The sequence below is a fragment of the Bordetella genomosp. 8 genome (genome assembly GCF_002119685.1).
Lineage (GTDB): Bacteria > Pseudomonadota > Gammaproteobacteria > Burkholderiales > Burkholderiaceae_B > Bordetella_C.
Window position 1 is genome coordinate 5,648,652 of the sequence record NZ_CP021108.1, and the last position, 56,828, is coordinate 5,705,479.

50 protein-coding genes and 1 riboswitch (2 of these 51 cut by a window edge) are annotated in these 56,828 nt (G+C 66.7%); of the genes, 25 read left to right on the plus strand and 25 right to left on the minus strand.

The window, feature by feature from the left end; translation table 11 throughout:
• Window positions 1–1,102, minus strand: the start of a protein-coding gene (gene metH / locus CAL12_RS25535; RefSeq protein WP_086067164.1) for a methionine synthase. Its footprint begins 2,675 nt before the window's first position; 1,102 of the gene's 3,777 nt are visible here — the first part of the coding sequence; the start codon lies at window positions 1,100–1,102; the stop codon falls past the left edge of the window.
• 86 nt (window positions 1,103–1,188) lie between these two features.
• A riboswitch (cobalamin riboswitch) is annotated at window positions 1,189–1,420 on the plus strand.
• Between the two features lie 172 nt (window positions 1,421–1,592).
• Between metH and CAL12_RS25540 the strand changes: the two genes are divergently transcribed.
• A complete protein-coding gene (locus tag CAL12_RS25540; RefSeq protein ID WP_232464635.1) occupies window positions 1,593–3,476 on the plus strand; it encodes a TonB-dependent receptor domain-containing protein in 1,884 nt (627 codons plus the stop codon).
• A 9-nt stretch (window positions 3,477–3,485) separates the two neighbouring features.
• Window positions 3,486–4,367 carry a cobalamin-binding protein gene (locus CAL12_RS25545; RefSeq protein WP_086067166.1) on the plus strand — a complete coding sequence of 294 codons (882 nt, stop codon included), beginning with the start codon at window positions 3,486–3,488 and terminating at the stop codon, window positions 4,365–4,367.
• A gap of 21 nt (window positions 4,368–4,388) precedes the next feature.
• Here CAL12_RS25545 and CAL12_RS25550 read toward each other — a convergent pair whose 3' ends face one another.
• The gene (locus tag CAL12_RS25550) at window positions 4,389–5,774 is read right to left on the minus strand and encodes an XAC2610-related protein (protein ID WP_157793128.1); all 1,386 of its coding nucleotides are present in this window, start codon (window positions 5,772–5,774) and stop codon (window positions 4,389–4,391) included.
• 248 nt (window positions 5,775–6,022) lie between these two features.
• Here CAL12_RS25550 and CAL12_RS25555 point away from each other — a divergent pair, with 248 nt between their 5' ends.
• From CAL12_RS25555 to CAL12_RS25565, 3 genes are read left to right on the plus strand one after another with little or no spacing between them, the layout of a single operon-like run.
• Window positions 6,023–6,811: a thiazole synthase gene (locus CAL12_RS25555; protein WP_086067168.1), complete on the plus strand. Its 789-nt coding sequence runs from the start codon at window positions 6,023–6,025 to the stop codon at window positions 6,809–6,811.
• A complete protein-coding gene (gene thiD / locus CAL12_RS25560) occupies window positions 6,808–7,617 on the plus strand; it encodes a bifunctional hydroxymethylpyrimidine kinase/phosphomethylpyrimidine kinase (protein ID WP_086067169.1) in 810 nt (269 codons plus the stop codon). Before CAL12_RS25555 ends, thiD begins: the two co-directional genes overlap by 4 nt.
• A gap of 57 nt (window positions 7,618–7,674) precedes the next feature.
• Window positions 7,675–8,355 (plus strand): protein-L-isoaspartate O-methyltransferase family protein, encoded by a 681-nt coding sequence (locus CAL12_RS25565; protein ID WP_086067170.1) that lies wholly within the window; start codon window positions 7,675–7,677, stop codon window positions 8,353–8,355.
• A gap of 32 nt (window positions 8,356–8,387) precedes the next feature.
• Here CAL12_RS25565 and CAL12_RS25570 read toward each other — a convergent pair whose 3' ends face one another.
• The 6 genes from CAL12_RS25570 to ubiE all read right to left on the minus strand — a co-directional run bounded on the left by CAL12_RS25570 (window position 8,388) and on the right by ubiE (window position 14,627).
• Window positions 8,388–8,873, minus strand: coding sequence for an adenylyltransferase/cytidyltransferase family protein (locus CAL12_RS25570; RefSeq protein ID WP_086067171.1), 486 nt, complete (start codon window positions 8,871–8,873; stop codon window positions 8,388–8,390).
• Window positions 8,874–8,941: 68 nt separating this feature from the next.
• A complete protein-coding gene (locus tag CAL12_RS25575) occupies window positions 8,942–9,856 on the minus strand; it encodes a ferritin (protein ID WP_086067172.1) in 915 nt (304 codons plus the stop codon).
• A gap of 229 nt (window positions 9,857–10,085) precedes the next feature.
• Window positions 10,086–11,642 (minus strand): ubiquinone biosynthesis regulatory protein kinase UbiB, encoded by a 1,557-nt coding sequence (gene ubiB, locus CAL12_RS25580; RefSeq protein WP_086067173.1) that lies wholly within the window; start codon window positions 11,640–11,642, stop codon window positions 10,086–10,088.
• 3 nt (window positions 11,643–11,645) lie between these two features.
• On the minus strand, window positions 11,646–12,347 hold the full coding sequence (locus CAL12_RS25585) for a ubiquinone biosynthesis accessory factor UbiJ (protein ID WP_086067174.1): 702 nt from the start codon (window positions 12,345–12,347) through the stop codon (window positions 11,646–11,648).
• 233 nt (window positions 12,348–12,580) lie between these two features.
• Window positions 12,581–13,603 (minus strand): Tim44 domain-containing protein, encoded by a 1,023-nt coding sequence (locus tag CAL12_RS25590; RefSeq protein WP_086067175.1) that lies wholly within the window; start codon window positions 13,601–13,603, stop codon window positions 12,581–12,583.
• A gap of 235 nt (window positions 13,604–13,838) precedes the next feature.
• Window positions 13,839–14,627, minus strand: coding sequence for a bifunctional demethylmenaquinone methyltransferase/2-methoxy-6-polyprenyl-1,4-benzoquinol methylase UbiE (ubiE, locus tag CAL12_RS25595; RefSeq protein ID WP_086067176.1), 789 nt, complete (start codon window positions 14,625–14,627; stop codon window positions 13,839–13,841).
• Window positions 14,628–14,831: 204 nt separating this feature from the next.
• On the opposite strand from ubiE, the gene phoB reads away from it, so the two are divergent.
• The 3 genes from phoB to serA all read left to right on the plus strand — a co-directional run bounded on the left by phoB (window position 14,832) and on the right by serA (window position 18,232).
• Window positions 14,832–15,545 (plus strand): phosphate regulon transcriptional regulator PhoB, encoded by a 714-nt coding sequence (gene phoB, locus CAL12_RS25600; RefSeq protein ID WP_086067177.1) that lies wholly within the window; start codon window positions 14,832–14,834, stop codon window positions 15,543–15,545.
• Window positions 15,542–16,846, plus strand: a complete 1,305-nt coding sequence (gene phoR / locus CAL12_RS25605; protein ID WP_086067178.1) for a phosphate regulon sensor histidine kinase PhoR — start codon at window positions 15,542–15,544, stop codon at window positions 16,844–16,846. The genes phoB and phoR overlap by 4 nt, the downstream gene beginning before the upstream one ends.
• A gap of 186 nt (window positions 16,847–17,032) precedes the next feature.
• Window positions 17,033–18,232, plus strand: a complete 1,200-nt coding sequence (gene serA, locus CAL12_RS25610; RefSeq protein WP_086067179.1) for a phosphoglycerate dehydrogenase — start codon at window positions 17,033–17,035, stop codon at window positions 18,230–18,232.
• Here serA and CAL12_RS25615 read toward each other — a convergent pair.
• Window positions 18,229–19,092 carry a LysR family transcriptional regulator gene (locus tag CAL12_RS25615; RefSeq protein ID WP_086067180.1) on the minus strand — a complete coding sequence of 288 codons (864 nt, stop codon included), beginning with the start codon at window positions 19,090–19,092 and terminating at the stop codon, window positions 18,229–18,231. The two genes, serA and CAL12_RS25615, sit on opposite strands and share 4 nt — an antisense overlap.
• A 129-nt stretch (window positions 19,093–19,221) precedes the next feature.
• Here CAL12_RS25615 and CAL12_RS25620 point away from each other — a divergent pair, with 129 nt between their 5' ends.
• The 4 genes from CAL12_RS25620 to CAL12_RS25635 are packed head-to-tail and all read left to right on the plus strand — an operon-like array spanning window position 19,222 to window position 22,244.
• Window positions 19,222–19,653 carry a VOC family protein gene (locus tag CAL12_RS25620; RefSeq protein ID WP_086067181.1) on the plus strand — a complete coding sequence of 144 codons (432 nt, stop codon included), beginning with the start codon at window positions 19,222–19,224 and terminating at the stop codon, window positions 19,651–19,653.
• Window positions 19,654–19,666: 13 nt separating this feature from the next.
• Complete coding sequence (pxpB, locus tag CAL12_RS25625) at window positions 19,667–20,377, plus strand: 5-oxoprolinase subunit PxpB (protein ID WP_232464636.1); 711 nt, start codon at window positions 19,667–19,669, stop codon at window positions 20,375–20,377.
• 25 nt (window positions 20,378–20,402) lie between these two features.
• Window positions 20,403–21,452 (plus strand): biotin-dependent carboxyltransferase family protein, encoded by a 1,050-nt coding sequence (locus CAL12_RS25630; RefSeq protein ID WP_086067183.1) that lies wholly within the window; start codon window positions 20,403–20,405, stop codon window positions 21,450–21,452.
• A gap of 12 nt (window positions 21,453–21,464) precedes the next feature.
• Window positions 21,465–22,244, plus strand: coding sequence for a LamB/YcsF family protein (locus CAL12_RS25635; RefSeq protein ID WP_086067184.1), 780 nt, complete (start codon window positions 21,465–21,467; stop codon window positions 22,242–22,244).
• 31 nt (window positions 22,245–22,275) lie between these two features.
• Here the strand turns inward: CAL12_RS25635 and CAL12_RS25640 are convergent, their stop codons facing one another.
• The 3 genes from CAL12_RS25640 to CAL12_RS25650 all read right to left on the minus strand — a co-directional run bounded on the left by CAL12_RS25640 (window position 22,276) and on the right by CAL12_RS25650 (window position 27,752).
• Window positions 22,276–22,968, minus strand: a complete 693-nt coding sequence (locus CAL12_RS25640) for a GntR family transcriptional regulator (protein ID WP_086067185.1) — start codon at window positions 22,966–22,968, stop codon at window positions 22,276–22,278.
• 136 nt (window positions 22,969–23,104) lie between these two features.
• Window positions 23,105–27,070, minus strand: coding sequence for a DUF3683 domain-containing protein (locus CAL12_RS25645; protein WP_086067186.1), 3,966 nt, complete (start codon window positions 27,068–27,070; stop codon window positions 23,105–23,107).
• Window positions 27,071–27,221: 151 nt separating this feature from the next.
• Entirely contained in the window at window positions 27,222–27,752 is a 531-nt protein-coding gene (locus CAL12_RS25650) for a YqaA family protein (protein WP_086067187.1), read from the minus strand.
• A gap of 72 nt (window positions 27,753–27,824) precedes the next feature.
• On the opposite strand from CAL12_RS25650, the gene ilvA reads away from it, so the two are divergent.
• The 6 genes from ilvA to CAL12_RS25680 all read left to right on the plus strand — a co-directional run bounded on the left by ilvA (window position 27,825) and on the right by CAL12_RS25680 (window position 34,343).
• Entirely contained in the window at window positions 27,825–29,333 is a 1,509-nt protein-coding gene (gene ilvA / locus CAL12_RS25655) for a threonine ammonia-lyase, biosynthetic (protein WP_086067188.1), read from the plus strand.
• Window positions 29,334–29,352: 19 nt separating this feature from the next.
• On the plus strand, window positions 29,353–30,249 hold the full coding sequence (locus CAL12_RS25660; RefSeq protein ID WP_086067189.1) for a LysR family transcriptional regulator: 897 nt from the start codon (window positions 29,353–29,355) through the stop codon (window positions 30,247–30,249).
• Between the two features lie 114 nt (window positions 30,250–30,363).
• The gene (locus CAL12_RS25665; protein WP_086067190.1) at window positions 30,364–30,750 is read left to right on the plus strand and encodes a cupin domain-containing protein; all 387 of its coding nucleotides are present in this window, start codon (window positions 30,364–30,366) and stop codon (window positions 30,748–30,750) included.
• Window positions 30,751–30,958: 208 nt separating this feature from the next.
• Complete coding sequence (locus CAL12_RS25670) at window positions 30,959–31,939, plus strand: Bug family tripartite tricarboxylate transporter substrate binding protein (protein WP_420042745.1); 981 nt, start codon at window positions 30,959–30,961, stop codon at window positions 31,937–31,939.
• Window positions 31,936–33,177, plus strand: coding sequence for a CaiB/BaiF CoA transferase family protein (locus tag CAL12_RS25675; RefSeq protein WP_086067192.1), 1,242 nt, complete (start codon window positions 31,936–31,938; stop codon window positions 33,175–33,177). Before CAL12_RS25670 ends, CAL12_RS25675 begins: the two co-directional genes overlap by 4 nt.
• Window positions 33,177–34,343: an acyl-CoA dehydrogenase family protein gene (locus CAL12_RS25680; protein ID WP_086067193.1), complete on the plus strand. Its 1,167-nt coding sequence runs from the start codon at window positions 33,177–33,179 to the stop codon at window positions 34,341–34,343. The genes CAL12_RS25675 and CAL12_RS25680 overlap by 1 nt, the downstream gene beginning before the upstream one ends.
• A 1-nt stretch (window position 34,344) precedes the next feature.
• On the opposite strand, the gene CAL12_RS25685 is transcribed toward CAL12_RS25680, so the two are convergent.
• The 3 genes from CAL12_RS25685 to CAL12_RS25695 are packed head-to-tail and all read right to left on the minus strand — an operon-like array spanning window position 34,345 to window position 36,681.
• A complete protein-coding gene (locus CAL12_RS25685; RefSeq protein ID WP_086067194.1) occupies window positions 34,345–35,085 on the minus strand; it encodes an IclR family transcriptional regulator in 741 nt (246 codons plus the stop codon).
• Entirely contained in the window at window positions 35,086–35,637 is a 552-nt protein-coding gene (locus CAL12_RS25690) for an adenine phosphoribosyltransferase (RefSeq protein WP_086067195.1), read from the minus strand.
• 54 nt (window positions 35,638–35,691) lie between these two features.
• Window positions 35,692–36,681 (minus strand): LysR family transcriptional regulator, encoded by a 990-nt coding sequence (locus tag CAL12_RS25695; protein WP_086067196.1) that lies wholly within the window; start codon window positions 36,679–36,681, stop codon window positions 35,692–35,694.
• Window positions 36,682–37,043: 362 nt separating this feature from the next.
• On the opposite strand from CAL12_RS25695, the gene CAL12_RS25700 reads away from it, so the two are divergent.
• The 7 genes from CAL12_RS25700 to CAL12_RS25730 all read left to right on the plus strand — a co-directional run bounded on the left by CAL12_RS25700 (window position 37,044) and on the right by CAL12_RS25730 (window position 44,319).
• A complete protein-coding gene (locus CAL12_RS25700; protein WP_086067197.1) occupies window positions 37,044–38,057 on the plus strand; it encodes a succinylglutamate desuccinylase/aspartoacylase domain-containing protein in 1,014 nt (337 codons plus the stop codon).
• A 121-nt stretch (window positions 38,058–38,178) separates the two neighbouring features.
• Window positions 38,179–39,156 (plus strand): ABC transporter permease, encoded by a 978-nt coding sequence (locus CAL12_RS25705; RefSeq protein WP_086067198.1) that lies wholly within the window; start codon window positions 38,179–38,181, stop codon window positions 39,154–39,156.
• A 129-nt stretch (window positions 39,157–39,285) separates the two neighbouring features.
• Window positions 39,286–40,203, plus strand: coding sequence for an ABC transporter permease (locus CAL12_RS25710; protein ID WP_086067199.1), 918 nt, complete (start codon window positions 39,286–39,288; stop codon window positions 40,201–40,203).
• Window positions 40,200–41,201 carry an ABC transporter ATP-binding protein gene (locus CAL12_RS25715; protein ID WP_086067200.1) on the plus strand — a complete coding sequence of 334 codons (1,002 nt, stop codon included), beginning with the start codon at window positions 40,200–40,202 and terminating at the stop codon, window positions 41,199–41,201. The genes CAL12_RS25710 and CAL12_RS25715 overlap by 4 nt, the downstream gene beginning before the upstream one ends.
• Window positions 41,194–42,204: an ABC transporter ATP-binding protein gene (locus CAL12_RS25720; RefSeq protein ID WP_086067201.1), complete on the plus strand. Its 1,011-nt coding sequence runs from the start codon at window positions 41,194–41,196 to the stop codon at window positions 42,202–42,204. The genes CAL12_RS25715 and CAL12_RS25720 overlap by 8 nt, the downstream gene beginning before the upstream one ends.
• Before the next feature lie 44 nt (window positions 42,205–42,248).
• Window positions 42,249–43,145 (plus strand): alpha/beta hydrolase, encoded by an 897-nt coding sequence (locus tag CAL12_RS25725; protein ID WP_086067202.1) that lies wholly within the window; start codon window positions 42,249–42,251, stop codon window positions 43,143–43,145.
• Between the two features lie 25 nt (window positions 43,146–43,170).
• Window positions 43,171–44,319: a M20 family metallopeptidase gene (locus CAL12_RS25730; protein ID WP_086067203.1), complete on the plus strand. Its 1,149-nt coding sequence runs from the start codon at window positions 43,171–43,173 to the stop codon at window positions 44,317–44,319.
• A 44-nt stretch (window positions 44,320–44,363) separates the two neighbouring features.
• Here CAL12_RS25730 and CAL12_RS25735 read toward each other — a convergent pair whose 3' ends face one another.
• From CAL12_RS25735 to CAL12_RS28345, 10 genes are all read right to left on the minus strand, one after another.
• Window positions 44,364–45,875: a carboxylesterase/lipase family protein gene (locus CAL12_RS25735; protein ID WP_086067204.1), complete on the minus strand. Its 1,512-nt coding sequence runs from the start codon at window positions 45,873–45,875 to the stop codon at window positions 44,364–44,366.
• Between the two features lie 25 nt (window positions 45,876–45,900).
• Window positions 45,901–46,683, minus strand: coding sequence for an ABC transporter permease (locus CAL12_RS25740; RefSeq protein WP_086067205.1), 783 nt, complete (start codon window positions 46,681–46,683; stop codon window positions 45,901–45,903).
• Complete coding sequence (locus tag CAL12_RS25745) at window positions 46,673–47,464, minus strand: ABC transporter permease (RefSeq protein WP_157793129.1); 792 nt, start codon at window positions 47,462–47,464, stop codon at window positions 46,673–46,675. Before CAL12_RS25745 ends, CAL12_RS25740 begins: the two co-directional genes overlap by 11 nt.
• A 10-nt stretch (window positions 47,465–47,474) precedes the next feature.
• Window positions 47,475–48,467 (minus strand): ABC transporter substrate-binding protein, encoded by a 993-nt coding sequence (locus CAL12_RS25750; protein ID WP_086067207.1) that lies wholly within the window; start codon window positions 48,465–48,467, stop codon window positions 47,475–47,477.
• Window positions 48,468–48,477: 10 nt separating this feature from the next.
• Complete coding sequence (locus tag CAL12_RS25755) at window positions 48,478–49,314, minus strand: ABC transporter ATP-binding protein (protein WP_157793130.1); 837 nt, start codon at window positions 49,312–49,314, stop codon at window positions 48,478–48,480.
• Between the two features lie 122 nt (window positions 49,315–49,436).
• Window positions 49,437–50,636 (minus strand): DUF5621 domain-containing protein, encoded by a 1,200-nt coding sequence (locus tag CAL12_RS25760; RefSeq protein WP_086067209.1) that lies wholly within the window; start codon window positions 50,634–50,636, stop codon window positions 49,437–49,439.
• A gap of 279 nt (window positions 50,637–50,915) precedes the next feature.
• The gene (locus CAL12_RS25765; protein ID WP_086067210.1) at window positions 50,916–52,982 is read right to left on the minus strand and encodes a UvrD-helicase domain-containing protein; all 2,067 of its coding nucleotides are present in this window, start codon (window positions 52,980–52,982) and stop codon (window positions 50,916–50,918) included.
• Window positions 52,983–52,988: 6 nt separating this feature from the next.
• Window positions 52,989–55,115: a primosomal protein N' gene (locus CAL12_RS25770; RefSeq protein WP_086067211.1), complete on the minus strand. Its 2,127-nt coding sequence runs from the start codon at window positions 55,113–55,115 to the stop codon at window positions 52,989–52,991.
• Between the two features lie 402 nt (window positions 55,116–55,517).
• The gene (hemE, locus tag CAL12_RS25775) at window positions 55,518–56,594 is read right to left on the minus strand and encodes a uroporphyrinogen decarboxylase (protein WP_086067212.1); all 1,077 of its coding nucleotides are present in this window, start codon (window positions 56,592–56,594) and stop codon (window positions 55,518–55,520) included.
• Window positions 56,595–56,643: 49 nt separating this feature from the next.
• Window positions 56,644–56,828 carry the 3' end of a hypothetical protein gene (locus CAL12_RS28345; RefSeq protein ID WP_086067213.1) on the minus strand. It continues 754 nt past the right edge of the window, so only the last 185 of its 939 coding nucleotides appear in the window; its start codon lies off the right edge, out of view; it ends in the stop codon at window positions 56,644–56,646.

Below are 56,828 nucleotides of genomic sequence, written 5' to 3' on the forward strand. Positions count from 1 at the left end.
AGAGCGTGTCCTCGTCGATGTTCAGCGGCTCCAGGCCCGACAGCCGCGTCTTGACCGGCACGTCGGGCACCACACGCGGGGTCAGGCGAACGACCTTTTCGGCGATGGCGCGGATGTGGTCGGGCGTGGTGCCGCAGCAGCCGCCCGCCATGTTCACCAGCCCCGCGCGCGCGAACTCTTCCAGCAGGCTCGACGTATCGGCCGGCGATTCATCGAAGCCGGTATCGCTCATGGGATTGGGCAGGCCGGCGTTCGGATAGACGCAGACGTAGGTATCGCAGATCTTCGACAGCTCGGCCACATAGGGGCGCATCAGCGCGGCGCCCAATGCGCAGTTCAGCCCTATCGTCACCGGCCGGGCGTGGCGCACGGAATTCCAGAACGCCTCGACGGTCTGGCCGGACAGGATGCGGCCGGAAGCGTCGGTCACGGTGCCGGAAATCATCACCGGCAGCCGCACGCCGCGCTGCTCGAAGACTTCCTCGACCGCGAAAATGGCGGCCTTGGCATTCAGCGTGTCGAAGATGGTTTCGATCAGGACGACGTCGATGCCGCCGTCCAGCAGGCCGTTCATCTGCTCGACATAGGCGGCGCGCAGCTCGTCGAACGTGACGTTGCGCGCGCCCGGATCGTTGACGTCCGGGGAAATCGACGCGGTCTTGGGCTGCGGCCCCAGCGCGCCGGCGACGAAGCGCGGCCGCTCGGGCGTGCTGTAGGCGTCACAGGCTACGCGCGCCAGCCTGGCCGAGGCCAGGTTCATTTCGTAGGCGAGTTCCGGCAGGTCGTAATCGCCCTGCGCGATGGAAGTCGCCCCGAAGGTGTTGGTTTCGATGACGTCGGCGCCCGCCTCCAGGTACTGGCGGTGGATTTCGGCGATCACCTCCGGGCGCGTCAACGACAGCAGCTCGTTGTCGCCCTTCAGGTCCTTGCCGTGGCCCGCGAAGCGCTCGCCACGGAAATCGGCCTCCGTCAGCTTGTAGCGCTGGATCATGGTGCCCATCGCGCCGTCCAGGATCATGATGCGCGAGTCGAGCGCGCGCACGAAGGCGGCGCCATGGGTATAGGAATCGATGGGATAAGGCAGCGCGGGATAGGACGGCACGGGCGTTCCTGCAGGGAAGGCGGATGGATTGCAAAGAAGCAACCTGGAATGGTAACAAAGCCCGCGAAATCCTGGGGCCGTGATACATTCCGGGCCCTCGAACCGGTGCTTTCAACGCAAACGCGCGCAAGCGCGCCGCGTGGTGAAAGGTAAACGGGAAACAGGAACGCGCCGCCGGACCGTCCATGAGACGGCCTGCGACGGCGCCAGGCCTGTGCTGCCCCCGCAACGGTCATCCCGCCCCATTATTCCAGGCCGCGCCACGGCGCCTGGAACCGGGTGGGACAGCCCGATACCGGCCGGTTCGTCCGGGGAAGACGACAAGTGACGCCAGCCTTGCCGTGCCTGCGGCGCCGGCCGCCAGCCGTCTTCCGCTTCCTTGAACGACGTGCGGGGTCGCGCGTCATCACCAGGTCTCGCTATGAAGCCCCTCTTTACCCGGCGCAGCGCCGGGCTCCTCGCCTGTCTGGCCCCCTTGGGGTTGGCCCCCATGTGGGCCGCTGCCCAACAGACTCCGGCCGCCACGACTGCCCAGCCACCAATCACCCAGCTCGACACCGTGGTCGTCACCGCCACGCGGTCGCCCGAACCGTTGAAAGACGTGCTGGGCGACGTCAGCGTGATCGACCGCGCCACCCTGGAAAGCGCCGGGCAGAGCAGCCTGGCTGAAGTACTGTCGCGCACCCACGGCATCGAATACGCCAACAATGGCGGCCCGCAGACAGTTACCAGCCTGTTCATGCGCGGCGCCAACAGCAACCAGACGCTGGTGCTGGTCGATGGCCAGCGCGTGAACAACGCCACCAACGGCCTGGCGGCGCTGAACGCCATTCCGACCAACAGCATCGACCACGTGGAAATCGTGCGCGGCGCCGCCAGCAGCCTCTACGGCGCGGACGCGCTGGGCGGCGTGATCAATATCATCACCAAGCGGGAGGCGGACCGCCCGCTGTCGGCCTACGCATCGGTGGGCGGCGGCACCTACGGCAGCAGCAGCTACAGCGCCGGGCTGTCCGGCGCGGCCCAGGGCTGGACCTACAGCCTGTCCAGCAGCTACCAGCAGAGCCGCGGCTTCGACGCGACCAACGACAAGAACTTCCTGCACAATCCGGACCGCGACAGCTACTACGAAAACAACGTGGCCGGCTCGCTGGGCTATGAATGGATGCGCGGCCAGACGCTGACCGCGCAGTTCTACCAGACCCACGTGAACGGCGGCTACGACAACGGCTCGCCGTACTTCAACGACCGCTCGATCCAGGACCTTCAGGGCTACTCGCTGACCAGCACCAACCGCCTGACGGACATCTGGACCAGCACCCTGCGCGTCGGCAGCACGCTGGACCGCAACCGCAACGAAAACGCTCCCGGCGACGAGAACCCTTTCAACACGCCCGATGGCAAGAGCACCTTCCGCACGCGGCAGAACCAGTACCTGTGGCAGAACGACCTGCAGTTCACCAAGGACCAGAAGGTCACCCTGGCCTATGAGCACCTGGAACAGCGCGTCGAAGGCGACATCGGCAACTTCAACAACTTCCCGGTCACCTTCGGCGACTATGCGGAAACCCGCCGGCATGTGAATTCGTTCACCGGGGTCTACCTGGGCGATTTCGGCGCGCATCACCTGCAGGCCAGCCTGCGCAACGATGACAATTCGCAGTTCGGCAATCGCACCACGGGCGGCCTGACCTACGGCTACGACATCACCGACCGGATTCGCGCCACGGTGGGCGCCAACACCGGCTTTCGCGCGCCGAACTTCAACGAACTCTACTGGCCCAACGACGGCGGCTTCGTCGGCAATCCGGACCTGAAGCCCGAGACCTCGCGCAATATCGAGGCCAGCCTGCGCTACCAGGACGACGATAGCGAGCTGGGTGCGACCTACTATCACAACAAGGTCAAGAACCTGATCATCAACCAGGCCGTCGATCCGAACGACCCCTTCAGCGTGTTCCAGCCTTTCAACGTGTCGCACGCGCTGCTGGAAGGCGTCAGCCTGACCGGCATGAAGAAGTTCGGCGCCACACGGCTGCGCGCCAGCGTGGACCTGAGCGACCCGCGCAACACGGACGAGGACACCCGCCTGCCGCAGCGCGCGCGCAAGGTGTTGCGCGTGTCGGCGGACCATCGCTTCGGCGACTTCCTGCTGGGCGCGGAAATGTATGCCAGCGGCGATCGCATCGATGCGCTGACCGGCGATCGCCTGGGCGGCTATACGCTGTACAACCTGCTGGCTTCCTACGACCTGACGCGCAACCTGCAGGTCCAGGTACGCTGGAACAACGTGTTCGACAAGGAGTACACCTTGGTCAAGGGCTACAACACGCCGGGTTCGAACGCCTTCGTGAACCTGACCTGGCGGATGTAAGGTTCGGCGATGCGCGCGCACGGCCGCCTGACGACGATCGCCGCGCTGCTGCTGGCATGCGCGGCGGCCACGGCCGGCCCGGTCTCGGTCAAGGATGATGACGGCCGTGCCGTCGATCTGCCGCATCCGGCCCGGCGCGCCATCTCGCTGGCGCCGCACGTCACCGAGCTGGCCTACGCGGCGGGCGCCGGCGACAGGCTGGTCGGCGTGGCGCGTGGCAGCGACTATCCGCCCCAGGCGCGTACGCTGGCCTCCGTCGGCGACGGCCTGGCGCCCGATCCCGAACGGGTGGCGGCGCTGCGGCCCGATCTGGTGCTGGGCTGGCTGCCGGGCGGCGCGGCGCCCCTGCTGCCCGTCCTGCGTGCGCTGGACGTCCCCGTGTACTACAGCGACCCGCGCACGCTGCGCGACATTCCCCGCGCCGTCGAACGCATGGGCGTGCTGTTCGGCACGCAGGCGGTCGCCACCCCGGCTGCCGCGGCCCTGCGGGCGCGCATCGACGCGCTGGCCACGCGCTATGCCGGGCGCGTGCCGGTCCGGGTGTTCATCCAGGCCGGCCGCGATCCTGTCTACACCCTGAACGACAGCAGCATCGTCAGCGATGCCCTGCGCGTCTGCGGCGGCCTGAATGTGTTCGCCGATGCACCCGTCACCGCGCCGCAGGTCACGCGCGAAGCCGTGCTGACCGCACGCCCCGACGTGGTGGTGACCGGCGTGGCCGACGCGGCCAGCCTGGCGGCCACCGACCAGGCCTGGCGCGCGCTGGGCCTGCCGGCGGCGCTGGCGGGCCATGTCGTCGGCATCGACGCGGACGTGCTGTATCGCCCTGGCCCACGCCTGATCGACGCCGCGGAAACGCTGTGCGCGGCCCTGGACCGGGCGCGGCATTGACCGCCCCAGCCGGCCCCAGCATTACTTCGACGCCGTGCAGTAGTCCGGATCCTTGAGCGTGACGGCGGCGACATGGCCGTTGTCCAACAGCTGGACGTAGGGGCATTCCATGCGCTTGCCCTTGATCTCGACAGCCTCCATCTGCACTTTCTCGGAATACTCGTGGGATATGTCTCCACTGCGGGTATCGCGCAGGTAGACCTCCATATGCACACGTTCCCAGGATTCGGGCGGATCGGCCTCGCATTCAGACGGGTTGCGCGGCAGCAACCGGTCACCCGCGTTCCAGGTGGCGTCCGGATATTCGACGTGACCATTGCGATAGGTCGGCATCACGTAGCAATAACGGATCTTGCCATTGGTCCGCACAGGCTGGAAAAAGCTCTCGCCCTGCTCCACCTGGACCAGTTCCTTGCCCTTCCATTTCGCGATGGTCACGTAGTGATCGCAGCAACCGTCGCGTTGAAAATCCCACACCAGTTTGTTGGCGGCATCGAAGTTGGGCGACGTCATGTTTTCCATGGTGGCACTGACGTCGTCAAACTTGCCCGTCGCGGGCTCGTAGATCCATGCGCTGGTGGGAATATTGGGGCCGGCGGGCAGGAACTGGGCCAGCGTCAGATCCGGCCAGCCATCGAAATTGATGTCCGGGGTTTCCGGCACGAAGATGCGGCACGTGCCAACCGAATCGGTGGGCAGCGCCTGCACCAGCCTGCCGTCCTTGTACAAGCGGACCTGGGTCACATGCGGCACGTCGGTGGCGCAGTTGCCCCCAGGGTCGGGCATGCGGTCCGCGGCCAGGCGGATTTCATAAGGGAAGGCATGCGCGCCCGGCGCGGGGCCCAAGGTCACGGGCAGACTGCGCTTGCCATCGGGGCTGGCCCAGGTTCCCGTCCAGCCGGCGCCATCGCGGCGCATCTCCCAACGCCCGGTCACGGGCTTGTCCTTGCCGGCGGCGGTCTGGTCGTATTCCTGCATGCCCACGCCATTGGCTTGCCAACTGCCGTCGAGCCGCAGCTTCAATATCTTGTTCGAATCGCAAGGCTCGTAGCAGTAGTTGCCGGACACGTGGTCGGCGACACGCTTGAATTCGACGCGGATCTTGCGGCCGGAGATCGTGCCCTGGTAAGACGCCGACCAGGCAGGGAATTCGACAGCCGGCGATGCGGGCATGGTCGTCGTCGCGGCCGGAACGACGGGAGGAGCAGCAGCCGGCGCCGTGGTCGGACCGGTGGGCGAGGCCGGAGCCGGCACGTGGGCGTGAGCCGCCGTGCCCTGCGCCTGTGCATGCGCGGCCGGCATTGCCAGCATGGCGGCGGCCAACAGCACCAGCCGGGCGCAACGGCCGGCGCGGCGTATTGAAGCTAAGTCCCGCCTGGAACGGCGGCGAAAAATCGGGCTGCTCATGGTGACTTATCTTTGTGGTTGAGCATGCGGATATATCACGCCGCCACCGTTGAGAGTTCGACAAATTGTCAGCGTTGCTGCGGACCGCGCCCGCATACGGGTTGCCATGGGACGCATGGGGCCCGGCGCGCTGGTTCGCGGCACGCGACCTTTCAGCAGGGTTTCCCCGGACCTCGGCCGCCCCGCTGCTTTATCATGGCGGTGTATGCCGCGCCATCCGGGCGAACGGCAGCTTCTCCTCATCCGCCATGCCATCCCAAGACACCTTCACCGTCGCCGGGCGCACCTTCCGGTCCCGCCTGCTCGTCGGTACCGGCAAGTACAAGGATTTCGAGCAGACCCGCCAGGCGCTGGACGCCAGCGGCTGCGATATCGTCACGGTGGCCATCCGCCGCGTGAACCTGGGCCAGAACGCCAACGAGCCCAGCCTGCTGGATTTCGTGCCGCCATCGCGCTTCACCTACCTGCCCAACACCGCCGGCTGCTACACGGCGGACGAAGCCGTGCGCACGCTGCGCCTGGCGCGCGAACTGCTGGACGGCCACGACCTGGTCAAGCTGGAAGTGCTGGGCGACCCGCATACCCTGTTCCCCAACATGCCGGAAACGCTGAAGGCCACGGAAGCCCTGGTCAAGGACGGCTTCAAGGTCATGGTCTACTGCACCGACGATCCCATCCAGGCCCGCATGCTGGAAGACCTGGGCGCCGTCGCCGTCATGCCGCTGGCATCGCTGATCGGCTCCGGCATGGGCATCCTGAACCCCTGGAACCTGCGCCTGATCCTGGACCAGGCCCGCGTGCCGGTGCTGGTCGACGCCGGCGTCGGCACGGCATCGGACGCCGCCATCGCCATGGAACTGGGCTGCCACGGCGTGCTGATGAACACCGCCATCGCCGGCGCCAAGGATCCCATCCTGATGGCCAGCGCCATGAAGAAAGCCGTGGAAGCCGGCCGCGAAGCCTTCCTGGCCGGACGCGTGCCGCGCAAGCTTTATAGCGCCTCGCCGTCCTCGCCGACGGAAGGCCTGCTGAAATGATCCCCAACGCGCTCTCCATCGCCGGCGTCGATCCGTCCGGCGGCGCGGGCGTACTGGCCGACGTCAAGGCCATGAGCGCGCTGGGCGCCTATGGCTGCGCGGTGATCGCCGCGCTGACGGCGCAGAACACCGAAGGCGTAAGCGAAGTCGCGCCGGTCCCGCCGGCCTTCGTGGGCCAGCAGATCGACACGCTGTTCGCGGACGTGCGCATCGACGCGGTCAAGATCGGCATGCTGGGCCAGCAGGCCGTCATCCAGGTGGTGGCGGAAAAGCTGGCCCGCTGGCATCCGCCGCACGTGATCCTGGACCCTGTCATGGTCGCCAAGAGCGGCGACCTGCTGCTCGAAAAGGCCGCGGTGGGCGCGCTGCGCGAAGCCCTGTTGCCGCAGGCGACGGTGCTGACGCCCAACCTTCCCGAAGCCGGCGTGCTGCTGGACGAACGCCCGGTGGAAACCGTCAAGGAGATGCGCCGCGTCGCCGAGCGCCTGCGCAACAGGATGGCCTACGACGGCCAGCGCTGGGTCATGCTGAAGGGCGGGCACCTGCCCGGCGAGGAGACCATCGACCTGCTGCACGATGGCGACCGCATGATAGAACTGCCGGGCGGACGCCTCGCCACCCGCAATACCCACGGCACGGGCTGCACGCTGTCCGCCGCCCTGGCGGCCCTGATCCCGCAGACCGGCGACGTGCCGGAAGCCGCCCGCCGCGCCAAGGCTTATCTGACCGAAGCCATCCGCCATGCCGATCGCCTGGATGTGGGCAAGGGCCACGGCCCGGTCCATCATTTCCATGCGTGGTGGTAGGCCGACGACGCAAATCGGTACAATTGCCCAGCCTCCGAACTCTTGATTCCCGCTGTCATGAACGCTTCCACTCTGCCCGACGTCGAAAAAGCCCGCTTCAATATGGTGGAACAGCAGATCCGTCCCTGGGACGTGCTGGACGAAACCGTGCTGGACGCCCTGTTCAAGGTGCGCCGCGAGCTTTTCGTGCCGCCCGCGCTACGATCGCTGGCGTTCTCCGACCTTGAAATTCCGCTGCAGATCAACGCGGTGGATACCCGCGAAGCCATGCTGGCCCCCAAGGTCGAAGCGCGCCTGGCCCAGGAGCTGCTGCTGGCGCCCACCGATGCGGTGCTGGAAATCGGTACGGGCTCGGGCTACCAGGCGGCGCTGCTGGCCGAACTGGCGCAGCAGGTGACCACGGTGGAAATCGACAGCCGCCTGGCGGCCTTCGCCCAGCAGAACCTGCAGATGAACAACATCGCCAACGTCAAGGTCGAAACCGGCGACGGGCGCAACGGCTGGGGAACGACGGAATACGACGCCATCCTGCTGACGGGCTCCGTTCCGGTGGTGCCGGACGGGCTGAAGTACCAGTTGCGCATCGGCGGCCGGCTGGTGGTGGTGGTCGGCACGGCCCCCGTCATGACCGCCTGTCGCATCACGCGCACGACGGCCGCCAGCTTCGAAACGGTGAACCTGTTCGAAACGCTCATCAAGCCGCTGCGCGGCGCGACCGTGTCGCAGTTCAAGTTCTAAGCGGCCTTGCAGGCGCCCTTCCAGGCGGCCTGCTAAGCGCCCTGTATCTTGCGCACCAGCGATGTCGTCGATCGCTGGAATTCGAAGGGCACCGCCACCGCGCGACCGCCCCAGCTCCGGACCAGCGCGGTTTCCGGCAGCTTCTCCATATCGTAGTCGCCGCCCTTGACGATGATGTCGGGGCGCAGCTGCGCGATCAGCGCCACGGGCGTGTCTTCGTCGAAGGACGTGACCGCGCCCACGCAAGCCAGCGCCGCCAGCAAGGCGGCGCGATCGTCCTGGTTGTTCAGCGGCCGCTCCGGCCCCTTGCCCAGGCGGCGCGCCGATGCATCCGTATTCACCGCCACAACCAACGACGCGCCCAACTGGGCGCTTTCGTCCAGATAGGTGACGTGGCCGCGATGCAGGATGTCGAACACGCCGTTGGTGAATACCAGCGGGCGCGGCAGGCGGCCGTCGGCAAGCGCATCCAGGCATTGCCGCGGGGTCAGGATTTTCGATTCGAAGCGGGCTGTCATGCCCGCATTTTAGATCGGCCGGCGCAACCGGTGGCTGGTGGGCCGCCGTCATCGGCGGCCGTGGGGGCTCAGCCCGGTACGAGCAATGGGGCGCCGCGCCCGCCCATGCCCAGGTCCGTCATTGCCGCATCGCCGCCGCGCTCGATCAGCGACACGATTTCCTTGCGATAGCGGTTCAGGTCCTTCACCGATTCGAAGCTGCGGTCCAGCAGCTTGGAAAGAATGTGCAGGATGCGGTCGCCGACCTTCTTTTCCCATACGCCGTCGAAGCGGATCTGCGTATCCAGCCAGCGCTCCAGCCAGCCCGGTTCCGGCAGGCGCGATTGCACCGTATCGTTGGGGAACAGCCCCTTGTTCACGTGCAGATTGGTCGGATGCATGGCCTGCGACGTGCGGCTGGCCGACGCCATCAACATGCCGATCTTGGAGAACGCCAGCCGCGCCTGCGCCTGCGTCGTCGTGCCACGCTCGAACAGCGCACGGCGCATGTACTGCAGGTAGGCGCCGGCATGGCGCGCCTCGTCCTGCGAGATGGTCTTGTAAATGGCCTGGATGACCGGTTCGGTATGCCAGCTGGCGGCGCAGCGGTACCAGTGATTCAGGCGTATTTCGCCGCAGAAGTGCAGCATCAGGGTTTCCAGCGGCGGCGCCGGATCGAATTCGAAGCGCACCTTGTGCAGCTCTTCCTCGGTCGGCATCAGGTCGGGACGGAAGCGGCGCAGGTATTCGATCAAAACCAGGGAATGCTTCTGTTCCTCGAAGAACCACACCGACATGAAGGCGGAAAAATCGCTGTCGCCGTGATTGTCGCGCAGGAACATTTCCGTGGCCGGCAGGGCCGCCCATTCCGTGATGGCGTTCATTTTGATCGTCCGCGCCTGTTCATCGGACAGCTTGGCGCCATCGAAGTCATCCCACGGAATGTCGGTAGACATATTCCAGCGCACGGCTTCCATGGATTTGAAAAGTTGCGGATAAAGCATGATCTTGGTCCGAAATTAATTAAGTATCCCCCGCGCTCGTCCCGCCAGATTTAGGCTGGCGGAACGGGCGCGCCCCGTTTTTAGATTTGGCATGCGCACGCGAGACTAGGACGTGCACAAGGCGACGGCGTGAAAACCCATACGCGGGTTTCCTTTATCGCCGTTGCATGCGAAGGCGTGATGACAGATTCATGGCAGAACCATGACGAGCGCCCCTCCCCAGGGGCGCTCAGCGCGTGGACAGCCAGATGATCAGGGCCACCCCGACAGCCAGCACGGCCGCGACGACCGACAACAGCCGGTTCGTATGCTGTTGCGCCTTGCGCAGCTGGGCCAGCTCCAGCAGCACGGCCGGCTCCACGTTGGGCCGGTTCAGGCGGTCATGCACCAGCCGTGGAATGGCCGGCAGGATCTGCGACCATTGCGCGGCTTCTTTCTCCATCTGTTTTTTCAGCCCGGCCATGCCGATCCGTTCGCGCATCCAGCGCTCCAGGTACGGTTTGGCGGTCTTCCATAGATCCAGGTCCGGGTCCAGTTCGCGCCCCAGCCCTTCCACATTGAGCAGCGTCTTCTGCAGCAGGACCAGTTGCGGCTGGATCTCCACATTGAAGCGGCGCGACGTCTGGAACAGGCGCAGCAACACCTGGCCCAGCGAGATCTCGGATAGCGGGCGGTCGAAATAAGGCTCGCATACCGCGCGCACGGCGCCTTCCAGTTCTTCTTCGCGCGTGTCGGACGGCACCCAGCCGGATTCGATGTGCAACTGGGCGACGCGCCGGTAATCGCGGCGGAAAAACGCCAGGAAGTTCTGGGCCAGGTAGTTCTTGTCGAACTCGGACAAGGAGCCGACGATGCCGAAATCCAGCGCGATATAGTGGCCCAAGGTATCGGCCCGATCCGACACGTAGATGTTGCCGGGATGCATATCGGCGTGGAAAAAGCCATCGCTGAAAACCTGCGTGAAGAAGATCTCCACCCCGGTGCGCGCCAGCTTCTGGATGTCGATGCCGGCGTCGCGCAGGCGTTCGATCTGGCCCACCGGAATGCCGTACATGCGCTCCATGGTGAAGACCGTGTTGGCGGTGAACTCCCAGATCACCTCCGGCACGATCAGCATGCGGCCGCGGCCGCTTTCCGGACCGAAGTTGCGTCGCAGCTGGCTGCAGTTCGAGGCCTCGCGCACCAGATCCAGCTCATCGTGCAGATACTTGTCGAACTCGGCCACGACCTCGCGCGGCTTGAGCCGGCGGCCGTCCGGCCCCAGGCGTTCGATGACCGACGCCAGGGTGCGCAGCAGCGTCAGGTCCTTTTCGATGATGTCCAGCATGCCGGGACGCAGCACCTTGACCGCGACTTCGCGGCCATCGTGCATCACCGCGAAGTGCACTTGTGCGATGGAGGCCGAGGCCACCGGATCGACTTCGAAATGCTTGAACAGCGTGGCCGGCGGTGCGCCCAGCGCGGCCTGTATGCACTGCGCCGCCTGCTCCGACGGGAACGGCGGAACGCGGTCCTGCAGGAGCGCCAATTCCGCCGCGATGTCGGCGGGGATCAGGTCGCGCCGCGTCGACAGCACCTGGCCGAACTTGACGAAGATGGGTCCCAGCGATTCCAGCGCGCGGCGCAAACGGACGCCGCGGGGCGCGGTCGGCTTGCGCCGGCCGAAGCGCGTGATACGCAACAACATCGTCGCGAGCGGATGGTTCAGGCTGGACAGCACCAGGTCATCCAGGCCGTAGCGCATGGCCACGACAACGATGCGGATAAAGCGAAGTATGGTCAGCATCGTTCAGGCGCCGCCTTGACGCTGTGCTGCGGCATGGTGCCTGTCCTCGATCTTGCCCAGCCGGGCCTGCAATGCGGCAACGCGCGCCTGGACGGCGTCCAGCGCCGCGGTCGCCCGCCCGATATCGGCCGGCAAGGCCCGCAGCAGCGGGCGCGGCGTCAGCATGGGTTGCTCGTGCCCAAGGTACTCCACCAGGTTGTTCCGCAGCCGCGTCGCGGCGCCGCGCAGCCCGGCGGACAGCGCGCGCGCGCCGGCGACCATGCGGCCAGCCGGGATGTCGCCGAACCAGCGGGCCAGATCGTCTTCCACGTCCCAGCGCAATTGCGCGGCCAGTTCGGCCACTACCTGCGCCAGGCCCGCGTCGCCGGAGATATGCATCATGTCGGCAACGGTGTCGGCGCGCGCCCGGGCGGCCGCGGCGGCGTCTGCATCGCCCGCGGCATCGGGCTGGAACAGGCGCGCGAGACTGAACCGCGCGGGGTCCACCGTCAAGGTGACGTCCGGGACCACCGCCGGATCGGCCAGATCCGCATGGCCTTCGCTATCGATCGTCAGGGAGAGCTTGAAGGCGCCCACGGCCAGGCGTACCGTCTTGCCGGCGTGGCGGGCCAGGCGCGCGCGCGCCCAGTCTTCCCGCCGCAGCAGAGCGTTCAGCGCGCTTACGGCCGGGCGACCGGGGTCGGGCAAGGCAGGGATAGGCAGCATGAATATACGACGTGGCGCCAGGACGCCATGGGTGATCAGACCGCAAGTTTAACCGGGGGCCCGCTGGCGAAAAAAAGACCCCCACGCCGCGCCGGTAAAACCGGCTCGCTGCCCCCGAGGGGGCTTTTTCGCCTTGGGGCGGCCCGGCGGCGAAAAAAAGCCGGCCCCAATGGAGCCGGCGTGAGGGCGGTTGCCCGAGCAAGGCGAACCGCGGAAGCACGGGAAAAACCGGATCAGCTGGCGTACTGGACGGGAATCTGCTGGATACCGGCCAGCAACCATCCGCCCTGCGTCGGTTTGAAGAGGTTCCACACTTCTTCGAAGCGGAAGGCTTCGGCGCCGGGTTCTTCGCGCAGCATGCCGGAGAAGCGCACGCTGGCAAGATGGCCATCCGATACGGCTTCGATGCCCAGCAGCTCGGCGTTGAGCAGCACCACTTCGGTCTGGTTGGCGGCGCCCTGGCGCTCCAGCAGCTGCGGCTTGAGTTCGACGATCAGGTCGTCGGTCAGGTACTCGCGCAGGCGGTCGGTATCGCCGCTGTCCCATACGCCCTGGATGCGGACGAACTGTTCCTTGGCCTGCTTCAGGAAACCCTGCGTGTCGAAATCGCCCGGAACGAACCAGTTGCCATCCGCGTCGGCGCGCGGCACGGCGGCGGGTGCCGCGGCGACGGCCTGGGCAGCGGGCGTACCGGCGGCGCCAACCGCGCCGGCGGCACCGGCGGCCGGCAAGGCCTGGCGCCAGGCTGGCGCCTGCGTGGCCGCGGTATCACCCTGGCGCGACATGCCGCCGTAGGCGCCCTGCATGGCCGGCCGCGGGCCGGCGCCGCGCAGGCGGCGGATGATGAACAGCACGGCGAAGGCCACCAGGCCGATCAGCAACAGGCTGGAGAGCATTTCGGCGAACGCGCCCGACAGGCCCATGTGCGACAGGAGCGCCGCCAGGCCCAGGCCGGCGGCGATGCCGGCGATCGGGCCGAGCCAGCGCGAGGCGCCGCTGCGGCTGGCCGCGCCGGCGGCGGCACCCGCCGTGGCCGCGCCCGCTGCCGGTGCCGCGGCGGACGACGCCGAATTGGCGCCGGAGGCAGGCGGCGTGGTCGCCTGGCGCTGCATGGTCACGTTGGGAGACTGGCGGCCGACGCTGGCGCCGCCGCCCGCGCGGCGGGCTTCGGCGTCGAAGGAAGCGGCAATCATGGCCGTACCGGTCACGGCGATAAGCGCCGCGGCCAGGAATCGGCGGTAAGAACAGCCTGACATGGTGTGCTCCTGTAGTGTTTATGGCGGTTTCTGCATCGCCCCGCCCACCGCGTGGCCCGCGCTGAAGCGGGGGCCGACAAGACCGGAGGACCATCCACCAACTGCCAGCGAACCGCCCGTGCATCACCGGCGAATTCCCTGGAAAGCCTGGGGATGGGGCTTTCTTACAGAAACCTGAACAACTACAGGATATCCGACTTTTGCCTGAGTAACAAGCGAGCGGCGGCGGGGCCGGTCAGGCCAGGCGCACGCCCTCGTGCAACGCGACGACGCCGGCGCTCAGGTTGAAATACTGCACGCGCTCCAGGCCGGCGGTGCGCAGCATGCCCGCCAGCGTTTCCTGGTCCGGATGCATGCGTATGGATTCGGCCAGGTAGCGGTAGCTGGCTTCGTCCTTGGCGACCTTGCGGCCTAGCCACGGCAGCACATTGAACGAATACCAGTCATAGACCGGCGCCAGCGGCTTGGCCACCCGCGAGAACTCCAGCACCAGCAGCTTGCCGCCGGGCTTGAGCACGCGCGCCATTTCAGCCAGGGCGCGGTCCTTGTGCGTCATATTTCGCAGGCCGAAGGCGACGCTGACCCGATCGAAATACGCCGAGGGAAACGGCAGGCGCTCGGCGTCGCAGACCGCCAGGGGCAGAAGCAGGCCGTCATCCGCGAGGCGGTCGCGGCCGACCCGCAGCATGGAGTCGTTGATATCGGTCAGCCACACCTGGCCTTCCGGGCCGGCGCGGCGGGCAAAGGCCCGCGCCAGATCGCCCGTGCCGCCGGCGATGTCCAGCACCTTCATGCCCGGGCGCACGGCCGCGCGACCGATGGTGAAGGCCTTCCACACGCGGTGGAGCCCCGCCGACATCAGGTCGTTCATGACGTCGTAGCGCGACGCCACGGAATGGAAGACTTCGGCGACCTTGCCCGCTTTTTCCGTTTCCTGGACTGTCTTGAAACCGAAATGGGTGGTGCCCTGCGACGAGGCGGACCCCGAGGTGGCCTCGCCCGGCGCGGAATGGGGGTTTTGCATAGTGGATTCCCGAAACAACCAGTTATGGTAGCCGATTGGGGATCGCCGGTCGGGGCTGGCGCAATCGGCGGATGCGGCCGGCGCCGGCAAGCCGGCGGTGCCGACGGAAGGCAGGAGTCACATACCTGAAATATTACGGCCATACTATCGCAACGTTCGCCGCCCTCCGGTCACCCCGGCCCGCCACGCTACGTCGCAATCACCATGTCCAGCACCATACTTGTTGTCGAAGACGAACCCGCCATCCAGGAACTGATCGCCGTCAATCTGTCGTTCGCTGGCCACAAAGTGCTGCGGGCCTTCGACGCCGACCAGGCGCAGACGCTGATACGCGCGGAATTGCCCGACCTGATCCTGCTGGACTGGATGCTGCCCGGGACCTCCGGCCTGTCGCTGGCGCGCAAGCTGCGCGCGGAGGAGCGCACCCGCACGGTGCCCGTCATCATGCTGACGGCCAAGGGTTCGGAGCAGGACAAGGTGGACGGCCTGGAAGCGGGTGCGGACGACTACATCACCAAGCCCTTTTCGCCGAAAGAGCTGATGGCGCGCATCAAGGCCGTGCTGCGGCGGCGCGCGCCGCAGCTGACGGACGACGTCATCGACGTGGCGGGCCTGAAGCTGGACCCCGTCACGCATCGCCTGAACGGCGCCGGCCATCCCCTGCAGATCGGCCCGACCGAGTTCCGCCTGCTGCATTTCTTCATGACGCATCCCGAGCGCGTATTTTCCCGGTCGCAGCTGCTGGACCAGGTGTGGGGCGACCACGTCTTCGTGGAAGAGCGCACCGTCGACGTCCATATCCGTCGCCTGCGCAAGGCGCTGGAGCCCACCGGCCACGACATGCATGTGGAAACCGTGCGCGGCAGCGGCTACCGCTTTACAGCGCAGCTGCCGGCCGGTAAAACCACCGCACAATGATTTTGTTGCGCACGATATTGGTGATCGCCGCCTGGGCGATCCTGGCGGTACTGGCCCAATGGCTGTTGGGCAATCCCTTGGGCTGGGCGTTGATGTGCGCCGGGCTGGCGGTCACGCTGCTGGCCCGCAGCGCGCGCCTGCAGCGCGTATCGCTGTGGGCGCGCAACCCCGAATCGGCGCCGCCCGCCGCCGTCGGCCCCTGGGACGACATCCTGGCCCCCCTGTACCGCTACCTGCGCGGCCAGGCGCGCCAGTTGATGGAAAGCCGTGACGCCATGCAGGGCATGCTCGCGGCGGCCCAGGCGCTGCCCGATGGCGCCGTCACGCTGAACCAGGACCTGCAGATCGACTGGTGCAACCGCGTGGCGCGCCAGCACCTGGGCCTGCGGCTGCCGGCCGATCGCGGCAGCAACCTGCTGAATCTGGTGCGCGCGCCCGAGTTCATCGAATACAGCCGCCAGGATGACTGGCCCGAGCCCATCCTGGTACGCATGGCCGTCGGCAGCCAGGAACGCCTGCTGATGATGCAGCTGACCGCCTACGCGCGCGACCAGCGCCTGCTGATCACCCGCGACGTCACGCAGATCGAAAAGCTGGAGACCACGCGGCGCGACTTCGTCGCCAACGTATCGCACGAACTGCGCACGCCGCTGACGGTACTGGCGGGGTTCCTGGAAACCATGCGCGAGATGCCGGACGAGGCCCTGAGCCGCGACCAGCGCGAGCAATACCTGACGATGATGCACGAGCAGGCGCAGCGCATGCAGGCCATCGTCGCAGACCTGCTCACGCTGTCGACGCTGGAATCCTCGCCCAACGCCGAACCGCACCGCGTGCGCATGGCGACACTGCTGCAGACGGCACGCCAGCAGACCGAGGCGCTGTCGGCGGGACGCCATGCGCTGACCTGGCAGCTGGACGAAGGCGTGGATCTGCTGGGCGCCGAAAGCGAGCTGTCTTCGGCCATCTCCAATCTGCTGACCAACGCGGTGCGGTATACGCCGGAGGCCGGCACGATCACCGTGCGCTGGGAACGCCTGCCGGAAGGCGGCGCGCGCTACAGCGTGCAGGACACCGGCATCGGCATCGCCGCGCGCCACATTCCACGGCTGACCGAGCGGTTCTACCGCGTGGATCGCGGCCGTTCGCGCGCGGTGGGGGGCACCGGCCTGGGCCTGGCGATCACCAAGCACATCGCCATGCGCCACGATGCCGAACTGAGCATCGCCAGCGAAGTCGGCAAGGGCAGCACGTTTTCGCTGATCTTCCCTGCGGACCGGGTGGTCGACAGCGACGGCTGAGCGCCAAAGCCCGATTCGCGGATTCGCCGATTCGCCCTCATGCGGGTGGGGTTTACCCGCAGGCCGGCGCCGCACCCTGGCATGATGGTTGCGAGATTTCCACCCTAGCCCACGGGATCGCACGGCCGTCCGGCCGCGCAGGCCTGGACCGGGCACATCGAGCCACTCAAGCAGGGAGCTTGCAGCATGACGCGTATCGTCCTGTTCGAAAATATCCATCCCAGCGGCGTCGCGGTTTTCCGCGATGCGGGCTACACCGATATACAGACGTACGCGTCGTCCCTGCCGCCGGCCGAACTGCGGGCCGCGCTGGAAGGCGCCGAAGTGGTGGGCATTCGCTCCCGCACGCATCTGGAAGCCGGCCTTTTCGAGCAGCTGCGCGACCTGCGGGTGGTAGGCTGCTTCTGCATCGGCACCAACCAGGTGGACACGGAAAGCGCCATGAACCACGGCATACCCGTGTTCAACGCGCCGTTTTCCAATACGCGTTCGGTGGCCGAACTGGTGCTGGCCGAAGCGATCATGCTGCTGCGCCGGATCCCTGAAAAGAACGCCCGCGTGCACCAGGGCCATTGGGACAAGACGGCATCCGGCGCCTTCGAGGCGCGCGGCAAGACGCTGGGCGTGATCGGCTACGGCAACATCGGCTCGCAGGTGGGCACGCTGGCCGAAAGCGTCGGCATGCGCGTCGTCTATTACGACGTGGAAGCCAAGCTGCCGCTGGGCAATGCGCACGCGGTCACCACGCTGGGCGAATTGCTCGCGCAGAGCGACGTGGTCACGCTGCATGTCCCGGGCGGCCGCAGTACGGAGAACATCATGAATGCCGAGACGCTGTCGCAGATGAAGCGCGGCGCGATCCTGATCAACGCGTCGCGCGGGACGGTGGTGGACATCGACGCGCTACATGGCGCGCTGGCCTCGCAACACCTGGCCGGCGCCGCGCTGGACGTATTCCCGGTGGAGCCCAAGAGCGTGGACGAGCCGCTGGCCAATCCGCTGATCGGCCTGCCCAACGTGATCCTGACCCCGCACATCGCCGGCAGCACGCAGGAATCCCAGGAAAACATCGGCCGCGAAGTGGCGGAAAAACTGGTGCGCTACCTGCAGGCCGGCACGACGAAGTGGGCAGTGAATTTCCCGGAACTGCCCTTCACCGAACGGACCGGCAGCGCGCGCATCCTGCACATCCATCGCAACGTGCCCGGCGCGCTCGGCACGCTGGACAACCTGCTGGCGCAGCATGGGCTGAACATCGTCAGCCAGAACCTGCAGACCCGCGGCGATATCGGCTATGTGGTGACGGACGTGGACGGCGTCGTCAGCGACGACATCATGCAAACCCTGTGCGGCCATCCGGTGACGATACGCTGCCAGCGCATCTAGCCGGGCAAGGCTGCCTTCAGGCAGGCCACCATGCGGGCGGCGACGCCGTTCGCATCGGCGGAACGGCGGATGACGATACCGATCTCCCGGTCGAAGCCCGCCGCGCCAAGGTCCAGCAGCCGCAAGCCGCTGGCGTCCAGCTGGCGCGTGCGCGGCATCACGGCCACGCCCAGGCCGGCGCGGACCAGGTTCGCGATAGCGTCGATCTCGTCCAGCTCCACGGCTTCATGCACCGTCAGGCGATGGCGCCGCAGAAAGGCATCGACCAGCCGGCCGCCGAAGGACGTCCGGTCATAGCGGATGAAAGGATGCCCGGCCAGGGCCTCGCGCCATGAGACGGCCGGCAGCGAGTCCGGCACCGCCAGCACCATGGGTTCGCTCATCAGGGGGTGCCACGCCAGCTCGTGCGGCAGGTTGAAGGGCGGGCGGATCAACACCGCCAGGTCGACTTCCGCGGCATCCACCTGTCCCAGCAGGGACAGCGACACCCCGGGCACGATGCGCACGCTGACGTCGGGGAAGTCGGCGCGGAACAGCTCCAGTGCACGCACCAGCAGGTCCTGCTGTACCGAGGCGATGGCCGCCACCCGCAGGGACCCTGTGACGTGGCCGCCGCCCGCCTGCGCCACCATGCGATTCACCAGGCCCAGTATTTCCTCCGCCTGGGCCAGCATTTCGCGCCCGGCATCGTTCAGCTGGGCCGACCGCGCGGTGCGGTCGAACAGCGACACGCCCAGGAATTCCTCGAGCCGGCGGATCTGCGCGCTGACAGCCGACTGTGTCAGGCCCAGCTTGCGCCCCGCGCCGGTGAAGGTGCCGTCGCGAGCCACGGTAACGAAGGTCTGGAATTCAGTAAGCATGATCAATCAGCAGGGCGCGCCCGCCGGCATTTATAAAATTGATGCTAAGTCCCAAAAAATATCGTTTTTCAATCAAAAAAACAATTCATACACTAGCGTTTTCGTTTTTCGATTCCTGGAGTGATCCGTATGAGTGCCCAAGCCGCCATGCCCCCTTTCCATCTGGCTTTCCCAGTTCGGGACATCGCCGAAGCGCGCCGCTTCTATGGCGAGCTGCTGGGCTGTCCGGAAGGGCGCAGCGCGCCGGAATGGGTGGACTTCAACTTCTACGGCCACCAGATCGTCGCCCACCTGGCGCCGGACGAGTGCGGCCACAAGCAGACCAGCCCTGTGGATGACCACGACGTGCCGGTGCGCCACTTCGGCGCCGTGCTGTCCATGGAGCAATGGCAAGCCATGGCGGACAAGCTGACCGCGGCCGGAACCAAGTTCGTGATCGAGCCCTATATCCGTTTCAAGGGCGAAGTCGGCGAACAGGCCACCATGTTCTTCATGGACCCGTCGGGCAATGCGCTGGAGTTCAAGGCCTTCAAGAACATGGATTCCCTGTTCGCCAAGTAAGGCGCGTCGGCACGTGGACGCAGCGACCGATCGCCCGGCGCCCTGGCGCATCCATGCGCAGGGCGATCGCTGCCTGTTGATCGTCCTGGGCGACGCCATCGAGGCGTCGACAGGACGCCGCTGCCTGGCCGTGGCGCGGCTGCTGCGCGATGCCACCTTGCCAGGCGTCACCGACGTCGTACCGTCCTTCGCGGCCGTGGCGGTGCACTATGCGCCGCCCGGCCCCACCTTCAGCTCGCTGGCCGCGTCGATCGAGCAATTGCTCTCGCACGGCATTCCGGAAGACGACAGCGCCGCACGCGACGTCGATATCCCCGTCTGCTACGGCGGCGAACATGGCCCCGACCTGCAGGATGTCGCGCGCGCCGCCGGGATGACGCCGGAAAAGGTCGTCGCCCTGCATACGCGCCCGGGCAGCATGGTGTTCATGCTGGGCTTCGCGCCCGGCCATCCGTACATCGGCGTTCACGACGCCCGGCTCGACCTGCCCCGCCGCGCATCGCCGCGCACCGCCGTGCCGCAAGGATCGGTGGCCATCGCGAACCGGCAGACCGTCATCTACCCCAGCCGGCTGCCCGGCGGCTGGAACGTCATCGGCGCCACCCCCTTGAAGCTGTTCGATCCGGCGCGCGAGCCCGCGTCGCTGTTGCAACCGGGCGATCGCGTCCGTTTCGTGCCCATCGACGCCGCCACTTTCGCGCGCATGCAGGCGGAGCAACCATGACCCCGCCGCGACGGGAGCGCAGGCCGTGACCGTGTCCGTACTGAAACCGGGCCTGCTGTCCTCTTTCCAGGACCTGGGGCGCCTAGGCTACCAGCATCAAGGGATCCCGGCGGCGGGCGCCATGGACCCGCGCGCCCATCGGCTGGCCAGCCTGCTGGCCGGCAACGACCCGGCGCGCACGGCCTCTCTGGAAATCACCTTGCGCGGGCCGACGCTGCGCTTCGACCGCGCCGCCTGCTTCGCGCTGGGCGGCGCGTCGCTGGGTGCGGCGTTGAACGGCAAGCCCCTGCCGACGAACCGGCCCCTGCTCGCCCGCGCCGGCGATATCCTGGCCTTCGAAACCAGGGTCGATACAAGCGCCGGCGACGCGCTGCCGGCGGGCGCCTCGCCGGGCCTGCGCGCTTACCTGGCAGTCCATGGCGGCTTCGACCTGCCGCGCGTCATGGGCAGCGAAAGCACCTATCTGCGCAGCGGTTTCGGCGGCTATCAGGGCCGCGCGCTGGCCAAGGGCGATACGGTCGCGCTGCGCGCATGCCTGGAGACCGAGCGCCTGGACGAGCTGGAAGACGCGCTGTGGGACACCCGCGTGTACCTGCCGTCGACGCTGGCCGCGCAATCCCGCGGCAGCGTGCGGGCGATGCCGGGACGGCAATGGGCGGACTTCACCGCCGCCGCGCGCGATGCCTTCGCCGGCGATGCCTTCCTGGTGACGCCGCAATCCGAGCGCATGGGATACCGGCTCAGCGGCCCTGCCCTGGCCATGGCGGCGCCGCGCCAGATGCTGTCGGAAGCCACCTGTTTCGGCACCGTGCAGGTGCCCGCCGACGGCGCGCCCATCGTACTGATGGCGGACCGCCAGACCACCGGCGGCTACCCGAAGATCGCCCAGGTCGCCAGCATCGATCTCCCGCTCTTGGCACAGACGGCCCCGGGTAGCACCATACGGTTTGCAATGATCACCCTGGAGGACGCGCAGCGGCTGGACGGCGAGCGGGAAACCGCCTTCGATCGCCTGGCCATGGCGCTGGCGCCTCTGCGCGCGCTGTACGCGCGCCACACAGCCGAATTGAACTGACGGAGCATGGCCATGGGTTTATCCATCGATCTGAACTGCGACATGGGCGAGAGCTATGGCGCCTGGAAAATGGGCAATGACGAAGACGTGCTGGAGTACGTGTCGTCGGCCAATATCGCCTGTGGCTTCCACGGTGGCGACCCGGGCACCATGCGACGCACGGTGGCGGCCGCGCTGGCGCGCGGCGTGGCGCTGGGCGCCCACCCCAGCCTGCCCGACCTGGCCGGCTTCGGACGCCGCGTCATGCAGGTCAGCCCGGCCGAGGCCTACGACTTCATGGTCTACCAGATCGGCGCGCTGGCCGGCGTGGCGGCGTCCCAAGGCGCGCGGCTGCACCATGTGAAGGTGCATGGGGCGCTGTACAACATGGCGGCCAAGGATCGCGCGCTGTCCGATGCCCTGTGCCGCGCGATGCGCGACGTCGACGCGAACCTGGTCCTGTATGGCCTGGCCGGCAGCGAACACATCCGCGCGGCCGAAGCGCTGGGCGTGCCGGTGGCGCAGGAGGTCTTCGCCGACCGCTCCTACCAGGACGACGGTTCGCTGACGCCGCGCAGCCATTCCGGAGCCATGATCACCGACGTCGACAAGGCCATCGAGCAAGTACTGCGCATGGTGCAGGAAGGCAAGGTGCGCTCCGTCAGCGGCAAGGACGTGCCGGTACGCGCGGATACGCTGTGCATACACGGCGACCAGCCGAACGCGGTGGTATTCGCCAGCGGCATCCGCCGGGCGCTCGAAACAGCCGGCATCACCGTGAAGACGGTGCCCGCGCCGCGCGCGGCCGCCTAGGCATCGGCCCGGGCCGCCCGCGGCCCAGGGTTCAGGCCGACGCGTCGCCCGTGCCGCGCGCGTCGACTTCCTCCGCATAGGCCCGCAGCACCAGCGGCAATATCCACTCCGCGCATTCGCGCCGTATTTCAGCGGCGCGGGCAAAGTCGCGCTGCGCCAGCGCGTTCACCACGCTGCCGACATAACAGGCGGACGCGCCGACGTCATAGAACCCGCGGCGGAACAGGTTGTAGCGCAGCGGCTCGCAGCGCTCGTTCAAGCGATGCACCGCTTCGCGCAGCGGCTGGTTGCGCAGGGAATCGACGATCGTGAGGAAGGCGCCGCGCACCGTCGACAGGTAACTGAGCACGGCGTTGCCGGGGTCGCAGCCACGCAGTCTTTCGTGGGCGTCGCGCAGGCGCGCCAGCAAGGGCTCCAGATCCTGCTGGTCGGCCAAACCCCTGATCGCGTAGGCCTCCAGTTCGGCCCGCAACAGGTATAGCTGGCGAATTTCTCGTTCGGTGTACAGCACCACCCGGAAGCCGCGCCGCTGCGCGTGGGTGGCAAGACCGCTCAATTCCAGCAGCCGCAGCGCTTCGCGTATGGGACTGCGGCTGGTGCCGAAACGCCGTTCGAGCTCCTGTTCGCGCAGCGGCTGTCCCGGCGCCAGGGTCCCGTCGATGATCATCTGACGGAGCTGCTCGTACAGCATGTACGGGATGGTGACAGGCGCCTTGATTTCCATTCGTTGTTTCCTGAAGGGCGATCATGTTGCACGCTTGTGGCGCATCACACAATGATACAACCGGACAGGAAACGAAACGGCGCTATTGTCATTATTCAAAACATCGCGGCGCATGCCGCGATGTTTTGCGCCGGCGCTATACCAGGACCCGTTCGATGCCGCCCGAGTTGGCCAGCTTGACGTAGTTCTCCATCCAGTCCGCACCAAGGATATGGCGCGCCATCTCGACGACGATGTAGTCCGCTTCCATCGCGGTATCGCCCTTGTACCGCGACAGTCCCTGCAGGCAGGACGGGCACGAGGTCAGCACCTTGACGTCGCCGTCGAAGCCGTCGGCGCGCACCGCCGTACTGCCCTTGCGCAGCTCTTCTTCCTTGCGGAAGCGCACCTGCGTCGAGATGTCCGGCCGCGTGACGGCCAGCGTGCCGGACTCGCCGCAGCAACGCTCGCTCTTGATGGTCGCGTCGCCGACCAGCGACTTGACCGTCTTCATCGGATCCTGCAGCTTCATCGGCGTATGGCAAGGGTCGTGGTACATGTAGCGCACGCCCTGCGCGCCGTCCAGCTTGATGCCCTTTTCCAGCAGGTATTCATGGATGTCCACCAGCCGGCAGCCGGGGAATATCTTGTCGAATTCGTAGCCGGACAATTGGTCGTAGCAGGTACCGCAGCTGACCACGACCGTCTTGATGTCCAGGTAGTTCAGCGTATTGGCGACGCGGTGGAACAGCACCCGGTTGTCCGTGATGATCTGTTCGGCCTTGTCGTTCATGCCGTTGCCGCGCTGGGGATAGCCGCAGCACAGGTAGCCCGGCGGCAGCACCGTCTGCACGCCCGCATGCCACAGCATGGCCTGCGTAGCCAGGCCTACCTGCGAGAACAGGCGTTCGGATCCGCAACCCGGGAAATAGAACACGGCCTCGGTATCGGCCGACGTCGAACGCGGGTCGCGGATGATGGGAACGTAATTGGCGTCCTCGATGTCCAGCAGCTTGCGCGCGGTCTGCTTGGGCAGGCCGCCAGGCATCTTCTTGTTGATGAAATGCACCACCTGCTCGCGCATCGGCGCCTTGCCCACGGTGGCCGGCGGATGCCGCGTCTGCTTGCGGGCCAGGCCCGACAGCAGGTCGTTGGCCGCGCGCTGCACCTTGTATCCGACGCCCACCATGGCCTTGCGCGTGGCATTGATGGTGGCCGGATCCTTGGCGTTCAGGAAGAACATCGCCGCCGCGGTGCCGGGATTGAAGGACTTGCGTCCCATGCGGCGCAGCAGTGCCCGCATATTCATCGACACGTCGCCGAAATCGATGTCGACCGGACAGGGGTTGTAGCACTTGTGGCAGACGGTGCAGTGATCGGCCACGTCCTCGAACTCTTCCCAGTGCTTCAGGCTGACGCCGCGGCGGGTCTGTTCCTCGTACAGGAAGGCTTCGACCAGCAGCGACGTCGCCAGGATCTTGTTGCGAGGCGAATACAGCAGGTTGGCGCGCGGCACGTGGGTGGCGCACACCGGCTTGCATTTGCCGCAGCGCAGGCAGTCCTTGATCGACGACGAGATGGCGCCGATGTCGCTCTGCTGCATGATCAGCGACTCATGGCCCATCAGGTTGAAGCTGGGCGTCCACGCATGCGTGAGGTCGGCGCCCGGCATCAGCTTGCCGGCATTGAAACGGCCATGCGGATCGACGCGGCGCTTGTAGTCCTGGAAGGGTTGCAGCTCTTCCTGCGTCAGGAACTCGTACTTGGTCAGCCCGATGCCGTGCTCGCCGGAAATCACGCCGTCCAGGTCGCGGGCGATCTGCATGATGCGCGCCACGGCTTCATGCGCTTCGCGCAGCATGCCGTAGTCGTCCGAGTTGACCGGGATATTGGTGTGCACGTTGCCGTCGCCGGCGTGCATGTGCAGCGCGACGAACACACGGCTTTTGAGCACGCGCGCGTGGATGGCGCACATCTCGTCCAGCACCTTCTTGCACGCCGAGCCGGAGAAAATGCCCTGCAGCTGCGCCAGGATTTCGGTTTTCCAGGACACCCGCACGGTGCGGTCCTGCACGACGTCGAACACGCGCGCGCCGGGTTGCACGGCGATGCGGTCGGCCAGCGTGGACTGCATATGGCCCATGCCCAGGCCCGGCAGATCCGGCAGCGCCTGCGTCAGGGGCTTGTCCAGTTCGTTCAGCAGGTAATGCCAGCGCGCGCGCGTCACGGCGAGCAGCTCGTGCGCCTGGCGCGTCCGCTCGGCCAGCACTTCGGCCCGGGTGATTTCGGCGTCCTCGGCGTCCTCCGCCTTGCCCAAGGGCAGCGGCTGGTCCAGGAAGGCCTGCAGTTCGTCCAGCAGCCGCAGCTTGTTGCGTGTGGACAGCTCGATGTTGATGCGCTCGATATGGTCGGTGTATTCGCCCATGCGGCCGAGCGGAATCACCACGTCTTCGTTGATCTTGAAGGCGTTGGTATGGCGGGCGATGGCGGCGGTGCGCGAGCGGTCGGCCCAGAACTTCTTGCGGGCCTCGGCGCTGACGGCCACGAAACCTTCGCCATGGCGTGTATTCGCCAGGCGCACGACTTCGCTGGCGGCGGTGGCGACCGCGGCTTCGTCGTCCCCGACGATGTCGCCGATCAGCACCATCTTGGGCAATACGCCACGCTTGCTCTTGGTGGCGTAGCCGACCGCGCGCAGATAACGTTCGTCCAGGTGCTCCAGGCCGGCCAGGATGGCGCCGCGCTGCTTGCCCTCGTTGTCCAGGTAGTGCTTGACCTCGATGATCGACGGGATCGCGTCGCGCGCCTGGCCGAAGAATTCCATGCAAACCGTGCGCGTATGCGCCGGCATGCGGTGCAACACCCAGCGCGCGGAGGTGATCAGGCCATCGCAGCCTTCCTTCTGCACGCCGGGCAGGCCGGCCAGGAATTTGTCGGTGACGTCCTTGCCCAGGCCTTCCTTGCGGAAACGGCGCCCTTCGATTTCGAGGGTCTCGCTGCGCAGCGGCGTTTCGCCGGGCTTGCCCCGGCCGTCGAACCACTTCAGTTCGAAGCGCGCCACGTCGACGTCGTGGATCTTGCCGCGGTTGTGCTCCAGGCGGGTGACTTCCAGCCAGTTGCCTTCGGCATCCACCATGCGCCACCAGGCCAGGTTGTCCAGCGCGGTGCCCCACAGCACGGCTTTCTTGCCGCCGGCGTTCATGGCGATGTTGCCGCCCACACAGGACGCTTCCGCCGACGTCGGGTCGACGGCGAACACGTAGCCGGCCTGCGCGGCGGCATCCGCCACGCGCTTGGTGACGACGCCGGCACCCGTGAACACGGTCGCCACGGGTTCATCGACGCCGGGCAGCTCGGTCAGCTCGACCGTGCCCAGCGTTTCGAATTTTTCCGTGTTGATGACCGCCGACTTCCAGGTCAGCGGTATGGCGCCGCCCGTGTAGCCGGTGCCGCCCCCACGCGGGATGATGGTCAGGCCCAGCTCGAAACAGCCGCGCACCAGGGCGGCGATTTCGTCCTCGCTGTCCGGCGTCAGGACGACGAAGGGATATTCGACACGCCAGTCGGTGGCGTCGGTCACATGGGAGACGCGCGACAGGCCGTCGAATTTGATGTTGTCGCGGCCAGTGATGCGGCCCAGCACCTTCTGCGTCTGGCGGCGCAGCTGGGCGGTCTGGTCGAACTGGGCCTCGAAGCTGGCCACGGCCGCGCGGGCGCGTTCGATCAGCTGCAGCACCTTTTCGTCGCGGTAGAGGTCGTGGCCTTCCTGGAAATCGATGCGGCCGGGCTCGCGGCGCCGGTCGATTTCCCCCAGGCGATGGTGCAGCGCCTCGATCAGCAGGCGGCGGCGCTTGGGGTTGTCCAGCAGGTCGTCCTGCAGATAGGGATTGCGGCGCACGACCCAGATATCGCCCAGCACCTCATACAGCATGCGCGCGGATCGGCCCGTGCGGCGTTCCCCGCGCAGATCGGTCAGCAGTTGCCAGGCGTCCTCGCCCAATAACCGGCCCACGACTTCGCGGTCGGAAAACGATGTGTAGTTGTAGGGGATTTCACGCAGGCGGGTGCCCGGTGCCGGCGGAACCGCCGCGTTCAGTAGCTGGCTGGCGAGGGGGGCGTTCATGGAAGCGAAGGGTTGCCCTTAAAAAAATATTTTACGCCATGGGAGGGAACCGCCTGGAAATAACCCCAGGATTGCGCCGACGCGGCGCATGGCTGACACGGAGCTGAAGCAGGTCCAGGCACACGGCCGGGACGGGGCTGACGTGCCGGCGTCAGACGTGGGGAAACATCCAGATCAGGCTGCCCGTCATGACGAGATAGCGCAGGAATTTACCGATGGCCATATAGATTGCGCAAGGCCAGAAGGACAGGCGCAGCCAGCCCGCCACCGCGCAGAGCGGATCGCCGACCGCGGGCACCCAGGACAGCAGCAGGGCCGGCGGCCCCATGCGATGCAGCCAGTCCTGGGCCTTGCGGTGCCAGCGCCCTTCGCCGGCGTTGGCGCGGGCCTCGTGGGCGCGATGCGGATGCTTTTCCTTCCAGCGCTCGGCGGCCCGCCAGGCGCCCCAGCCCATGGCGTAGCTGATCGCCCCGCCCACGGTGTTGCCGGCGGTGGCCACCAGGACGGCCGGCCAGAACATATCGGGCATCAGCTTGACGTAGCCGAAGACCGCCGGCTCCGAACCCAGCGGCAGCAAGGTCGCGGACACCAGGCTCACGATGAAAATGGCGCTCAGCCCCACATTGGGCAAGGCCAGGGTGGCCAAAAGCCAATTCACGGCGGACGTCAGGGCGGCTTCCATCCCGCGCAGTGTAGCCGGCGGCGGCGTCCGTGGTAATCTGCCCGACGCTTTCCATCCCGTGCCGTGCAGTCCATGTCCACCGACTATCTGAAACGCATCCTGACTTCGAAAGTCTACGACGTCGCCGTCGAGTCTCCGCTGGAACCCGCGACTCTGCTGTCCCAGCGAATTTCGAACACGGTGCTGCTCAAACGCGAGGACACGCAGCCGGTCTTCAGCTTCAAGCTGCGCGGCGCGTACAACAAGATGGCCAACATGGCGCCCGCGGCGCTGGCGCGCGGCGTGATCGCCGCGTCGGCCGGCAACCATGCGCAGGGCGTGGCCCTGTCGGCACGGCGACTGGGCTGCCGCGCTGTCATCGTCATGCCCACCACCACGCCCGACGTCAAGATCGACGCGGTCCGCCGCCTGGGTGGCGAAGTCGTCCTGGCCGGCGAAAGCTTTTCCGACGCCTACGCCCACGCCCAGGAACTGCAACGCAAGCAGAAGCTGACCTTCGTCCACCCCTTCGACGACCCTGACGTCATCGCCGGCCAGGGTACGGTGGGTATGGAGATCCTGCGCCAGCACCCCGGCCAGCTCGACGCGGTGTTCGTCGCCATCGGCGGCGGCGGCCTGATATCCGGCGTCGCCGCCTATATCAAGCAGTTGCGCCCGGACGTGAAGATCATCGGCGTGCAGACCGAGGACTCCGACGCCATGCTGCGCAGCGTGCGCGCCGGCCGCCGCGTGGTGCTGAACGACGTCGGGCTGTTTTCCGACGGCACGGCGGTCAAGCAGGTGGGCGCCGAAACCTTCAAGCTGGTGCGCAAGTACGTCGACGACTTCGTCGTGGTCGATACGGACGCGATCTGCGCCGCCATCAAGGACGTGTTCCAGGACACGCGCAGCGTGCTGGAGCCGGCCGGCGCCATGGCCGTGGCCGGCGCCAAGCAATACCTGGCCCAGCACAAATGGAAGAACAAGACCGTGGCGGCGATCGCCTGCGGCGCCAACATGAACTTCGACCGCCTGCGCTTCGTCGCCGACCGCGCCGAAGTGGGCGAAATGCGCGAAGCGGTATTCGTGGTGTCCATGCCGGAGCAGCGCGGCAGCTTCCGCAAGTTCTGCGAACTGGTGGGCGACCGCAGCGTCACGGAGTTCAATTACCGCATTTCCGACGCCGTGCGCGCCCATGTGTTCGTGGGCGTCCAGGTGGCGTCGCCGTCCGAGCCGGAAAAGCTGGCCAACAATTTCCGCCGCCACGGCTTCGACACGTTGGACCTGACGCACGACGAAATGGCCAAGACCCACCTGCGCCATATGGTGGGTGGCCGCTCGGCGCTGGCGCACGACGAATTGCTGTATCGCTTCGAATTCCCCGAACGCCCTGGCGCGCTGATGCGTTTCCTGAGCACCATGAACCCCAGCTGGAACATCAGCCTGTTCCATTATCGCAACCAGGGCGCCGACTATGGCCGCATCCTGGTCGGCATCCAGGTGCCGCCTTCGGATAAGAAGCAGTTCAAGGACTTCATCGCCGAACTGGCGTATCCGTGCTGGAACGAGACCGAGAATCCGGCATATAAACTGATACTCTGACTGCCGCGGAAGACGCCGGATGGACATCCAGCTCAATGACATCGCCCTGTTCGTCGAAGTGGCCAAGCGCAAGAACTTCAGCCATGCGGCCGAGGCATTAAGCATCCCGTCGGCGACGCTGTCCAAGCGGGTGACCGAGCTGGAGCATCGCATCGGCTTGCAGTTGCTGACGCGTACGACGCGCCGCATCGACCTGACGGAAGCCGGCGCGCTGTACTTCGAACGCTGCCGCCACATCATCGAGGAAGCCCGCGTCGCGCACGAACAGCTGCAGGATATGGCGGCCCTGCCGCGGGGCCGGCTGCGTGTTTCCATGTTTCCCAGCCTGGCCGCGCTGGTCCTGCCCGTGGTCATGCGCGAGTTCAACGATCAATATCCCGACATCGAATGTGAATTCGATGTGACGGAGCGCCAGCTCGACCCGATCAGCAATCCCTTCGACCTGGTGCTGCGCTTGGGTCCGCAGCCGGATTCCAGCCTGATTTCACGCCAGATCATGCTGATGCAACATCAGCTCTACGCGTCTCGGGCCTATCTGGAGCGGCACGGGCAGCCGCTGACACCGGCGGACCTCAGTCACCACGATTGCCTACGCTTCCCCGCCGGCGACGGGAACGCGTCGAACTGGATGCTGCATTCCGGCAACCGGGTCGAACGCGTATCGGTGTTCGGACGGCTGGTCGCCAACAATGCCGGCATGCTGGGCCGGCTGGCCGCGCGCGGCATGGGCATCGTGCCGCTGCCGGTCTTCCATGCCATGGAAAAGGCCATCACCAATATCGGGCTGGTGCGGGTCCTGCCGGACTGGAGCCTGACGCCCCTGCCGCTGTTCGCGCTGCTGCCGTCGCGCACCGTGCCGGCGAAAACGCGCGCCTTCCTGGATTTCATCCAGCCGCGGCTGCAAGACCGCAGCTGATCCGCCTCCGCTACCCAAGGACAGGCCGCTTTCGCGGCCAGGGCGTTTTTTTGCCTTGACTCCGTTTTTCATGGTTGTGAAAATAGATTCACGTACAGAAAAATGGAGACAACGATGGCGTCCACTACCCCTGCCTGGCTGGTCCGCGAGGCCGATGTCCCGGGCTATCACCCGGCCAACCACCTGGGCACCACCAACCGGCGCCTGATCGGCGCGCAGAACGTCGGGGCCCGCCATGTCGAGGTCATCCTGGGCGTGATCGAGAAAGGCAAGGGCGCGCTTCCGCACGCCCACCCCGGGATCGAACAGGTCTGCTACCTCCTGTCCGGCACTGCGCGCGCCGAGGTGGACGGCGTCGCGGCGGAAATGCAGGCGGGCGACTGCTGCTACTTCCCGCCCGATATTCCCCACGTGTTCACCGTCACCAGCGACGAGCCCGCCCGGCTGCTGGTGATCTATACGCCGCCCTATGAAGAGAACCCGGACCGCGTCGTCCGCTGACGGCGTCCGCGGCATCCGGCGAGCACGCCTCGCGCTGGCGATCCGGCAAACAGAACAAAACCAGGAGACAAGCACCATGACACGCCCGACCCTCATACCGGCCCAATTGGCCCACTCGGCCCACCCGGCCCGTATCCCGGCCCCCATGCCTCCCCGCATTGCGCCTACCCTCCCCCACCCGACACCAGCGGCCGCGCCGGCGCGGCCGGTGCGCCGCACCCGAGCCCTCGCCGCCGCAGCCGCCGCCCTATGCCTGGCCGGCGCCAGCCTGCTGGCCCAAGGCCAGGCCGCGGCAGCCTATCCGGACCGGCCCATCACCCTGGTCGTCCCCTTTCCCGCCGGATCCGGCACCGACGCCGTGGGCCGCATCTTCGCCATGGAGCTGGGCCGCATCCTGAACGGCCAGGTCGTGGTGGAAAACAAGCCAGGCGGCAACGCCTCGATCGCGGCGTCCTATGTCGCGCGCGCCAAGCCGGACGGATACACCCTTTTCGTCACCACCAACACGTCCCATTCGGCCGCGCCCTACCTGATGAAGAACGTCCCCTACGACCCGGTGAAGGACTTCACGCCGATCGCACGCGGCGGCAACCTGCCCTTCATCCTGGTCGTGAATCCCAAGCTCCCCGTCAAATCGGTGCGCGAGCTGGTGGCCTATGCCAAGGCCCACCCGGGCAAGCTGACCTATGCCAGCGGCAACAGCACGGGCATCGTGGCGGGCGCCACCCTGGCCCGGCGCGCTGGCATCGACATCGTGCACATCCCCTACAAGGGCACGCCCCAGGCCATCACCGACGTGGTGGGCGGCCAGGTCGACATGATGTTCACCGATGTCGCGTCCGGCCTGCCTTTCGTGCAATCGGGCAAGATGCGCGCCCTGGCCGTGTCCACGGCCGCGCGCAGCAGCGTGGTACCCGACATTCCGTCGATGGAGGATTCCGGCGTTCCGGACTTCGACATCAACTCCTGGAACGGCTATTTCGGCCCGGCCGGCATGCCACCGGACGTGGTGCATACGTTGAACGCGGCCATCAACAAGATCGTCGCCGACCCGCAGGTGCGCAAGCAACTGGCCGGCCTGGGCTTCGACGCCTTCAGCGGCACGCCCGAGGACTTCGCGGCGTTCGTCGCCCAGCAACTGCAACTGTGGGGCAAGCTGATCAAGGACGCGGGGATACAGCAGGAATGACACAGCAAGCAAACGCGCCCACCGCCCCCGCGCCGGCCCAAGGCCCGCTGGCGGGCGTGCGCATCCTGGACCTGACCGCGGTGGTCATGGGCCCCTACGCCACGCAGATCCTGGCCGACCTGGGCGCCGACGTCATCAAGGTGGAATCCCCGGCGGGCGACAACATGCGCGCGGTCGGTCCCATGCGCAACCCGGGCATGGGCCACCTGTACCTGCACCTGAACCGCAACAAGCGATCCGTGGTGCTGGACCTGAAACAGGCGGCGGCGCGCGATGCCTGCCTCGCGCTGGCGGCGGATTGCGACGCCGTGCTGTACAACATACGCCCGCGCGCCATGGCCCGTCTGGGACTGGACTATGCCGCCTTCGCGGCGCGACAGCCGCGCATTGTCTACGCCGGGGCCTACGGCTATGCCGAGTCCGGCCCGTATGCGGGCCGTCCGGCCTACGACGACCTGATCCAGGGCCAGACCGGCATCGCCGACCTGTTCCGCCGCCAGAGCCAGGACGAACCGCGCTATGCGCCGCTGACGCTGGCGGACCGCGCCGTCGGCCTGCATGTGGCCATCGCGCTGCTGGCGGCGGTGGTGCATGCGCGGGCGTCCGGACAAGGACAAAGCGTGGAAATACCGATGTTCGAAGGCATGGCGCACATGGTGCTGGGCGATCACCTGGGCGGCTGGACCTTCGATCCGCCATTGGGCGAAACGGGCTATGCGCGGTTGCTGGCGCCGCACCGCAAACCCTACGCCACACGCGACGGCCATGTCTGCCTGTTGATCTACAACGACAAGCACTGGCGCAATTTCTTCGACGCGATCGGACAGCCCGAGATGGCCGTGGACCCGCGCTTCGCCACCCATACCGCGCGCGCCGCGCATATCGGCGAGGTCTATGCCTACGTCGCCCAGGTCATGCTGACGCGCGACACGGCGGACTGGCTGGCGCTGCTGGCGGCCGCCGACATACCGGCATCGCGCCTGTACGGCATCGAAGACCTGGTCGCCGATCCGCACCTGCGGGCCACGGGTTTCATCCGCACCATCGAACACCCCACCGAAGGCCGGCTGCGCACGCCCGCGCCGCTGGGCCGCTTCGACCGCACGCCGACGGATCTGCGCCGGCCGGCCCCCCGGCTGGGCGAACACAGCATCGAAGTCCTGCGCGAGGCGGGCTTCGCCGAATCGGCCATCCAGGCCTTGCTCGACGCCCAGGCCACCCACGACGGAACACGCTGATGGACTTTAGCTTCACACCCGAACAACTGGCCATCCGCGACGCGGTCGAACAGATCTGCGCGCGCTATCCCGACGACTATTGGCTGGAGCGCGACCGCGAAGGCGGCTTTCCGCACGATTTCCATGCCGACCTGGCACGCGACGGCTGGCTGGGTATCGCCATGCCGCCCGAGCACGGCGGCGCCGGACTGGGCATGACCGAAGCCGCGCTGATGATGCAGACGATCGCCGCGTCGGGCGCGGGCTTCGCCGGCGCGTCGGCCGTCCACATGAACATCTTCGGCCTGAACCCCGTGGTCGTGTTCGGTGATGACGCGCAACGCGCGCGCTGGCTGCCCGACCTGATCGCCGGCCGCAACAAGGCCTGTTTCGCGGTCACGGAACCCGACGCCGGCCTGGACACAACGCGGCTGAAGACGCGCGCCGTGCGCGAAGGCGACCACTACGTGGTGCACGGCCGCAAGATCTGGATTTCCACCGCGCAGGTCGCCCACAAGATGCTGCTGCTGGCGCGCACCACGCCGTTGTCGGACGTGGCGAAACCCACGCAAGGCCTGTCGCTGTTCTACACCGACCTGGATCGCGAGCGCGTGGAAGTACGCGAGATCGACAAGATGGGCCGCAAGGCGGTCGACTCCAACATGCTGTTCATCGACGGGTTGCGCATTCCCGTTGCCGACCGGATCGGCGAGGAAGGCCGCGGCTTCGAATACATCCTGCATGGCTTGAATCCCGAACGCATCCTCATCGCCGCCGAGGCGATAGGCATCGGCCGCGCCGCCTTGTCGCGCGCGGTGCGTTATGCCAACGAACGGACGGTATTCGGTCGCCCCATCGGCCAGAACCAGGGCGTGCAGCATCCGCTGGCCCAGGCCTGGATGCAGCTGGAAGCCGCCGATCTGATGGTGTTCAAGGCGGCGTCGCTGTATGACGCCGGGCAGCCCTGCGCGCCCTACGCCAATTCGGCCAAATACCTGGCGGCGGAAGCGGGCCACAACGCTTGCCAGACGGCGATACTGACGCTCGGCGGCATGGGCTACGCCAAGGAATATCACGTCGAACGCCTGCTGCGCGAAAGCTATATCCCGCGCATCGCGCCGGTCAGTCCGCAGCTGATCCTGTGCTTCATCGCGGAAAAGGTGCTGGGGCTGCCGAAGTCCTACTGATTCAGATCGCGTTCTGCTCCAGCGCCGCGCAGGCGGCGCGCAGGATGCGCGCATACGCATCCTGGTTGGGCTCGATGCGATACACCGGCGCGCCCACGGAAATGGCGTAGTGTTCGCCGCCCAGCGACAGCGGCCAGGCGATGGCGCCGACCTCCGCCAGCGATTCGCCCAGGTTGCGAAACCAGCCGCGCTGGCGCGACGCGGCGATTTCGGCGAGGACCGCTTCCGGCTCCACCAGCGTCCTGTCGTTGTAGCGGGTCAGCGGTCCGCGCCGCAGCAGTTCCAACTGCCTGGCGGGCGGCAGCGTGGACAGCAGCGCCTTGCCCAGCGAATTGGCGTGCAACTCGCGGAATTCGCCGGCGACCGGCGCGTAGCGGATGGTGTGCGGCGAATCCAGGACTTCCAGGTAGACGACGCGATGCTCGGGCGTGAGCTTGGCGAACACCACGGTTTCCTGCGTGGCCTCGCGCAATTCCAGCAGGCTGGGATACACGCGATCGCGCACCGGATCGTTGCGGGCGATCTGCTGCGCCATGGCCAGCAGCCGGCTGGTCGGGTAGTAGCCGTTGCGGCGGCCGACCTCGTACAGATAGCCCAGCTCCGCCAATGTGCGGATCAGCGCCAGGCAGCTCGAAACTGGCACCTGGAGCAGGCGCGCCAGTTCCGAAAGCGCCAGCGGACGCTTTTCGCGCGCATAGACTTCGATGATTTCGATGACCCGCAGGGCCGTCTTGACGCTCACTTAGTCCGCTTCGTTCTCGAACCGGCAAACGGAGTACAGCGGCGTGCCCGTCTCGGCCACCGCTGCCGCGCCGTGCAGGAAAGGCAGGTCGATGATGGTGGCCGCTTCGACCACGTTGGCGCCCAGGCGCTGCAAGAGCTTGATGGCGGCGATCATGGTGCCGCCGGTGGCGATCAGGTCGTCGACGAGCAGCACGCGCTGGCCCGGACGCACCGCGTCGGCGTGCATTTCCACTGTCGCGTTGGCATATTCCATCGCATAGGATTCCGCCACCGTACGGTACGGCAGCTTGCCCTGCTTGCGTACCGGCACGAAGCCGAGATTGAGCTCATACGCCAGCACGCTGCCGACGATGAAGCCGCGCGCGTCGACGCCGGCCACCAGGTCCAGCCGCTGCCGCATATAGCGGTAAACGAAAAGATCGATCAGGACACGGAAGGTACGCGGATCCTGCAGCACCGGCGTGATGTCGCGGAAAACCACTCCTGGCCGGGGCCAGTCGGGCACGCTGCGTATGGTGCGCCGGACGAGTTCGGCATAGTCGGTTTGCATGATGGCGTCCGCCGTGGGGAGTGTGGGCCAAAACTATAACCCGCGCGGGGGGTATCAAGCCAACGCCGGGGTCTTGCGCACGGAGGCCCCCAGCCGCCGGCGCGGCTTGCCCAGCGCGCTTTCCGACCCACGGGGGTCGGCCGGGCCGTTCACCACAGCGGCCAGCGAGGTCGCGATATGGTTGATGAACTCCTCTACCATGCCGGGCAGCAGGCGGCCTTCCATGGTCTGCACCTGCAGGCGCCGCGTCGCCATCTCCGGGTGCGCCAGCGGCCGCGCCACCAGGCCGCCGCGCTGCAGCGCCGATGCGGCGGGCAGATAGGGACCCAGCATCACCCGATCGGACTCGCGCACGAAGGACATCAGCGCGGCCGACAGATTGCTGGTGAAAGCGGGGTCGAACCGCAAGCCGTCCAGCCGCCAGCAGTGCTCCAGCAACTTGCGCGAGGCGGAGGCGGGATCGGCGCTGGCCAGCGGATACGGCAGCAGCTGCCGCGGGGCGATCCGGGCATGGCGTGTCAGCGGGTGCGATTCGCACATGACCGCATACAGGGGCGCCGCCACGGAATGACGCGTGACCGTCCCCGCGCTCTGCTCGGCGGCGCAAGTCAGTGCCAGGTCCGCACGGCCTTCCGCGACGCGGCGCAGCGCCTCGGCCTGCGTGCAGACGTAAAGGCTGAAGCGGGCATGCGGGTGGCGGGCACAAAAAGCCGCCATCACTTCCGGCAGGAAATGATGGGCCGGTCCGTCGGTCGCCACGACGCGCATGGTGCCGCTGGGTGCGCCTTTCAGGACGCTGATGTCCTGCAGCACGGCGTCCGCTTCCAGCAGGGTGCGACGCGCGTGGGTCAGCAATAGTTCGCCGGCCTCGCTCAGCACCATGCCGCGCGCCATGCGTTTGAACAGCGGCGCGCCGACTTCGGCTTCCAGCTTGGCGATCTGGCGGCTGATGGCTGAAACGGCCACGTACAGGCGTTCCGACGCGGCGCTCAGGCTGCCGGTGGCGGCGACTTCGGCGAAATATTTAAGGGCGACACCGTGCATGGTCCACCTCGGGGCAGAGGGAGATTTGCCTTTTCGGCAATACAAGGACGAAATATTCTAATAGCCCTTGGCCGCACGTACCCCTAGAATCCACACAAAAAAGCCGGCGGGACAGGAAGCACATGCCGTGCCGGGCGCTCGGGGAAACAATAGGAACGACGCCGCCGCGCGAGTCGTCCGGCCCGAGGGCGATGCCGTTACATTCGTATCGCGCCTATCATTGCCAGATTACTTCATGGCTACCTGTCACCGGCTGATTGCGTCGTCCGCTTCTGCTTTGCTTTTGGATCATGGCATCACAGAATCCTCCATCCGACCCGCCGTCCGACTCCGGAAGGCGCCGCCCGCCCCTCGTGTTTCCCATGCTGCCGAACCTGAACCGCGCGCCTGGCGCCTCGCTGCCCGAGAAAGCGACCCTGCCGATCCGTCCCTTCGAACTGCCCTGCCCCGACTTGAATGTGGAGCGCGCGGGCAACACGGGCACCGAAGGCATCTGGCATTTCGATTCCGGCCTGCCGGGTCCTTCGGTCATGCTGACGGCCCTGATACATGGCAATGAACTGTGCGGCGCCTGGGCCTTGAAGGCGGTGCTGTCGCATGGCGTGCGGCCACGCACCGGCGCCTTGACGCTGGCCTTCTGCAATCTGGCCGCCTTCGACCGTTTCGACGCGAAGAACTATGCCGCGTCGCGCTACGTGGACGAAGACCTGAATCGGGTGTGGACCGACGACAAGCTGGCCGACGACAGCACGCAGGAGCGGCGCCGCGCGGCGATGATCCTGCCCTGGCTGAAAAAGGCCGACTGGTTGCTGGATATCCATTCCATGAGCAATTCCGCCGTGCCCTTGCAGATGGCCGGCATGCAACAGCGCAACATCGATCTGGCGCTGACGCTGGGCAATCCCGCCAAGATCATTTCGGACGCGGGTCACGCCGCCGGCGTGCGCATGCGCGATTACGGAAAATTCGGCGACGAACACGACAACGGCACACGATCCCTGTTGATCGAATGCGGCTTCCACGGCGCGCTGGCGGCGCGAGAGGTCGCCATCGACCAGACCGCGCGTTTCCTGGTGGCGTCCGGCATCGTCGAATCCACCGACCTGCCCGGCACGTGGTTCGCGCCCACAGCGCCCAGCCAGGAAGCCTTACGGGTGACCCATGCGATCGCCGCGAAAAGCGCGGACTTCCGTTTTGCTCAGCCTTGGAAAGGGCTGGAAAAGCTGGCGAAGGCAGGCACCGTCATCGGCTGGTCGGAAGGCGAGCCGGTGGTCACGCCCTATGACGACTGCGTGCTCATCATGCCGTCGCTGGCCAACGTGCGGGCCGGCGTAACAGTGGTGCGCCTGGCCAGGCCGCTGTCGCAGCAGGCCTGAGGACCGCCCGGCGACGTCCGTAACCACGCTATTCCCGGCTACCCCGCACGCGCCGGCCGCAGTAAAGTAGCGGCCACGCGCTTGCGCGACATCCAAAAGACTTCATCCGGGGAATTGCCGCGTGGCATTGTTCATCCTGCGCCGGCTCATCCAGAGCCTGTTCGTACTCATCGCGGTATCCATCGTCGTTTTCTTCGCCGTCTATGCGATAGGCGACCCGATCGAGCTTCTGGTCAGCCCCGAGGCCAGCCTGGCCGACCGCCAACAGATGATCGCGCGCCTGGGCCTGGATCTGCCGGTGTGGCAGCAGTACCTCGGCTTCGTGTGGCGCGCGCTGCATGGCGATATGGGCACCTCTTTCGTCCAGGGCGTGCCTGCCATCACGCTGATCCTGCAACGCCTGCCCGCCACTTTCGAACTGGTCGTGGCCGCCATGCTGCTGACCTGTCTGCTCGGTATTCCCCTGGGCCTGCTCGCCGGCCTGCGCCGCGACACGGCGCTGGGTCGTGGCATCCTGGCGACGTCGGTGCTGGGTTTTTCGCTGCCGGCCTTCTGGCTGGGCATGATGCTGATCCTGATGTTCGCCGTCTGGCTGGGATGGCTGCCCGCCTCCGGCCGCGGTGAAACTGTCAGCGTGTTCGGCATTCCGTTTTCCTTCCTGACGCGCGACGGTTTGGCGCATATGGCGATGCCCGCCCTGAACCTGGCGCTGGCCAACGTGGCGCTGGTGCTGCGCATGACCGCCTCGGGCGTGGCCGAAGCCGAAAGCCAGGAATACGTGAAGTTCGCGCGCGCCAAGGGCATACGCCCGGGGCGTATCGTCGGCCGCCACATCCTGCGCAACATCCTGATCCCGGTGGTGACCGTGGTGGGCATGGAATTCGGCCACCTCATCGCCTACTCCACCATCACGGAAACCGTGTTCGCCTGGCCCGGCATGGGCAAGCTGCTGATCGACAGCGTGTACCAGCTGGACCGGCCGGTGGTGGTGGCCTACGTGATGTTCGTCACCTTCCTGTTCGTCCTGATCAACCTGATCGTCGATATCCTGTATGCCGCGCTGGATCCGCGCGTGCAGTTGGCCGCGCCGGCGCATTAGGGTGCCTTAGGTAACGAGGGCGTCTCACGACACCGCCCGCCGGCCACCGACTGCTTTCCGTTTGCTTTCATTGCGCACCGCACTTTCGCACCAGCCTTACTCGCCTACGCTTTTCGCATAACCCACGACATGCCCGATTCCGCTTCCTCCGGCCGCACGCGCACCGTCCAGCCCCTCGCCGACACGCCGCGACGCGCGGCCATACTGCGCAAGCTGCACGGCCGGCCCACCGCGCGCGGCACGCTGATCGTGCTGGCCCTGCTGGCGCTGGTCATCCTGATCGCACCCTTCTTCGCGCCGCAGAACCCCTACGACCTGGCCAACCTGAGCATCATGGATGGCCGCCTGCCGCCACGCTCCGCGGCGATGGATGGGCACATGTACTGGCTGGGCACGGACGACCAGGGGCGCGACATGCTCAGCGCCATCCTGTACGGCGTCCGCATCAGCCTGCTGGTCGGCCTGTCGGCCGTGGCTATCGCCACCGCGCTGGGCAGCGCGGTGGGCCTGCTGGCCGCCTACGCGGGCGGCCGCGTCGACGCAATGCTGATGCGCCTGGTCGATTTCGTCCTCGGCTTTCCTTCCATCCTGGTGGCACTGGTGCTGCTGGCCGTGCTGGGGCGCGGCGTCGACAAGGTCATCCTGGCGCTGGTGCTGGTGCAATGGGCGAATTACGCGCGCATCATGCGCGGCCGCGCCTTGCAGGAAAGGCGCAAGGAGTACGTCGAAGCCGCCATCAACCTGGGCTTTCCGGCTTGGCGCATCATGCTGGTCCACCTGCTGCCGAATTGCATCAGCCCGGTGCTGGTGTACGCCACCGTGCAGATCGCCCACGCGATCGCACTGGAGGCCACCTTGTCCTTCCTGGGCGTGGGCGTGCCCATTACCGAACCTTCGCTGGGACTGCTGATCGCCAATGGCTTCCAGTACCTGCTGTCGGGCGATTACTGGATCAGCCTGTTCCCCGGCCTGGCCCTGCTGTTTCTTATCCTGACCATCAACATCCTGGGCGATCGCCTTCGGGAAAGCCTGGACCCGCGTCGATGAGCGAGCTTCTGTTGGACGTGCGCGGATTGCGCACTGCGTTTCATACCACCGCCGGCGCCTGGCCGGCCGTCGACGGCGTGGACCTGACGCTGCGCCGCGGCGAAATCCTGGGGCTGGTGGGCGAGTCCGGTTCCGGCAAATCGGTGACCGGCTTTTCCCTGATGGGCCTGATCGATCCGCCCGGCGAAATCGTCGCGGGCGAAGTCCGCTTCAAGGGCGAGGACCTGCGCAAGCTGAACGAGGAAAGCATGCGCAGGCTGCGCGGCAACCGCATCGCGATGATCTTCCAGGATCCGCTGATGACGCTCAATCCCGTGCTGCGCATCGGCGAGCAGATGGCGGAGACCATACTGACCCATGAAAACGTCAGCCGCGCGCAGGCCATGTCGCGCTGCGCGGAAGCCCTAGCCATGGTGGGCATTCCATCGCCGCAGGCCCGGCTGCGCAGTTTCCCGCACGAGTTTTCGGGCGGCATGCGGCAACGCGTCGCGATCGCCATTGCATTGCTGAACAACCCCGACCTGATCATCGCCGACGAGCCGACGACCGCGCTGGACGTCACGATCCAGGGGCAGATCCTCTACCGCATGCAGGAGATCTGCCGCACGCGCAATACGGCGCTGATCTGGATTACCCACGACCTGGGCGTGGTGGCCGAACTGGCGGACCGGATCGCGGTAATGTACGCCGGCCGCATCGTCGAAACCGGGCCGGTGGACCAGGTCCTGGATGCCCCTCGCCATCCTTATACGCAAGGGCTGCTGCGTTCCATGCCGGGCACCGCCCAGCCTGGCACGCGACTGCGGCAGATCGACGGCATGGCGCCCAGCCTGGCGGCGCGGCCTTCGGGCTGTCCCTTCCGTCCGCGCTGCGGAAACGCCGTCACGCGCTGTACGGAGCAATTCCCGGGCGTCACCCGCGAAGGCCCTCCCGGGCTGGCGGGACGCAGCTTCCATTGCTACGTGCCGGTGAATGCCGTGGAGCCGAAACATGAATAAACCGGTGATCGAACTTCGCGACGTCCACAAGCGCTTCGAACAGCGGCCGGACCTGGCGCAGCGCCTGCTGGCGCTGACCGGCCGCCGCATCGATCGCGCCGTCGTACATGCGGTCAATGGGGTGAACCTGACGATCGCCGCCGGCGAGGTCGTCGGCCTGGTCGGCGAATCGGGCTGCGGCAAATCCACGCTGGGTCGCGTGGTGGCCGGACTGTACGAACCCAGCCAAGGCGAGCTGCGCTACCAGGGCCAGCCGGTCAGCGCACTGCGGGGCCGCGAGCGGCTGGACTACGTCCTGGGTGTGCAGATGGTGTTCCAGGACCCGCAGGCTTCCCTGAATCCGCGCCATCGCGTGCGCCAGATACTGGGCGAGGCGCTCAAGGTCCACAAGCTCGCCCCCACCGCCGACATCCCGGCGCGCGTGGACAGCGCCCTGGCCGATGTCGGCCTGGGGAGCGACTACCGCGACCGTTTCCCGCACCAGATATCCGGCGGCCAGCGCCAGCGCATCGGCATCGCCCGCGCATTGATGGTGCAGCCTTCCTTCCTGGTCTGCGACGAACCCGTGGCGGCGCTGGACGTATCCATCCAGGCACAGGTCATCAACCTGTTCATGGACCTGCGCGAGCGCAACAACTTCACCTACCTGTTCATCAGCCATGATCTCGGCGTGGTGCGGCATATCTCCGACCGCGTCGCCATCATGTACCTGGGCCGCATCGTCGAAACCGCGCCAGCCGCGGAGATCTTCGCGCGCGCCAACCATCCCTATACGCAGGCCTTGCTGGCGGAAGTGCCCGATGTGAAGCGGCGCGGACGCCAGTTCACGCCCATCCAGGGCGAGATCCCTTCGCCCCTGGCGCCGCCGCCGGGCTGCACCTTCCATCCGCGCTGCCCGCATGCCATGCCGCGCTGCCGGGAGCAGGTGCCGCCGCTGGCCGAGATCGCGCCGGGGCACTGGTCGGCCTGCCATCTGAACGACCCGGGCGCGGGCACCGCCTGAGGCCAGCGCACGCACGCATACCGATACCGACTACGCGGAACATCATGGAAACCTCCAACGCCGAACGCATCAGCCTGGACCTGAACCACGCGGGCCGCAACGCCATCCCGTATATCGACGAAGACCGCAACAGCGATCGTCCCTTCACGCTGAATACCTACCGGCCCTATGGCTACACGCCCGACCGGCCGGTGGTGTTCGTGCAGCATGGCGTGCTGCGCAATGGCGACGACTACCGCGATTTCTGGGTCCCGGCCGCCGACAGGCACAAGCTGCTGATCGTCGCGCCGACTTTCTCCAACGAGATCTGGCCGGGCGTGGAAAGCTACAACAACGGCCGGGTGTTCACGCCCAGCGGCAATGTGCGGCCGGTGTCGGCGTGGACCTACGTGCTGGTGGAACGCATCTTCAACGACCTGCGCGCAGCCGGCGTCACCGAAACCGAACAGGCCTACCTGTTCGGCCATTCGGCCGGCGGGCAGTTCGTGCACCGGCTCATGAGCAGCCAGTCGCACGCACCCTTCAAGGCCGTGACGATAGGCAATCCGGGCTGGTACACGTTGCCGACCTTCGATCATCCCTATCCGGAAGGCCTGGACGGCGTGGGCCTGACGCAGGAGCATCTGGTGCGCCTGCTGGGCTACCCCATGACCATCCTGGCGGGCGACCAGGATATTGCCACCGCCGACCCCAACCTGCCGTCCGAACCGGCGGCGAAGCGCCAGGGGCCGCATCGCTATGCGCGCGCGCACAACTATTTCGAGGCCGGCAAGCGCGAGGCCACGCGCCTGGGCGTGCCCTTCAACTGGACCCTGCAATCCGTGCCCGGCATCGGCCATGACGGCAAGGCCATGTCCGTCGTCTGCGCCAGCCTGTGGTTCGAAGGCGGCATGCCGAGCGCTGCGGAAATGGCCAGGCTGGCCGGCAAGACCGTCGCGTAATCGTTGTCAGCAATAAGGACTCATCATGTCAGCTCAACCCCAAGCATCCGCCCTGCCGGCATCGGCCGCCATCGCCGCCGGCCTGCGTCCGTGGATCGAATGCGAATCGCCCACCAACTCGCCGGAAGGCGTCGCCGCCATGGCGCGCCTGGTGCAAGCCGAAGCGCAGGCCGCCGGCCTGCGCACAGAATTGAAGCCGCTGGGCGACAGCACCGGTCCGCTACTGGTCGTCACCAACCGCGCGGCGGACGACACCCGGCCCGGCATCCTGATCCTGGCGCATATGGACACCGTGCATCCTATCGGGACGCTGAAGGAAACGCCCTATCGCATCGAAGGCGACAAGCTGTACGGCCCCGGCTGCTACGACATGAAGGCCGGCATCTACATGGCGTTGCTGGCCATGGGCCGCCTGGCGACGCCCGGCTCGACGCGCCTGCCCATCGACATGGTGCTGGTGCCCGACGAAGAAACCGGCAGCCATGCTTCGCGCGCCTCCATCGAGGCTTATGCCCGCAACGCGCGCTATGGCCTGGTGTGCGAACCGGCGCGCGCCAACGGCGGCAAATGCGTGACCGCGCGCAAGGGCACGGGCATGGTGCGCCTGAGCGTGAAGGGCCAGGCCGCCCACGCCGGCGTTTCCCATGAGAAAGGCCGCAGCGCCATCCGCGAGATGGCCCACCAGATCCTGGCACTGGAAAGCATCACCGACTACGAGCGCGGCGTCACCGTCAGTGTCGGCACCATCGAAGGCGGCACGGCCACCAACACGGTGCCCGCCCTGTGCCGCTGCGTCGTCGACTTCCGCGTGCCCGACATGCCCGCGGCCGAAGACACCCTCAAGCGCCTGCGCGGCTTGCAGCCCGTCGGCCAGGACGTCAGCCTGGACCTCGACGTGGAACTGAACCGCCCGCCGATGGTGAAGACGGAAGCGACAGCACAGTTGCTGGGCAAGGCCCGCCTGTTCGCCACCGCCGCCGGCTTCACGCTGGAAGACGCGCCCATGACGGGCGGCGGCAGCGACGCCAACTTCACCTCCGCCATGGGCGTGCCCACGCTCGACGGCCTGGGCGCCGACGGCGACGGCGCGCACACGCTGCACGAGCACATCCTGGTCAGCACGCTCGCTGCGCGCACGCAGTTCTGGTATTTGCTGCTGAAGGACCTGGAGTAAGCAAGTAAAGCGGCCCGCTGCAAGAGCGGGCCGTATGCTGATCGTCAGATCACCGGCCAAGGCAGCCGGTAGGACAACCCCGCCAGGTCGTTGACCGGGCCGATCACCGTATCGAAACGCATGGTGGTGCGCTGCGCTTCGTCGTACGGCGCCCAGCACGGCAGGCCGGCGTGGTTGGGGTCGCCGCTGCGGGCGAACGCAATCCAGGCCTGGTGCATCGCATTGGCGATGCCCTGGAATTCCGCTTCATCACAGCCATTCAACATGGGCGAGTCGCGCCAGTTGTCGCGGTTGTTGAAGACGAAGGGAATCTCCAGGCAGTGGCAGGACTTGAATCCCGGCGTCGGCGATTGCCAGTCGAATTGGTAGACGTAGGCCGGATGGCCCGCCCTGGCCTGGCCTTCGGCCAAGCGCAGGCTGCCCATGCGGAACACCTGGTCGGTCGTAAGGTCGCCCAGCATGGCGGCCGGCGTCGGCACCGCGCGCATGCGGCGGAATTCGTCGACATACTCGCTGTAATGCGGGCCGCACAGACGCTCGAACACTTGCCGCGCCGTGGCTTCATCGGCATTCAGCACGGCCTGGTCGACGCAATGGAAAGCGGCCATTTCCTCGCGCGTCGTACCGACGATCACGTCGACGTGCGCGCCGGCGCCTGCCTGCAGGCGTTCGACGATATTGCCCTCGATGATGCGCCCGTCACGCACCGGCGAAAACGGCAGCGACAGCACAGCGAAACCCGCGAGGCTGCGCGCCAGCTCGCCCTGCGCGGCCAGCAGCTTCTGCACGGGCGCCTGTTTCAGCGCGGCCTCATCGCCCGGCTCCACGCCGACGAAGTGCGCATAGCGCGCGCCCAGTTCCGCGGCTTCCGCCGCGCCGCGCGACGGGCGTCCCATGCCGGGACTCTGCAGGATGGCGCGCCGGAACAGCCCCTTGGCGTGCGGCATGGTCATCATGGCCGCGATCGACCCGCCGCCGGCCGACTGCCCCACTACCGTGACATTGTCCGGATCGCCGCCAAACGCCGCGATGTTGTCGCGTATCCAGCGCAAGGCCTGCATCTGGTCCAGCAGCCCCATATTGCCTTCGCTGGTGCCCGGCAGATAGAGAAAACCCAGCGCCCCCAGGCGATAGTTCACCGACACGAACACCACGTCGCCATTGGCGGCGAAGCGATCGCCCGCGTACCAGTCAACCGAACCCGCGCCGCTGGAATAGGCACCGCCATGCAGCCACACCATCACCGGCCGCCCACGCGCGTCCGGATTGGGCGTCCACAGCGTCAGCGTCAGGCAGTCCTCGCTTTGCGGGCGCTCGAAATCGCCCATGATATGAGCCAGCCGCGAACGCCCCTGCGGCGCGATGGGACCATCTTCCAGCGCATCGCGCACGCCGCTCCAGGCGGCATGATCGCGCGGCGGTTCGAAGCGCAGCTCGCCCACCGGCGGGGCCGCGTAGGGGATGCCACGAAACACCGTGACGCCGTTTTCCACGCGGCCGCGCAACTTGCCGGCGCGCGTCGCGACTTCCGGCATGGACTGGCTTGCATCGTTCATCAAGGTCTCCCGATCGGCGCCGCGCCTAGCGCGCGGCAAAGCGGCGTTCCAGCGGCAATATCACCAGCCGTTCCCCCGCGACGAAAAGCAACACGATGGCGAAGCAGGTCGCCAGGAAAGTCACGCTGTCGGCCGTGGTCTGCGCCCGCAACATCAGGTACCCGAGGCCGCTGGGCGCGCCCACCAGTTCCGATACCAGCGCGATCTTCCAGCCTATGCCGTAGGCGATGCGAATGGCGGAAAGCAGATAGGGCGCCAGCAGCGGCAGCGTGATACGCCACCACACCCGCAAGCGATGGCGCGTGAAGCTGCGCCCCATTTCCATCAGCTCGCGATCGATGGCACGCAGGCCTTCGCTGACGTTCACCAGGCAGAAAGGAATCAGGATCGCCACTTCCACGAAGATGACGCTGAAGTTCCCCGCGTCGAACCAGACGGCCGCCAGGATGGCCCAGCCTATGGAGGGAAAGGAATTCAGCACCGGCTTGATTCTTTCCTGGACGATGGCCTCCCAGGCGGGCACGCCGTACGCCAGAAAAGCCAGCGCGCTGCCGATCAGGCCGGCGATCAGCACGGACGCAACCACCCTGAGCGTGGATATCGCGGTATGGCCCAGGAAGGCCGGATCGATGAACAGGTCCACCAGCCGACGGCCCACGGCCAGCGGGCCGGGCAGCACGAATTCCGGCAGGCCGCGCGCCATCAGACACCATCCGGCCAGCAGGGCAACGATCAGGCCCTCGCCCAACAGGCGGGCTTTCCAATCGGGCGCATCGGCGACGCGCGCGGACGAAGAGCTATTGCGCATAGTGTCGGGACAAGCGATTCTGCAGCGGCGAAAACACCAACCGGTCCGTACCGTAGACGAACAGTACGATCAGCACGATGGCCACGAAGATGGTGGTCGTATCGAAATCCTGCCGCGCCATATTGATGACGTAGCCCAGGCCGGAATTGCCGCCGAAAAGCTCGGCGGTCAGCGTCACCTTCCAGGCCACGCCGAACATGATGCGCAGCGTGGCGAATACGAAGGGATACAGCAGCGGCACGATGACCAGGCGGAACTGGCGCCCGCGGGCGCGCGTGTAGCTGCGCGACATCTCCAGCAGTTCGCCGTCCAGATTGTTCAGCCCCGCCCAGAGATTGACCAGCGCGAACGGCACCAGTACGGCACTGATGGCGAAGATGACGGCCCCCGAGTTGATGCCGAACCACATCACCGCCAGCAGCGTCCAGCCCACGCCCGGAAAGGCGTTCAGCAATGGCGCCAGCCTGTGCTGGATCGCGAAACGCCAGACCGGAAAGTAGTACGGCAACAGCGCCAGCAGCGCGCCGATGACGAAGGACAGCGCGATCGCCCCCAGCACGTGGCCGATGGACACCACCAGATGCCATAGCTGGTGGGGATTGCCCAGGAACCGGTACAGCCCCACCGCCACTTCGCCCGGTCCCGGCAACAGGAAAGGGGGCAGGACCCAGGAAGCGGCCTCCCACACGGCCAGGAAGGCCAGCGTGAAGACATGCGCGGCCCAGCGCCGCCGTGGCGCCGGAGCCGGCACCGTGGCACGCGCGCTGATGGTCGACGACATCGGCGAGGCCTCAGGCGCGCGGCGCCTTGTCCCACACCAGCGTGCGGATGTCCGGGAAAGACTTGAGCACGCCCAGGTCGCGCGCCTGCTCGTAGAACAGCGTGATCGCCTGCGCATGCTCGTCGCTGAAATAAGCCGGCACTTCGGAATTCCTGGTGAACCACCATTCGAAGAAATCCGGCTCCAGGCCGCTTTCCTTGCCGACCGCGCCGAACACCTCGGCCTTGTTTGCCATGGCGTACTTCAGCGATTCGCGGAACACGCGGCAGAACTCGACGTAGGCTTCCGGCTGCTTGGACAGGCGCTCCGGATAGCCGATATTGACGGCGCTGACGAAGCGCGTCTTGAAGATCTCGTTGTTGTCGCGCGCGGTCTCGGCGATCAGGCGGTAGTCGCCGGACTTCATCGCGCGATAGGCCTGGCTGTGGATCAGGGTGGCAGCGTCCAGCTTGCCGGACGCCAACGCGCCGGGCAGGTTGGGGGCCTGGATCTCCACCTGGCTGACGTCGCCGCCTTCCAGCGCCATGTTCAGGCCATACTTCTTCGTCAACGCGATGCGGATCTGCGTATACCCGGTGGACCGCAAGCCATAGGAACCCAGGGTCTTGCCCTTCAGGTCCTGCGGCTTCTTCAGCGCGCTATCGCGCGGCACCCACACGCCGGCGCCTTCGCCGGCCGGCGCCGCCCGCAGCGACGTGGCCAGCACGCTGACCGACAGTCCGCGCTGCACGGCGGCAGGCAGGCTGACGACCGCCGCCATGATCACGTCATACTGCTTGGCCGAGGTGGCCTGGATCAACTGCGGGATGGCCAGCGCCCGGGCCTGCACGTCGATGGTGGAAGAAGCCACCTTGCCGTTGCGCATCGCCCAGGTGACCACGTCATAGGCGGGATCGAGCAGGTAGGCATAGGTGATGACGGCGCGCTGCTGCGCCAGGACGGGCGCGGCGATACCGTAAAGCGCGGGAAGCGCGGCCAGTTTCAGGACACTGCGACGATGCATGAGTAGGCTCCTAGGACACCGCAGCCGGGTCGCCGGGCGACGTCGATTCCATGGCGCGGAACAGGCTCACCAGATGATCGCGGTGCCCTGCCAGCACGGCGTCGTCCAGGCGGCGTGGCCGCGGCGTGGCAATCGTGACGGTTTCCAGCACGGTGGTCGGCTTGCCGGAAAACAGCACGATGCGGTCGGCCAGCTGCAAGGCTTCGTCGATGTCGTGCGTCACGAACACGACGGTCTTGCCGGTGCGCTGCCAGATCTGTTCGATCTCGACGCGCATGCGCTGGCGGGTATTGGGATCGAGCGCCGAAAACGGCTCGTCCATGAATATGATCTGCGGGTCCACCGCCAGGGCACGCGCGATCGCGACGCGTTGCCGCTCGCCACCGGACAGCGCGGATGGATATTTCCGCGCGTCGGCCGCCAGCCCCACCATGGCAAGCAGATCCATGGCGCGTTCGCGGCGGCGGTTCTTTTCCTGCTTGTCGGCCTTGCCGAAGCGCAGCTCCAACGCCAGCAGTATGTTGTCCAGCGCGTTGCGCCAGGACACCAGCCGCGGCGACTGGAACACGAAAGCGATCTCGGCCCATGCCTGGCTGGGCGGCAGCCCGGCCACGCTGACCTGGCCGCCGGCGATCGGCAGCAGGCCGCCCATGACACGCAGCGAGGTCGATTTGCCGCAGCCCGATGGACCCAGGATGCACACGAATTCGCCGCGGCCGACCTGGAAACCGAGCTTGTCGTAGATGCGCTGGCCGCCCAATGCAACGTCGACGCGATCGAAGACGATGATGGGGTCCTGCGCGGCCCCATCACGGGCGGACAAAGTGGCGGAAGCGTCGTTGGGCACGGAGCAATCGGGCAAATAGGCTTGGTATCCGCTTGGATACAAAACGCGCGCCCCGCACCTTACCAGGGATGCCGGCGGCACGCCAGGGTGTTCCCCCTAGGCCACGGCGATGCAGGCCGCTCTCAGATATAGAAACCCATCCGCGACATGCTGGCCGCCAACTGGTCATGCGAGATCTGCACCGGCTGCCGTCCCACGCCGCGCGCGAGGGGTGACGCATTGCCCGCCTTGCCCGGCTGCAAGCCCATATCCACCAATGTGCGGTGCAGGCCCGAATAGAACTCCGTCTTCTTGAAATCGCGGCTGACCGCGGCGGCGTCGGTATCGCGGCCTTCGAATACCCAGTTGTACAGGTAGGGCAAGGTGCGCTTGAACACCCGGCGATGGTGCTCATTGATGAAATAGTCGGCGTACTTCACATATTGATTGATGCGATGGGCCAGGAAATCCCGGGTATAACCGCCGCCCATCAACAGCGCGGAGCCGAAGCCCGGACCGGTTTTCCTGTAATCCGCCATTTTGAGGCGCATGTTGGCGTACAGATTGCACTGCGTGAGCCCGTCATAATCCGGCGAGGGCGGCGCGGTGAATCGGGTGCCGAACTTCGCCAGGAATTTCCAGGCCAGGAACCACGTCATCTGCGCGGCTTCACCCAGGTTCCTGGTCACATTCCTGTCCAGTCCGACCTGCCCTGAATGGTTGCCGGGAAAGGGCATGAATATGGCATTGGTGCCGTGGTTCGTGAGCTTGACCCGCTTGGCATCCTGGGGCTTGAAGAACCCGCGGGTCTCGTGCATGGACAGCACCGCGCAGTAGTTCTTCACGTTGCCGCGCAGGGTGCTGGCGTCGACCGCGCTTTTATTGCCGATGCCGGCCACCGGATCGACGGCAAAGATATTGACGGCAATCTGCGGAAAGAACTCGCGCAGCTTGTACGCCAGTTTGGTGCACGTCACTGCGCCCCGGCTCCACCCCAGCATATTCACCGTGCGCGGCAGGGGATTCAATCCGGCGATGGTGGCAACGGCGTGCATGACGTTATCGTCCCAGCCCGCGCCGGTCGCCATGCCCATGAACTGGCAATTGGCGGGCGTATTGCCCAGCTCCCGGTTGCCGAAGAAGGATTTTTTCTGCTTGTCGCGCGTAAAGGGATTGAACTGGCCAGGCATGACGGTGGTGGCCGGCGCGCTGCCAGGGCCGTCGCATATCAGGTAATCCCGATATTCGACGCCGGCGGCCAGGCGGCCGAATTCCGCGACGATTTCTCCCGTCCCATCACGGCTTGCGCTGGTACCGTGGTTGAAAACCGTAAACACTGTCATTGGGGTCTCACTGCGACATTCAAAGCGCCGCAGCGTAGTGGCTTTGGACCAGCCGCCCTAACGAGAAAATCCTGACCTCGGCGGACCCGATCCGGGCGTATGGCGCCGGTGATTCCGCGCGATGGACGGCGATGGCGTAATCATTGCCTGCCGATGGCGGAATCCATCCGCATCGGCGGCGCGCCGATTCCTCCCGCGATGCGGGAAAACCGGCCGCCGCCGGCGTATCTCGGCGCATTCAATGCGGCGATCGATACACCGGCCGCCCAGGGGGAGCGGCTAGGCCCCGCCCTTGTTCAACAGGGCCTTCAGCATGCCCAGGCGTTCCTTGGGACTCAGCGCGCGGGTCGCCTCGTCTTCCGGGAAACGCGCATCGCCCAGTCCCATTTCCTCGATGAAGCGCGACGGTTCGCGCACCAGGTCTTCGCGCGCGCGGCGCCGCTTCTTGCACCAGCTCAGGGTCAGGCTGCGTTGCGCGCGCGTGATCCCGACATACATCAGCCGGCGCTCTTCTTCGATGCGCGTGGCCAGCGATTCCGCGGCCCGCGCCGGGTCGCCTTCCTCTTCGTCCTTGCCCAGATGGGGCAGCAGGCCCTCCTCAACGCCGACCATGTAGACGTGCGGATACTCCAGGCCCTTGGACGCATGCAAGGTGGACAGCTTGACCGCGTCGGGTTCTTCCTCTTCGCCCCGTTCCAGCATGGTGACCAGGGCGACGTGCTGGACCAGTTCGAACAGGGTCATGCCGTCTTCTTCGGCCTTGCGCTTGAGCCAGCCGGTCAGTTCCAGGACGTTTTGCCAGCGGGTCTGCGCCGGCTTTTCGTCGAACATGTCATACAGATAGCGTTCGTACTGGATGGCGCCCAGCAGATCGTCCAGCAGTACGCCGGCCGGTTCCGCTGACGCGGGCTTGCTCCCGTCGGGCGCGCCGCGCCCGGCCCGCCACTGCATGCGCTGGATGAATTCCGCGAACGTACGCAGCGAATCGAGCTGGCGCTGCTGCAACAGCGTGTCCACGCCATGCTCGAAGACCGCGGCGAACAGCGGAATCTGCCGTTCCGCCGCGTACTGGCCCAGGGTCTGCAGGCTGCCCTGCCCGATGCCGCGCTTGGGCGTGGTCGCCGCGCGGATGAAGGCAGGATCGTCTTCGTCGTTGGCGATCAGCCGCAGGTAGGCCAGCACATCGCGCACTTCCGCCTTGTCGAAGAAGCTCTGCCCGCCCGCGATGGTGTAGGGAATCTTCAGGTTGCGCAGCGCCTGTTCCAGGATGCGCGACTGATGATTGCTGCGATAGAGAATGGCGTAGTCCTTCCATTGCCCCTGGCGCTCGAAGCGCGCCGCGGATATCCGCATGGCGATGGATTCGGCTTCGGCTTCCTCGCCGTCCATGGGGGTGATGACGATGGGCTCGCCCACGCCCAGGTCCGACCAGAGCTTTTTCTCGAACAGCTTGGGATTTTTCTCGATGACCTTGTTGGCGGCCGCCAGGATGCGCTGCACGGAGCGGTAGTTCTGCTCCAGCTTGATCAACTTCAGGTTGGGATAGTCGGTGGTCAGCTTGGCCAGGTTTTCGATGGTGGCGCCGCGCCAGGCATAGATGGCCTGGTCGTCGTCGCCCACCGCGGTGAACATGGCGCGATCGCCGGTCAGCAACTGCACCAGGCGGTACTGGCACACGTTGGTGTCCTGGTATTCGTCGACCAGCAGGTAGCGGACGCGATTCTGCCAGCGCGTACGCACTTCTTCGTTCTGCTCCAGCAGCAGCGCGGGTATGCGGATCAGGTCGTCGAAGTCCACCGCCTGGTAGGCGGCCAGCGTGGCGGCATAGCTGCGATAGACGCGGGCGGACTCGACCTCCGCCTTGGTGGACGCGATGGCGGCGGCGCCGTCCGGGTCCAGCAAGGCGTTCTTCCACAGCGAAATCGTCGTCTGCACGGTGCGCAGCCAGCCGCGATCGGTCGTGGCCAGCAGGTCCTGGATGATGCCCATGGCATCGTCGGCATCCAGGATGGAGAACTGCGGCTTCAGGCCGGCGTGGCGCGCTTCCTCGCGCAGGAAGCGCACCCCCAGCGCGTGGAAGGTGCTGATGGTCAGCCCCTTGGCGAGCTTGCGGTCCACCAGCGCCTTGACGCGCTCTTCCATCTCGCGCGCGGCCTTGTTGGTGAAAGTCAGCGCGACGATGTTGCGGCCCATGTAGCCGCATTCGCGCAACAGGTAAGCGATCTTCTGCGTGATGACGCGCGTCTTCCCGCTGCCCGCGCCGGCCAGCACCAGGCAAGGCCCGCCCAGGTACAGGATGGCTTCGCGTTGCGGGGGATTCAGCCCGGCGGGCAGGGTCTCGGACATGGGACGTCAGATTTCCAGGGGATCGACTTCCAGCTGCCAGCGCACGCGGGACGCGGCGGGCAATTGCGGCAGCATCGCCGACCACGCCGCCAGGAACCCTTGCAGCGCGGGCCGGCTGGCGCTTTCCACCAGCAGTTGCGCGCGCTCCATATTGGCAATGCGCACCACTCGCAACGGAACCGGATCGTAGCGCGTAACGGCATCCGAGGTGGGAAAACAATCGGCCAGCTCGCCGTCCGGCAGATCGCGCGCCGACTGCAGGAACTCCAGGGCCTGGGCCAGTTCGCGCGCTTCGGCGGTCAGCAGGGCCTGGTGCGCGAAAGGCGGCAGGCCCGTGCTTTCGCGCTCGGCCAGCGCCGGGCCGGCGAAACCGACGTAATCGTGGCGCAGCAACGCCTGGTAGACCGGTTGTTCCGGATAGCCGGTCTGGATCAGGACCTCGCCGCCTTCGGTATGGCGGCCGGCGCGGCCAGCCACCTGCATGAGCTGCGCGAACAGTCGTTCCGGCGCGCGGAAATCGTGGGCAAAGAGCATGGCGTCCGCGTTCAGCACGCCGACCAGCCCCAGCCGCGCGAAGTCATGGCCCTTGGCCACCATCTGCGTGCCCACCAGGATGTCGACCTCGCCGGCATGGACGCTGGCGAACAGCGTCTGCGCGCTGCCCTTGCGGCGCGTGCTGTCCGCATCGATCCGCAATATCCTGGCCTTGGGAAACAGCTCGGACAGGTGTTCCTCGACCCGCTGTGTGCCACGGCCCATGGGCTGCAGGTCCTGGTCTCCGCATTCCGGGCAGGCGCGCGGCACCCGGGCCTGGTAACCGCAATGATGGCACTGCAGGACGTGGCCGCCCGGCCCCGGGCCACGATGCAGCACGGTGAAGGCCGTGCAGCGCGGACAATGGCTGACCCAGGCGCAGGAGGCGCAGTGCAGCACGGGCGCATAGCCGCGGCGGTTCAGGAACACCAGCGACTGCTCGCCGCGCTCCAGCCGCTTGCCGATCGCGTCGATCAAATGCGGCGACATGCCCTGCTTCATCGCCAGGCGGCGCGTATCCACCAGGCGCACCTTGGGCAGTTCGCTGGCCTTGGCGCGCGCCGACAGGGTCAGGCGCAGATAACGGCCGCGTTCGGCCTGTTGCCAGGTCTCCAGCGACGGCGTGGCGGAACCGAGCAGCACCGGTATGTCCCGATCGCGGGCACGCCATACGGCCAAGTCGCGCGCCGAGTAGCGCAGGCCGTCCTGCTGCTTGTATGACGCGTCATGTTCCTCGTCCACCACGATCAGGCCAAGGTCCGGCAAGGGCGCGAAGATGGACATGCGCGTGCCCAGCAGCACGCGCGCCTGGCCGCGCTGGGCGCGTATCCAGGATTCCAGCCGCTCGCCGTCCGACAGGCCGCTGTGCAGCACCGCCAGCGCCCCCGGGCCCGCGACGGCGTCCAGGCGGCCGCGGAGCACGGCCTCCAGCTGCGGTGTCAGATTGATTTCCGGCACCATCAGCAGCACCTGCCGCCCCTGCATCAGGACATCGCGCGCGGCGCGCAGGTAGACCTCGGTCTTGCCGCTGCCTGTGACCCCGTGCAGCAGTACGGGCTTGAAACCGCGCAGGGCACGGATGGCCTCGACCGCGGCGTCCTGTTCCGTATTCAAGGTCGGCTCGGCCGGCGGCGGGACGTCGCCGGCCGGCTGCGCTGCCTTGGCGCCCGCCTTCGCGAGCTTGGCATCCAGCCGCGCCACCGGCCCGGCACCCGAACGCTTGCCTTCATAGGCTGACGGCTTGCGCAACGGTGGCGGCAAGGCGGGCAACATGACCTCGCCCAGGGGCCGCTGATAGTACGCGGCCGCGAAGCGCGCCAGCCGCAACCAGTCGTCACCGAAAGGCGGCAGGTCGTCCAGCACGCGTTCCACGGCCTTGATGAGCGCCGGATCGATGGAAGGCTGTTCCAGCGACTCCGTCACCACGCCGACCAGCCGCCGGCGACCGAAAGGCACGATAACGCGCGTACCGGGATCCAGCGGGACGCCATGGCTGTAGTCGAAGGGGCCCTGCAGCGGCACGTCCAGCGCGACACGCACCCAGGCCAGGGCCTGGGGCGCGAGGGAACTGGCCGGCGTTTCAGCACGGGTTTCGGTCATTGCCATCCGTCAAAAGCATGAGCAGTCGGCTCATCCCATTTAAAGTGAATTCTCGAAGTTCCCGCTAAACGCCTGTGATGCCTGCAAATGAAAATGCGGGCAAGGCGCTCTGTGGATAACTTTGGGGAAAAAACCCCTGATTTTGGAATTACCCCGGCTTACCACAACCACGTCCATCTTGTAAGGGGCGAGATCAAATAGTTTTTCGCCATGAAATCAATGACTTGGCGGGGAACACGCCAAAGCACAGACGACCCTGCGCTGTCAAGCGTCTTTGCTACGTTGCTGTGCACAAGTGTCCTAAATGGGGGCACGTCGCGCGCGCCGCCTCGGGGAAAAAGGCCGATGTGGGCGCCGCAAACGGGTCTTCTCCGTCGCGGCCGGCCAAGGAAAAACCCTGTTTCAGGCGGCATGGAAGGCGCGGCTATACGCATGCACCTCATCCACCAGTTCGGCTACGGCATCCGGCGGAGTGAACTGCGAGATCCCGTGGCCCAGGTTGAACACATGACCGCCCGCACCCACCGGCCCGAAATCATCGATGATGCGGCGAACCTGGGCACGTATCGCCGGTCCGCCGGCAAAGAGCGCCATGGGATCCAGGTTGCCCTGCAGCGCCACGGCGTCGTCGACCCGCGCCCGCGCGCGGCGCAGGTTGACGGTCCAGTCCACGCCCACGGCGTCCGCCCCACAGCCGGCGATGTCCTCCAGCCACAGGCCGCCGCCCTTGGTGAACACAATGGCGGGAACGGGCTGCCCGTCCTGCTGCCGGGTCAGCCCCGCCATGACCTGCCGGGTATAGGCCAGCGAATACTCCTGGAACAAGCCGTCGGCCAGGACGCCGCCCCAGCTGTCGAACAGCATCACCGCCTGCACCCCAGCGGCGATCTGCGCGTTCAGATAGTCAGTGGTGGCGCGCGCATTGATCGCCAGGATGCGATGCATCAGGTCGGGGCGGCCGTATGCCAGGCTCTTGATCAGCCGGTAATCGTCGCTGCCCTTGCCCTCGACCATGTAACAGGCGATGGTCCAGGGGCTGCCGGCGAAGCCGATCAACGGCACCCGTCCTTGCAGCTCGCGGCGTATGAGGCTGACCGCGTCGAACACGTAGCGCAATTTGTCCATATCCGGGGGCGCCAGGGCATCGACGTCGGCTTCCGTGCGCACCGGACGCTCGAAATGCGGTCCCTCACCGGCGCGAAAATCCAGGCCCAGGCCCATCGCGTCGGGCACGGTCAGGATGTCGGAGAACAGGATCGCCGCATCCAGCGGAAAGCGTTCCAGCGGCTGCAGGGTCACTTCGGCGGCGTATACGGGATTCTGCGCCAGTCCCAGGAATGAACCCGCCCGCGCGCGCGTGGCGTTGTATTCGGGCAGGTAGCGTCCCGCCTGGCGCATCAACCACACGGGCGTGTACGGCACGGGCTGGCGCAGCAAAGCGCGCAGGAATACATCGTTCTGCAAAGCGACGGCGGACACGGCTTTCCTCGAAAAATCCAAGCTGCCGATTTTACCCGGCGGGCTTCCCTCAGTCCGACTGCTCGTTTCCGGCCTGGCGGGAGCGGTATGGTGCCGCGTCGATATGGTGCTTGCGCATGAGCGCCCAGAAGGCCCGCCGGTGCTTGGCCGACGCCCGCGCGGCGCGGGCGACGTTGCCGGCATGGCGCGACAGGGCCGTGCGCACGTAATCGCGCTCGAAGCTGTCCACCACGC

What these genes read in the sequence shown, in the direction of transcription:
- CAL12_RS25760 (WP_086067209.1), bottom strand. Translation starts at nt 50,636, where the DNA reads ATGACAGTGTTTACGGTTTTCAACCACGGTACCAGCGCAAGCCGTGAT.
- CAL12_RS25645 (WP_086067186.1), bottom strand. Translation starts at nt 27,070, where the DNA reads ATGAACGCCCCCCTCGCCAGCCAGCTACTGAACGCGGCGGTTCCGCCG.
- CAL12_RS25585 (WP_086067174.1), bottom strand. Translation starts at nt 12,347, where the DNA reads ATGCTGCCTATCCCTGCCTTGCCCGACCCCGGTCGCCCGGCCGTAAGC.
- CAL12_RS25590 (WP_086067175.1), bottom strand. Translation starts at nt 13,603, where the DNA reads ATGTCAGGCTGTTCTTACCGCCGATTCCTGGCCGCGGCGCTTATCGCC.
- CAL12_RS25555 (WP_086067168.1), top strand. Translation starts at nt 6,023, where the DNA reads ATGCCATCCCAAGACACCTTCACCGTCGCCGGGCGCACCTTCCGGTCC.
- ubiE (WP_086067176.1), bottom strand. Translation starts at nt 14,627, where the DNA reads ATGCAAAACCCCCATTCCGCGCCGGGCGAGGCCACCTCGGGGTCCGCC.
- thiD (WP_086067169.1), top strand. Translation starts at nt 6,808, where the DNA reads ATGATCCCCAACGCGCTCTCCATCGCCGGCGTCGATCCGTCCGGCGGC.
- CAL12_RS25710 (WP_086067199.1), top strand. Translation starts at nt 39,286, where the DNA reads ATGCCCGATTCCGCTTCCTCCGGCCGCACGCGCACCGTCCAGCCCCTC.
- CAL12_RS25575 (WP_086067172.1), bottom strand. Translation starts at nt 9,856, where the DNA reads ATGCTTTATCCGCAACTTTTCAAATCCATGGAAGCCGTGCGCTGGAAT.
- phoB (WP_086067177.1), top strand. Translation starts at nt 14,832, where the DNA reads ATGTCCAGCACCATACTTGTTGTCGAAGACGAACCCGCCATCCAGGAA.
- CAL12_RS25565 (WP_086067170.1), top strand. Translation starts at nt 7,675, where the DNA reads ATGAACGCTTCCACTCTGCCCGACGTCGAAAAAGCCCGCTTCAATATG.
- CAL12_RS25735 (WP_086067204.1), bottom strand. Translation starts at nt 45,875, where the DNA reads ATGAACGATGCAAGCCAGTCCATGCCGGAAGTCGCGACGCGCGCCGGC.
- CAL12_RS25675 (WP_086067192.1), top strand. Translation starts at nt 31,936, where the DNA reads ATGACACAGCAAGCAAACGCGCCCACCGCCCCCGCGCCGGCCCAAGGC.
- CAL12_RS25700 (WP_086067197.1), top strand. Translation starts at nt 37,044, where the DNA reads ATGCTGCCGAACCTGAACCGCGCGCCTGGCGCCTCGCTGCCCGAGAAA.
- CAL12_RS25540 (WP_232464635.1), top strand. Translation starts at nt 1,593, where the DNA reads ATGTGGGCCGCTGCCCAACAGACTCCGGCCGCCACGACTGCCCAGCCA.
- CAL12_RS25640 (WP_086067185.1), bottom strand. Translation starts at nt 22,968, where the DNA reads ATGGAAATCAAGGCGCCTGTCACCATCCCGTACATGCTGTACGAGCAG.
- CAL12_RS25750 (WP_086067207.1), bottom strand. Translation starts at nt 48,467, where the DNA reads ATGCATCGTCGCAGTGTCCTGAAACTGGCCGCGCTTCCCGCGCTTTAC.
- CAL12_RS25550 (WP_157793128.1), bottom strand. Translation starts at nt 5,774, where the DNA reads ATGAGCAGCCCGATTTTTCGCCGCCGTTCCAGGCGGGACTTAGCTTCA.
- CAL12_RS25745 (WP_157793129.1), bottom strand. Translation starts at nt 47,464, where the DNA reads ATGTCGTCGACCATCAGCGCGCGTGCCACGGTGCCGGCTCCGGCGCCA.
- CAL12_RS25730 (WP_086067203.1), top strand. Translation starts at nt 43,171, where the DNA reads ATGTCAGCTCAACCCCAAGCATCCGCCCTGCCGGCATCGGCCGCCATC.
- CAL12_RS25695 (WP_086067196.1), bottom strand. Translation starts at nt 36,681, where the DNA reads ATGCACGGTGTCGCCCTTAAATATTTCGCCGAAGTCGCCGCCACCGGC.
- CAL12_RS25650 (WP_086067187.1), bottom strand. Translation starts at nt 27,752, where the DNA reads ATGGAAGCCGCCCTGACGTCCGCCGTGAATTGGCTTTTGGCCACCCTG.
- CAL12_RS25725 (WP_086067202.1), top strand. Translation starts at nt 42,249, where the DNA reads ATGGAAACCTCCAACGCCGAACGCATCAGCCTGGACCTGAACCACGCG.
- CAL12_RS25660 (WP_086067189.1), top strand. Translation starts at nt 29,353, where the DNA reads ATGGACATCCAGCTCAATGACATCGCCCTGTTCGTCGAAGTGGCCAAG.
- CAL12_RS25620 (WP_086067181.1), top strand. Translation starts at nt 19,222, where the DNA reads ATGAGTGCCCAAGCCGCCATGCCCCCTTTCCATCTGGCTTTCCCAGTT.
- ilvA (WP_086067188.1), top strand. Translation starts at nt 27,825, where the DNA reads ATGTCCACCGACTATCTGAAACGCATCCTGACTTCGAAAGTCTACGAC.
- CAL12_RS25720 (WP_086067201.1), top strand. Translation starts at nt 41,194, where the DNA reads ATGAATAAACCGGTGATCGAACTTCGCGACGTCCACAAGCGCTTCGAA.
- CAL12_RS25680 (WP_086067193.1), top strand. Translation starts at nt 33,177, where the DNA reads ATGGACTTTAGCTTCACACCCGAACAACTGGCCATCCGCGACGCGGTC.
- CAL12_RS25570 (WP_086067171.1), bottom strand. Translation starts at nt 8,873, where the DNA reads ATGACAGCCCGCTTCGAATCGAAAATCCTGACCCCGCGGCAATGCCTG.
- CAL12_RS25740 (WP_086067205.1), bottom strand. Translation starts at nt 46,683, where the DNA reads ATGCGCAATAGCTCTTCGTCCGCGCGCGTCGCCGATGCGCCCGATTGG.
- CAL12_RS25665 (WP_086067190.1), top strand. Translation starts at nt 30,364, where the DNA reads ATGGCGTCCACTACCCCTGCCTGGCTGGTCCGCGAGGCCGATGTCCCG.
- CAL12_RS25715 (WP_086067200.1), top strand. Translation starts at nt 40,200, where the DNA reads ATGAGCGAGCTTCTGTTGGACGTGCGCGGATTGCGCACTGCGTTTCAT.
- CAL12_RS25765 (WP_086067210.1), bottom strand. Translation starts at nt 52,982, where the DNA reads ATGTCCGAGACCCTGCCCGCCGGGCTGAATCCCCCGCAACGCGAAGCC.
- ubiB (WP_086067173.1), bottom strand. Translation starts at nt 11,642, where the DNA reads ATGCTGACCATACTTCGCTTTATCCGCATCGTTGTCGTGGCCATGCGC.
- CAL12_RS25615 (WP_086067180.1), bottom strand. Translation starts at nt 19,092, where the DNA reads ATGCTTACTGAATTCCAGACCTTCGTTACCGTGGCTCGCGACGGCACC.
- serA (WP_086067179.1), top strand. Translation starts at nt 17,033, where the DNA reads ATGACGCGTATCGTCCTGTTCGAAAATATCCATCCCAGCGGCGTCGCG.
- CAL12_RS25690 (WP_086067195.1), bottom strand. Translation starts at nt 35,637, where the DNA reads ATGCAAACCGACTATGCCGAACTCGTCCGGCGCACCATACGCAGCGTG.
- CAL12_RS25545 (WP_086067166.1), top strand. Translation starts at nt 3,486, where the DNA reads ATGCGCGCGCACGGCCGCCTGACGACGATCGCCGCGCTGCTGCTGGCA.
- CAL12_RS25770 (WP_086067211.1), bottom strand. Translation starts at nt 55,115, where the DNA reads ATGACCGAAACCCGTGCTGAAACGCCGGCCAGTTCCCTCGCGCCCCAG.
- CAL12_RS25635 (WP_086067184.1), top strand. Translation starts at nt 21,465, where the DNA reads ATGGGTTTATCCATCGATCTGAACTGCGACATGGGCGAGAGCTATGGC.
- phoR (WP_086067178.1), top strand. Translation starts at nt 15,542, where the DNA reads ATGATTTTGTTGCGCACGATATTGGTGATCGCCGCCTGGGCGATCCTG.